Origin of the sequence: Streptomyces sp. NPDC057682, assembly GCF_042799575.1 — a bacterium.
Taxonomy (GTDB): Bacteria; Actinomycetota; Actinomycetes; order Streptomycetales; family Streptomycetaceae; genus Streptomyces.
This window is the reverse complement of record NZ_JBHVIN010000004.1, coordinates 253279-309617: the sequence shown is the minus strand read 5'-3', so window position 1 is coordinate 309617 and position 56339 is coordinate 253279. Positions and strand designations below refer to the sequence as shown.

Below are 56339 nucleotides of genomic sequence, written 5' to 3'. Positions count from 1 at the left end.
GGTGAGGACCGCCGGCGCCCCTGCGGCTATGACGGTGACTCCGACGACCGCGACGCCCGCGACGAGGCGGGTGCGGACGCGCACGGTGCGCCCGCTTCCGGCCTGCGCCGAAGCCGTCGCCCCGGAACCGTTCTGCTTGCCGCCCTTGCTCCGAGGCCGCTTCTTCTGCACCGGTGCTCGCAATCTCGACTCGTCCGCCCTTGAAGCAGAGGTGACGCTCGGTCACGTGAACGAGCGCCCCGTCTCCTGGTACGGCTTCTGACCATTCCAGTGCTTTTGAGAGGGGGGCGCGCATCAACCGCTCCGCCACTCGAACGAGTGAACCGCACTCCTGAGTTGGCGAACAAGTCACGCCCCGGGCACCGCCCGTCACGCCCCGGTGGTCGGCTGGATCTTCGGGGCAGGCTTTGGCAAGATGCCCCGCCGCACTCCGGCCGGAGGGATTCCTTCCGCTCCTTCCGTCCCTCTGACCTGCTGGTACGGGCCAATCCACAGGCCGTGCAGGGCCCGTGAAGGCATCGTGCAGACTGGCCGCATGCGTATCGAACTCTCGACGGCGGCCGGTACTCCGGGGCGTCCGAACGAGGACTGGGCCGCCACCGTCCTTCCGGCGTCCGGCCAGGGCGGGGGACTCGTCCTGCTCGACGGAGTGACCCCGCCCCAAGGGGACGACGGTTGTGTGCACTCGGTGCCCTGGTTCACCGCGCGGCTGGGTGGATCACTGGTCGAACTGTCCGGATCGCGGCGAGATCTGACCCTCCGGGACATCCTCGCCGAGTCCATCCGGCGCACCGCTGACACCCACCGCTCCCTGTGTGACCTTTCTCACGTCCGCACGCCACAGGCGACGGTGGTCCTGGCGCGTTGGGACGAGGAGGAGGTGGAGCATCTGGTGCTCTCCGACTCGGTGCTGCTGCTGGAGTCCCCGGCGGGGGACGTCTCGGCCGTGCTGGACGACCGGCTGGACCGGGTGCCCGCGGAGTTCCTGGCCTCGGAGGAGATCGCGGACGCCCGGGTGCGGAACAAGGAGGGCGGCTTCTTCACGGCCGCCGCCGACCCGGCCGTCGCGGAACGCGCGGTGACCGGGCGGACCCCGCGCGCCGGCGTGCGCGCGCTCGCGGCGCTGACGGACGGGGCGAGCCGCTGGACGGAGATGTTCCGCGAGGGCGACTGGGCGGCCTGCCTGGGCGTGCTCCGCAAGGAGGGCCCGGAAGGGCTGATCGGCCGCGTGCGCACCCTGGAGAACGCGGACACCGACCGTACGCACCTGGGCCGCGGCAAGGCGCACGACGACGCGACGGCGGTCTACGCCCGACTGTGAGCGGGGCCGCGGCGCGCCGGAGCCGCCGCCGGCTCTCGGCGCGGGCGTTCGGGCGTCAGTCCTCGGCGCGGGCGTTCAGATGGTGCAGCAGCCGGGCCAGCTCGGCGACTTCGGCGCGGTCCCAGTCGGCGAGCTTGCGCACATAGCGGTCGCGGCGGGCGTCGCGGACGCTGCGGAAGCGGGCCAGGCCTTCGTCGGTGAGGTGGACGAGGAAGGCCCGCCCGTCGGCCGGATCGGGCTCCCTGGCCACCAGCCCGAGGTTCTCCAGGGCGCGGAGCTGGCGGCTCATGGTCGCCTTGCCGACGCCGAAGTAGGCGGCGAGGTCGGTGGCGCGCTGGCGCCCGGCCGATTCGAGGCGGACGAGCAGACCGTAGGCGGCCGACTCCAGTTCGGGATGGACCTCGCGCGCCATCTCACCGGAGTTGGCACGGGCGCGGCGGAGGAAGACGGCCAACTCCACCTCCAGGGCGAGGAACTCGTGGTCCACACCATTCCCCCCGGATGCGCCGGGTTCACTCCCGCTTTCGCTCCCGTGCACGTCAACACCCCTCATGAGCTTTCCCGTCGCTGAAAATTTCTTTCACCACAGGTCATCGCCGCAGCTTGGCCAGTATTTCGCAGGAGTAGACCAACGGCGGCGCCCAGGCCCTCTTCCGCCACCGGGTCTACGTGCGTAGCGTCATGCATGGCATGTTCACACCATTGCATGCCGCACCAGGGGCGCGCCCCACGCGCCTCCGGGTCCGCACGTCCCCCCGCAGCTCCCCCCACCCATGCCCTTCGGAGGCACGTCATGCTCGTGCACAGATCCGGCACCAGGACCCACCGCCGCTCGCGCTTCGCCGCGGCCGGAACCCTCCTCGCCGCCCTCTCCCTGCTCATAGCCCTGCCCACCACCGCCGGCGCGGCCGCCACCGCCGGCGACCCCACGGCACCCGCCCGGGGCACGGCCACCATGGGCATGGGCGTCGTCGCCCACGACGGCCAGGGCGGCCTGCCCACCACCCGCGCCGTCCAGACCGAGGGCGTGGACGTCAGCAGCCACCAGGGCAACGTCGCCTGGTCGACGCTCTGGAACAGCGGCGTCAAGTGGGCCTACACCAAGGCCACCGAGGGCACGTACTACACCAACCCGTACTTCGCCCAGCAGTACAACGGCTCGTACAACGTCGGGATGATCCGGGGTTCGTACCACTTCGCCACCCCGGACACGACGAGCGGCGCCACGCAGGCCAACTACTTCGTGGACCACGGCGGCGGCTGGTCGAAGGACGGCAAGACGCTCCCCGGCGTGCTCGACATCGAGTGGAACCCGTACGGCGCGCAGTGCTACGGCAAGACCGCGGCCGGAATGGTCTCCTGGATCCGCGACTTCGTGAACACCTACAAGGCGCGCACCGGACGCGACGCGGTCATCTACACCGCGACGAGCTGGTGGCAGACCTGCACCGGGAACAACGCGAGCTTCGGCACCACCAACCCGCTGTGGGTGGCCCGCTACAACACCACGGTCGGCACGCTCCCGGCCGGCTGGGGCTACTACACGATCTGGCAGTACACCTCGTCCGGCCCGACGGTGGGCGACCACAACCACTTCAACGGTGCCCTCGACCGCGTACAGGCCCTGGCCAACGGCTAGTGCCGTACGCACAGGAGAGCGGTCGGCCCCGGCCGTTACGGAGCCCGGTGATGCACCCCGTCACCGGGCTCCGCCCGTATCCGCAGCCCTGACCAGGTACGATGACGCGCTCAGATCAAAAGGCACCCCCTATACATCGCATGTATACGCGCTATGTATAGTCCTGGCAGTCCGCACATGCGTGCGGGCTGAACCACGAGGGAGTGACCTGTAGTGCCCAGTAGGACGAAATCGATCACCGCGGGGTTGGCCGCCGGCCTTGTGACCGTGCTCACGCTGACACTGAGCGGCTGCTCGATGGAGACCACCGCTCCCGCGACCGCCCGCGCCGATGCCGGTACGGACGCCAAGGGGGAGCTCGGCCCGGTCGACTGCCGCAAGGCGAAGTGCATCGCGCTCACCTTCGACGCGGGGCCCGCCGAGGACACCCCCCACCTCCTGGACATCCTCAAGGAGAAGAAGGTCCACGCCACCTTCTTCCTGCTGGGCAAGAACCACGTGAAGAAGCACCCCGAGACCGTCCGCCGGATCGAGGCGGAGGGGCACGAGGTCGCCAACCACACCTGGTCGCACGAGATCCTGACGGACAAGAAGCCCGCCGAGATACGCGCCGAGCTGGCGAAGACGCAGGACGCGATAGAGGCGATCACCGGCAAGAAGCCCCGGCTGATGCGCCCGCCGCAGGGCCGGACCGACGACACCGTCTCCGGGATCAGCAAGGACCTCGGGCTCTCCCAGATCCTGTGGAGCGCCACCGCCAAGGACTACTCCACGACCGACTCCGCACTGATCGAGAAGCGGATACTCGACCAGGCGAGCCGGGACGGCATCATCCTGCTGCACGACATCTACAAGGGCAGCGTGCCCGCCGTCCCCGGCATCATCGACACGCTGAAGAAGCGGGGCTACACCTTCGTCACCGTCCCCCAGCTGATGGCCCCCGCCGAGCCGGTCCCGGGCACGATCTACCGCCCCTGACCCCTCCCCGTACGCACGGAGACGGCCCGCCTCCCCTCCTGCGAGGGGAAGCGGGCCGTCCGTACCGGCCGCGCGCGTGCCGCCGCGTCCGTCACGCCGCGGGGGCTACGCCGCGGCCGGGATCCTGCGCTCCGCCGGGGCCTGGGCCGGGGCGAGGGCGATCTCCAGGACCTGGCGGACATCGGTGACCGGGTGGACCTCCAGGGTGTCCAGCACCTCGGCGGGGACGTCGTCCAGGTCCGCCTCGTTGCGCTTGGGGATCACCACGGTGGTGATGCCGGCCCGGTGGGCGGCGAGCAGCTTCTGCTTCAGCCCGCCGATCGGGAGCACCCGTCCGGTCAGCGAGACCTCACCGGTCATGGCCACATCCGTGCGGACCAGCCGTCCGGAGAGCAGCGAGGCCAGCGCCGTGGTCATCGTGATGCCCGCGCTCGGACCGTCCTTGGGGACCGCGCCCGCCGGGAAGTGGATGTGCGCGCCGCGGTCCTTCAGATCCGCGACCGGCAGCTCCAGCTCCGCGCCGTGCGACCGCAGGAAGCTCAGCGCGATCTGCGCCGACTCCTTCATGACGTCGCCGAGCTGACCGGTCAGGGTCAGCCCGGACGCCCCGGTCTCCGGATCGGCCAGCGAGGCCTCCACGAAGAGCACGTCACCGCCGGCTCCGGTCACCGCGAGCCCGGTGGCCACGCCCGGCACCGCGGTACGGCGCTCGGCCGGGTCCTGTGCGGACTCGGGGACGTGGTGCGGACGGCCGATGAGGCCGCGCAGATCGTCCTCCGTCACCGTGAACGGCAGCTCCCGGTCGCCCAGCTCGTGCTGGGCCGCGACCTTGCGCAGCAGCCGGGCCACGGCCCGCTCCAGGTTCCGGACCCCGGCCTCCCGGGTGTACTCGCCGGCCAGCTTGCGCAGCGCCGACTCGTCCAGAGCGACCTCGTCCTTCTCCAGACCGGCCCGCTCCAGCTGGCGCGGGAGCAGGTGGTCGCGGGCGATGACGACCTTCTCGTCCTCCGTGTACCCGTCGAGCCTGACCAGCTCCATGCGGTCCAGCAGCGCCTCCGGGATGGCCTCCAGCACATTGGCGGTGGCCAGGAAGACGACGTCGCTGAGGTCGAGTTCGACCTCCAGGTAATGGTCGCGGAAGGTGTGGTTCTGCGCCGGGTCGAGGACTTCGAGGAGGGCGGCGGCCGGGTCGCCCCGGAAGTCGGAGCCGACCTTGTCGATCTCGTCGAGCAGGACGACCGGGTTCATCGAACCGGCCTCCTTGATGGCGCGGACGATACGGCCGGGCAGCGCCCCGACGTACGTACGCCGGTGGCCGCGGATCTCCGCCTCGTCCCGGACGCCGCCGAGCGCGACGCGGACGAACTTCCGGCCCATGGCGTGCGCCACGGATTCGCCGAGCGAGGTCTTGCCGACGCCGGGCGGGCCGACGAGGGCCAGGACCGCGCCGCCGCGCCGCCCGCCGACGACGCCCAGACCGCGGTCGGCCCGGCGCTTGCGCACGGCGAGGTACTCGGTGATGCGTTCCTTCACGTCCTGGAGACCGGCGTGCTCGGCGTCCAGGACCTCCTGGGCGCCCCTGATGTCGTACGCGTCCTCGGTCCGCTCGGTCCAGGGCAGTTCGAGAACGGTGTCCAGCCAGGTCCTGATCCAGGAGCCCTCGGGGCTCTGGTCGGAGGAGCGCTCCAGCTTGTCGACCTCCTTGAGCGCGGCCTCGCGGACGTGCTCGGGCAGATCGGCGGCCTCGACGCGGGCCCGGTAGTCGTCGGACTCGTCCTCCGGATCGCCGTTGAGTTCGGACAGCTCCTTGCGGACGGCGTCGAGCTGGCGCCGCAGCAGGAATTCGCGCTGCTGCTTGTCGACGCCCTCCTGGACGTCCTTGGCGATGGACTCGGCGACGTCCTGTTCGGCGAGGTGCTCACCGAGCCACTGGATGGCGAGCTTCAGCCGGGCGACCGGGTCGGCGGTCTCCAGCAGGCGCACCTTCTGGGCGGTGGTGAGGAAGGGGGAGTACCCGGAGTTGTCGGCGAGCGCGGAAACGCCCTCGATCTGCTGGACCCGGTCCACGACCTGCCAGGCCCCGCGCTTCTTCAGCCAGCTGGTGGCGAGCGCCTTGTACTCCTTGACCAGGTCGGCGACGGCTCCGGGGAGGGGGTCGGGGACGGAGACGTCGACCCGGGTCCCTTCCACCCAGAGGGCGGCGCCGGGGCCGCTGGTCCCGGCCCCGATCCGCACCCGTCCGCGACCGCGGATGAGCGCGCCGGGGTCGCCGTCGGAGAGCCGGCCGACCTGTTCGACGGTGCCGATGACACCGATCCCGGTGTAGGTCCCGTCGATGCGCGGGACGAGCAGCACCTCGGGCTTGCCGCCGCCGTCCCGGGCGGCGGCCTGCGCGGCCTCGACCGCGGAGCGCACATCGGTGTCGGACAGGTCCAGAGGCACCACCATGCCGGGCAGCACGACCTCGTCGTCGAGCGGCAGCACAGGCAGAACCAGCGGCGTGACGGCAGTGGACTCAGTAGCCATGATCTCCCCTTCGGCATTCAAGTTGAGCTATGTGGACTCAATGCATATGAGCCTCCCAATGTTCCCGAGGGTGTGTTCGCTGTGAGCGATCGCGGTACGCCGTCCGGGGGACGCCGCTTCCGGACACCCCTGCCAACGCGGCACGAGCCCCGGGTAGTCCCCGGCCCCGCCCCGTGGCGCGCGGCCGGGCGGGAATCGTGTGGAACGGCGCGCCGCGGCCCGACAGGATGACCCCATGACCGGCTTCCCGCTTCCCGTCCAGGCCCTGATCGTCGTCGATGTGCAGAAGGCGGGGGTGACCGGCGACCGGGCCGTTCCCGGCGCGGACGCGCTGCTGGAGCGGACGGCGGGGCTGCTGGCGCGGGCGCGGGCCGCGGGCGCCCTGGTGGTGCACCTCCAGAACGACGGCGGCCCGGGGTCGGGCGACGCCCCGTACACCCCGGGCTGGGAGCTGCACCTGCCCGTGCGGCCGGGCCCGTCGGAGTTCGTGGTCCGCAAGACCCGGGACGACGGGTTCGCGGGGACGCCGCTGGGCGCGCTGCTGGACGGGGCCGGGGTGGAGGCGGTCGCGCTGTGCGGGGTGATGTCGGAGATGTGTGTCCAGGCGACGGCCCGCACCGCGCTGGCGCGGGACTACCGGGTGGTCCTCCCCCATGACGCCCACGCCACGCAGGACGTCCCGGCCGTACCCGGCGTCAGCGAGGCGGTCCCGGCCGCCGTGGTGTCCCGGGTCGCCGCCTGGGCGGTCAGCGCCGATTCCGACGTGACGACACCGGCCGCCCGGGTGTCCTTCGCCGCGCCCCCGTTCCCGGCCGGAACGGCGCGGTCCGCCGACACGTACGCGGAACGGGGCCTGGACCGGGACGGTCTGATCCGGCGCGAGGGCGCGCTCGACCGGGTCACCGCGGAGTTCGCCCCCGTGGTCGCGGCGGCGCGCGAGGCGATCGCCGCGGCCTTCGGCCCCGACCGGCTCGACAGCGCGTACGTCTACGGGAGCATCCCGCGCGGCACCGCCGTCCCCGGCGTCTCGGACCTCGATCTGCAGATCGCCCTGCGCTCGGCGCCCACGGACGGCGACCGGAAAACCGCCGATGCTTTCGGGGCGGAACTCGACGCCGCCTTCGACGTGATCGACGGCGCCGGGGTGCTGCTGGCCTCCGCCGACACCCTGCTCAGCCGGCTGGAACGGCACGACCTCGGCTTCTTCACCGCCTGTCTCTGCACCCCGCTGCTCGGCGACGACCTCGCGGGCCGGCTCCCCCGCTACCGCCCCACCTCGCTCCTCGCCCGCGAGACCAACGGCGATCTGTGCCTCCTGCTCCCGAACTGGCGCGCCCGCGCCGCCGAGGCCGCCACGGACGACGCCCGCCGCGCCCTGAGCCGGGGCGTGGCCCGCCGTGTCGTGCGCACCGCCTTCACCCTCGTCATGCCCGAATGGGGCGGCTGGACCAGCGACCTCACCCGCTCCGCCGAGCTCTTCGCCCGCTACCGCCCCGACGCTCCGGACCGGGCGGAGCAGATCCGCACCGCCGCCCGCGTCGCCCGGACCCCGAGCCCCGACCCCGCCGTCCTCTCCCTCCTCGTCGACGACCTGGCCCCGTGGCTGGCCGCCGAGCACCTCGCGGCGCACGGGGAGAAGACACCGCGTCCCTGACGGGGCGCGGCCCCGCGCCCACGCCCCCATTGGCCCCGGCCGTCCCCGTCGCGACAGGATGGCGGGAGACCGACCGACGGACACCCACCGGAGATACCCGCGCCATGCCTGCTGCTTTCGGCCCCGACGCCCTCGCCCCCGTGACCCTGGACCGCAGGGAGGGGCCGTACGGAGAGGTCGTGCTGCGCAGGCGGGGCGACGACTTCGAGATCATCGCGAACGGGTGCTTCCTCATGGACACCTCGGACGGGCGGTCCGAGCGGCTGCTGATCGATGCCGCGCTGGAGGCGCTGCCGGCGGAGCGGACCGATCCGGCCGTGCTGATCGGCGGGCTGGGGGTGGGATTCTCGCTGGCGCGCGCGGCCGACGAGCCCCGATGGGGGCGGATCGCGGTCGCCGAGCGGGAGGAGGCCATCGTCGACTGGCACCGGAACGGACCGCTGGCCGGGATCTCGGGGCCGGCGCTCGCCGATCCGCGTACGGAGATCCTGACGACGGACCTCGTCACATATCTGCATATGACTACGGACTGTTACGACGCGCTGTGCCTGGACATCGACAACGGGCCGGACTGGACGGTGACGGAGGACAACGGGAATCTCTACGCGCCGGCCGGTCTCGCGGACTGCCGGGCGCGGCTCACACCGGGCGGGGTGCTCGCGGTGTGGTCGGCACAACCGTCCGAGACCTTCGAACAAGCCCTACGGAATGCCGGATTCACAGGGGTCCGTACCGAAGAAGTGGGCGTTGCCCGAGGTGTGCCCGACGTGGTTCATCTCGCAATCCGGCCGGCCTGAGATCCCCCCACCGGGTATGCGGACCCCCGGGACGCCCGGGGGCCAAGCGCCACAAGCGCGACACTCCGCCTCTTCCCCGCGCCCGTTCCGTGCCCCGCGCGCCCGTGCCGGCTTGCACCCTGCGTAGCCGGATGACGTCCGCTGCCTCTACGCTGCTGACCGATAGCGGGATCACCCACGAAATCCACGAGCGAAGACCGTACGTCCGGGGGAATGACCTCCGTGAGAACGGGCAGGGGCGGGGCGATGGAACAGACACACACCACCCACACAGGTGTCGCGGCCACCCCGGGCGCGCAGCGCCGTGTGCTGGTGGTCGAGGACGACGCCACGATCGTCGACGCCATCTCCGCCCGTCTGCGGGCCGAGGGCTTCCTGGTGCAGACCGCGCTCGACGGCCCGGCGGCCGTGGACGCGGCCGAGGCCTGGCAGCCGGACCTGATGGTCCTCGACATCATGCTTCCCGGTTTCGACGGCCTGGAGGTCTGCCGCCGGGTCCAGGCCCAGCGGCCCGTCCCGGTCCTCATGCTGACCGCCCGGGACGACGAGACGGACATGCTGGTCGGGCTCGGCGTCGGCGCCGACGACTACATGACCAAACCGTTCTCCATGCGCGAGCTGGCGGCCCGGGTGCACGTCCTGCTGCGCCGGGTGGAGCGGGCCGCGCTGGCCGCCGTGACGCCCCGCAGCGGCATACTGCGCCTCGGCGAGCTGGAGATCGACCACGCCCAGCGGCGGGTCCGGGTCCGCGCCGAGGACGTGCACCTCACCCCGACCGAGTTCGACCTGCTGGTCTGCCTGGCCAACACCCCGCGCGCGGTGCTCTCCCGGGAGCAGCTGCTGGCGGAGGTCTGGGACTGGGCGGACGCCTCGGGCACCCGGACCGTCGACAGTCACATCAAGGCGCTGCGCCGGAAGATCGGCGCGGAGCGGATCCGTACCGTGCACGGCGTCGGCTACGCGCTGGAGACCCCCGCGCCATGACACCGCCCGGACCGGGGCTTCGGCCGTTCTCCATCAAGGCCAAGCTGGGCACACTGGTCGTGGTCTCGGTGTTCATCACCACCGGACTGCTCATGGTCGCGCTGCGCACCCGTACGGAGCTGCGCTTCATCACCGTGTTCTCGGTGATCGCGACGCTGCTGATCACCCAGTTCGTGGCGCACGGCCTGACCGCGCCGCTGGACGAGATGCGGGCGGTGGCCCGGTCGATCTCGCACGGCGACTACACCCGGCGGGTGAGCGGCGCCGACCGGCGCGACGAGCTGGGCGACCTGGCCCAGACGATCAATCTGATGGCGGACGACCTGGCCGCCGTGGACCGGCACCGCAAGGAGCTGGTGGCGAACGTCTCCCACGAGCTCCGCACGCCCATCGCGGCGCTGCGGGCCGTCCTGGAGAACGTGGTGGACGGGGTGTCCTCCGCCGATCCCGAGACGATGCGCACCGCGCTGAAACAGACCGAGCGGCTGGGCCGGCTGGTGGAGACGCTGCTGGACCTGTCCCGGCTGGACAACGGCGTGGTCACGCTGAAGGCGAACCGCTTCGAGGTGTGGCCCTATCTCTCCGGGGTCCTCAAGGAGGCGAACCTGGCCGCCACGCACCGCCGGCTCTCCTCGGGCTCGGGCAACCACTCCCGCAAGGACGTTCATCTGCATCTGGACGTCTCGCCGCCGGAGCTGACCGCGCACGCCGACGCGGAGCGGCTGCACCAAGTGGTGGCCAATCTCATCGACAACGCGGTGAAGCACAGTCCGCCGCACGGCCGGGTCACCGTCCTGGCCCGGCGCGGCCCGCAGCCCGAGTCGCTGCTCCTGGAGGTCACGGACGAGGGTCCCGGCATCCCGGAGTCCGAGCGGCACCGGGTCTTCGAGCGCTTCAACCGGGGCGAGGTGCCCTCTCCGCACGGCCCCGGCAGCGACGGCGGCACGGGCCTCGGCCTGGCGATCGCCCGCTGGGCGGTGGATCTGCACGGGGGCCGGATCGGCGTGGCCGAATCCGCGCGCGGCTGCCGCATACGCGTCACTCTTCCGGGGATCCCTCAGCCCCGAGGTTGACATAGGGTTCGAGCCGGAAGGGCACGTTCTGCGTGTTCTGTTCAAGGGGTACGGTCCAGGGGGCCGTACCTTCGGCCTCGCGTACCCGGACTGAAGCGGAACCAGGCTTGTTTCCCGCCATTTCCTGCGCCGAAACCCGTCTTCCGATGTGACTTGCACGACGAAGCCCGGCCCGGCCTGCAAGGAATGGTCAGGGAGGCGTAGCCTTGATTTCCGCTGTCCATCACCTTGTGAAGCGGAAGAGGGCGGTTGCCGCCGTGTCGTCTCAGTCCCCCAGTAACTCGAGCATCTCGACCGACCAAGCAGGCCCGGGTACGAACCCGGCCGCTGCCTTCGGCCCCAATGAGTGGCTCGTCGACGAGATCTACCAGCAGTACCTCCAGGATCCCAGTTCGGTCGATCGCGCCTGGTGGGACTTCTTCGCCGACTACAAGCCGGGTACGTCCGGCACGGCGGACAAGCCCGTTCCCGGTGCCGCGCCCGTGACCCCGGCGGCCCCGGCCGCCGCACCGGCCGCACCGCCCGCCGCTGCCGCCCCGAAGCCCGCGGCCCAGCCCGCGCCCGCCGCTCCGGCGGCCCCGGCCCCGGCGAAGGCCGCACCCGCGAAGGCCGCCCCGGCGCCCGCCGCGAAGGCCCCCGCCGCGAAGGCGAAGGCCGCCGCGGACACCGAGGCCTCGGCCGGTCCGGAATACGTGACGCTGCGCGGTCCGTCCGCCGCGGTCGCGAAGAACATGAACGCCTCGCTGGAGCTGCCCACGGCCACGTCCGTGCGCGCCGTCCCGGTGAAGCTGCTCTTCGACAACCGCATCGTCATCAACAACCACCTCAAGCGGGCCCGCGGCGGGAAGATCTCCTTCACGCACCTCATCGGGTACGCGATGGTGCAGGCCCTCAAGGCCATGCCGGCGATGAACTACTCCTTCGCGGAGAAGGACGGCAAGCCGACCCTCGTCAAGCCGGAGCACGTCAACCTCGGCCTCGCCATCGACCTGGTGAAGCCGAACGGTGACCGCCAGCTGGTCGTCGCGGCCATCAAGAAGGCCGAGACGCTCAACTTCTTCGAGTTCTGGCAGGCCTACGAGGACATCGTCCGCCGCGCCCGCAACGGCAAGCTCGGCATGGACGACTTCACCGGCGTCACCGCCTCGCTGACCAACCCCGGCGGCATCGGCACCGTCCACTCGGTGCCCCGCCTGATGCCCGGACAGGGCCTCATCATGGGCGTCGGCGCGATGGACTACCCGGCGGAGTTCCAGGGCACCTCCCAGGACACCCTGAACAAGCTGGGCATCTCGAAGGTCATGACCCTGACCTCGACGTACGACCACCGGGTGATCCAGGGCGCCGCCTCCGGCGAGTTCCTGCGGGTCCTCTCCCAGCTGCTGCTCGGCGAGAACGAGTTCTACGACGAGATCTTCAAGGCGCTGCGCATCCCCTACGAGCCGGTCCGCTGGCTCAAGGACATCGACGCCTCGCACGACGACGACGTCACCAAGGCCGCGCGGGTCTTCGAGCTGATCCACTCCTACCGGGTCCGCGGCCACGTCATGGCCGACACCGACCCGCTGGAGTACCACCAGCGCAAGCACCCCGACCTGGACATCACCGAGCACGGCCTCACCCTGTGGGACCTGGAGCGGGACTTCGCGGTCGGCGGTTTCGCCGGCAAGACGATGATGAAGCTCCGCGACATCCTCGGTGTGCTGCGCGAGTCGTACTGCCGCACCACCGGCATCGAGTTCATGCACATCCAGGACCCGAAGCAGCGCAAGTGGCTCCAGGACCGGGTGGAGCGTCCGCGCCCCAAGCCCGAGCGCGAGGAGCAGCTGCGCATCCTGCGCCGGCTGAACGCCGCGGAGGCCTTCGAGACCTTCCTGCAGACCAAGTACGTCGGCCAGAAGCGGTTCTCGCTGGAGGGCGGCGAGTCCGTCATCCCGCTGCTCGACGCGGTCATCGACTCCGCCGCCGAGGCCCGCCTCGACGAGGTCGTCATCGGCATGGCCCACCGCGGCCGGCTCAACGTCCTCGCCAACATCGTGGGCAAGTCGTACGCCCAGATCTTCCGCGAGTTCGAGGGCAACCTCGACCCCCGGTCGATGCACGGCTCCGGCGACGTCAAGTACCACCTGGGCGCCGAGGGCACCTTCACCGGACTGGACGGCGAGCAGATCAAGGTCTCGCTGGCCGCCAACCCCTCGCACCTGGAGGCGGTCGACCCGGTCCTGGAGGGCATCGCCCGCGCCAAGCAGGACATCATCAACAAGGGCGGCACGGACTTCACCGTCCTGCCCGTCGCGCTCCACGGCGACGCGGCCTTCGCGGGCCAGGGCGTCGTCGCCGAGACGCTCAACATGTCGCAGCTGCGCGGCTACCGCACCGGCGGCACCGTGCACGTGGTGATCAACAACCAGGTCGGCTTCACCGCCGCCCCGGAGTCCTCGCGCTCCTCGATGTACGCCACGGACGTGGCGCGCATGATCGAGGCGCCGATCATCCACGTCAACGGCGACGACCCCGAGGCCGTCGTCCGCGTCGCGCGGCTCGCCTTCGAGTTCCGGCAGGCGTTCAACAAGGACGTCGTGATCGACCTCATCTGCTACCGCCGCCGCGGTCACAACGAGGGCGACAACCCGGAGTTCACCAACCCGCAGATGTACACCCTGATCGACAAGAAGCGCTCGGTGCGCAAGCTCTACACCGAGTCCCTGATCGGTCGCGGCGACATCACCCTGGAAGAGGCGGAGCAGGCGCTCCAGGACTTCCAGGGCCAGCTGGAGAAGGTCTTCGCCGAGGTCCGCGAGGCCACCTCGCAGCCGGCGCAGCCGCACGTCTCCGACCCGCAGGCCGAGTTCCCGGTGGCCGTGACCACCGCGGTCTCCGCCGAGGTCGTCAAGCGGATCGCCGAGTCCCAGGTCAACATCCCGGACTCGATCACCGTCCACCCGCGCCTGATGCCGCAGATGCAGCGCCGCGCCACCTCGGTGGAGAACGGCACGATCGACTGGGGCATGGGCGAGACCCTGGCCATCGGTTCGCTGCTGATGGAGGGCACCCCGGTCCGGCTCGCCGGCCAGGACAGCCGCCGCGGCACCTTCGGTCAGCGCCACGCGGTGCTCGTCGACCAGAAGACCGGCGAGGACTACACCCCGCTGCTCTACCTGGCCGACGACCAGGCCCGGTACAACGTCTACGACTCGCTGCTCAGCGAGTACGCGGCGATGGGCTTCGAGTACGGCTACTCGCTGGCCCGCCCGGAGTCGCTGGTCATCTGGGAGGCGCAGTTCGGTGACTTCGTCAACGGCGCGCAGACCGTCGTCGACGAGTTCATCTCCTCGGCCGAACAGAAGTGGGGCCAGACCTCCGGCGTCACGCTGCTGCTGCCGCACGGTTACGAGGGCCAGGGCCCGGACCACTCGTCCGCCCGCCCGGAGCGCTTCCTCCAGATCTGTGCGCAGAACAACATGACGGTCGCGATGCCGACCCTGCCGTCGAACTACTTCCACCTGCTGCGGTGGCAGGTGCACAACCCGCACCACAAGCCGCTCATCGTCTTCACCCCGAAGTCGATGCTCCGCCTCAAGGCGGCGGCCTCGAAGGCGGAGGAGTTCACCACCGGCGGCTTCCGCCCGGTGATCGGCGACGACACCGTCGACCCGAGCGCCGTCCGCAAGGTCGTCTTCTGCGCCGGCAAGGTCTACTACGACCTGGAGGCCGAGCGTCAGAGCCGCGGCGTCACGGACACCGCGATCATCCGTCTGGAGCGCCTGTACCCGCTGCCGGGTGCCGAGCTCCAGGCCGAGATCGCCAAGTACCCGAACGCCGAGAAGTACCTCTGGGCCCAGGAGGAGCCGGCCAACCAGGGCGCCTGGCCGTTCATCGCCCTGAACCTGATCGACCACCTGGACCTGGCCGTCGGCGCGGACGTCCCGCACGGCGAGCGCCTGCGCCGCATCTCGCGGCCGCACAGCTCGTCCCCGGCGGTCGGCTCGGCCAAGCGCCACCAGGCCGAGCAGGCGCAGCTGGTCGCGGAGGTCTTCGAGGCCTGAGCGGCACCACGGTCACAGGGAAAGGCCCGGTCCGCGCATTGCGCGGACCGGGCCTTTCCGGTGGTTCCGAGCGGCGACCAGTCGCCGGTCTCAGATGACCAGTGGCTCGAAGTCCCAGTACGGGCGGTTCCGGGAACGGGCCGACACCGTGTGCACATGCTGAGCGCCGAGCGTGGACACCAGATCCTCCAGCGCCTCGCCCTCGATCTTCTCGGCCCGCTGCCGGTCCTGCAGGCCCCGCAGATCGGCGGCGTGGGCGATCCGGGCCGAGAGGGTCAGTGGGTGGGTGCGGCCCAGGGTCTCGACCGCGCGCACGATGACGGAGTCCGTCAGCTCGGCGGCACCCTCGGGGTCACCCATCAGGTTCCGCAGCGCCGAGGCGTTGATGCCGCAGCCCAGCGTCCACGGATGGTTCTCGCCGACGGCCCGGGTCATCGCGGCGAGCGATTCCTCCAGGAGGGCGTGAGCGTGCTCGCGCTCCCCGACGTTGCGCAGGATCAGCGCGTGGTTGGACCGGGTGCCCGACGTGTACGGGTGGTTCTCGCCGAGGATGTCCGCATAGCCGCCGACGACCTTCTCGCTTATGGCCCTGGCCTGGTCGATGTTGCCGTGCTCCCTGGCGAAGCAGCTCTGGCCCGCCGCGAACATCATCGTCAGCGGGTCGTTCTCCCCCAGAACACGCTCGCCTCGCTCCAGGACCCGGCTGAACAAGGTGGCGGCACCGGCCCGGTCACCGCTCCGGTAGTGGCACAGAGCGAGGTTGTGCTCGGCACACAGGGTCTGCGGATGGTCCGGGCCCAGAACGCGACGGTGCATCTGGACGCTCTGGTTCTGCAGCGACAGCGCCTCGTTGTAGCGTCCGAGGAACCGGAGGTCGGTGGAGTAGTGGATCTCCGAGAGGAGGGTCCAGGTGTGCCGCTGACGCAGGAGCTGACGGCGGGCGTCGAGGGTGCGTCCGTTGAGTTCGAGGGATTCGGTGTACCTGCCGAGCAGCCGGAGCGTCACGGCCAGGTTGTTCTGTGCGTTGACCGTGCGGTAGTCCTGATCGCCGAGCAGTTCGTGGTAGCCGGCCAGTACCCAGTTGGAGATGTCCAGCGCCTCGTCGTATCGCCCCAGTCCGCGCAGATCGGCCGCCAGCCCGTTGGCAGCGCGCAGATGCTCCAGATCGTGGGTGCCCCGCTGCTCCCGCAGATGGTTCACCGCCGCGCGTTCGATGACCTCGGTGGCCGCGTAGTCTCCGACCGCTCGCAGCAGGTTGGCGTAGTGGTAGCTGAGGTCCCAGATCCTGAGGTGGTTCTCGCCGAACATCTCCTTCCAGGCGGTCATGGCGCGTTCGCCCAGCTTGATGCCCGCCCGGTACTCCCCCGACATGTACATGTAGCGCAGGCAGTTGAGGACCAGCGTCTGCACAGCCGGGTCCGTGCTCCTGAGTACGTCGGCCCACTTCAGATGCGGGGTGATCTCGGCGTACGCGGGCCACGTACGAGTGTCGGCCGGACGGCCGGGGTCCGCCGCCGCGAGGGCGCGCCGGACGACGTCGACGAACTCCTCCCGGTTCTCTTCGGTCATGTCATGACCGACGATCTGGTGGACCATGCGGTGCATGTAGAGGGATTCCCCGGAGGACGTCGCGTCGACGACCGACTCGTGGGACTCCAGCCGGACCACGGAGTACTGGCGGAGCTGGCCGATCGCCCGGTTCCACAGCAGGGGATCGTTCATCAGCCCGGCGACTTGTTCGGGCAGGTCCCCGGGAGGCATCTCCTTCAGGAGTCGTACCGGGATCGAGCCGGGTGCGAAGAAGCTGCACAGCCGCAGCAGATCCACGGATTCCGGAACGGTGTCCCTGATCTTGTTGAGCAGTATCGACCAGGCCGTCTGGAAGGCGAGTGGGAAGTCGGCGGAGACCTTGACGACGTTCTGGTCGATGCCGCCTTCGAGGAGTTCGATGTATTCCTCGACCGACAGGTCCGAGTCATTGAGCCAGCCCGCGGTCTGGTCGAGGAGCAGCGGCAGGTCTTCGAGGGCCACGGCGAGCTGATCGGCCTCGGCCAGTGTCAGGCGCGGGGCCCGGCGGCGGATGAACGCCACGGACTCCTCACGCCGGTAGACAGGGATCTCCACCAGGTTGCTGTTGTGCTCGCTCCACTCCGGGTTGCGGGAGGTGATCAGCACATGTCCGGGTCCGGTGGGTACCAGGTCCCCGATCTGGTCGGGTTCGTCGGCGCCGTCCAGGATCAGCAGCCAGTGGCCGTACGGGGTGCCGCGACGCAGCGAGTCGCGTACGGCGCGCAGCCGCTCGCCGTACTCGGCACCGGTGGACAGACCGAGTTCCGGGGCGAGTTCGGCGAGCTTCTGCCGGTAGAGCGCGCGCCGGTCCGCGGGCACCCACCACACCACGTCGTACTCGGAGCCGAAGCGGTAGACGTACTCGGCGGCCAGCTGGGTCTTGCCGACACCGGACATGCCGTGCAGGGTGACGACGCCCGCGCCCGGTCCGGAGTCCTGGAGCGCCCGATAGGCGTCGTTGAGCAGTTGCTCCCGCCCGGTGAATCGGATGTTGCGGCGCGGGACTCCGCCCCAGACCTGCGGGGTGTCGGACGGGAATCGCGGTCCGGGCGGGCCCACGTCGGCCAGGGGGCCGGTGGGCAGTCCCAGCCGGACGAGGAGCCGGCGCTCCGCCTCCTCCGCGCCGATGTTGGTGAGGTCGGCGGCAGCGAGGGCGGCGGTGGCTCCGGGGAGCGCGGACGTGGTGACGGAGACGGCGGCAAACCGGTCGGGGTGGGGGGCCACTTCGGAGCGCAGGGCCCGGTTCCACTCCTCGTGGCTGCGGGGACCGAGCTGGAAGTACCAGTCGCTGAGGATCACCAGGACACGTCCGGGGGCAAGAGTGAGATCGCGCAGCGACTCCTCCAGCGGGACCGAGACCGGGGGGTCGTACCGCTGTTGGACGACCGTCACCCCGCGCCGCTCCAGTCGGTCCGTGATCCAGGCCGCCCACGCGCGGTTGAAGCCGGCGAAACTGATCGTGACGGTGTCCGTCCCGGCTACTCCAACGTGCTTACGCGTTCCGGGCATTCAGCCGTCTCCCTGCCTCGATACGAGCCTTGTCAACATACACCGGGGCACCATCGCCCCAGCGGGAATCACCGGCTTCTCACCGCCCACGCGAGCCGTGCCTCTGCTGCCATATCACCCGGGCCGTGCTCACGTATGCCTGAGCGCGCGCGAGGTGTCCCGGCGGCGGCGGAGAATCGTCCAAACGGTGGTAGACGGAGATCATTTCGTTGACCAGGGTGCGGCCCTCACGGGTGAGAGCCGCCGATCCGGCCAGTGCGGGTAGCACGGCCCCGACCTGTTCGCGGCAGCGGGCGTGCTCGGCCCATGCCGGGTCCCGATGGACGACCCTGCGGGCGCGCAGGGCGAAGCACTGCCAGTAGTCCGCGAGCGCGAGGTGTGAGTAGGCGCCCTGGAGGAGGCCGTCGAAGGGCCGGGGGTCGGAACGCCAGGGGGCGAAGTGGCGCGCGGCGGGGCCTTCCCGGTGCAGCGGCGTCAAGGCGGCGAGGGCGGCCATCTTGGTGTGCTGGAGCTCGTGGACGAGCGTGGCGGCGAAGTGGGCGGAGGTGACGGGCTTGCTGCTGAGGACGGCCCCGAACGCCTCGCGGCGGGTCCCGCTGCGGTGCGTGGAACCGTCGGTCGGGTGGCCCAGCGGGACGACACAGCGCAGCAGCACGGCCGCCTCGGTGACCCGGTGCTCCCCGCCGGTCCGCAGCATGCGTTCCACGCCGGACCAGGCGTCGGCCCACTCCTTGCGCTCGTCGTCGGGGACGCGCGTGGCAGCCCCCGCTCCGCCGCCGTCGCTGCCGTACGGGTCCACGTCGTCCATGGGCACAACGGTGGTGCCGGAAGGTAGCGCCCGGAGCGTGAGAACGGGCAGCCAGCGGGGATCGGGCGAGGTCATCGTCCGGTCGGGCTGGCAGCGGACGGTCAGCTCCGGGCCGTACGCGGGCCGTACGCGCAGGACGTCGTCCCGGAACCGGAACCCGGCGGCTCCCGGGCCGGTCCAGACGGCGCCCAGGGTAGGCAGGCTGACCAGTCCGTCGCGCGGGAGCAGCGTGCGGTTGAAGCCGACCCCTGCCCGCACGGCCGCCGCGGCCGCCAGCGCCGTCAGGTGGGCCAGGTCGGCGGGCAGGTCGGGGCCGGGGGGCTGCTCGGCGGTGAGACCGCCCAGCAGCCGTTCGGCCCAAGGGCCGGCCAGGGGGTGGAACAGGACGGTGCGCACGGCAGCCCGGTCGGCCCCTTCGGCGGTTTCGAGGAGGTCCCAGTCCTCGCGCAGCCTGTCCAGCCGGAATGGGGGGCACAGGGATTCGGGCGCGGCCTCGGCCGCGTCCAGTACGGCCCGCAGGAGGACGAGGCGGCGGGTGTCCTGGTCGTGGACGAGCAGGCCGAGCGAGTCGGCGCTGCCCTCGGTCCGGCCGAGTTCACGCAGCACGTGTGGGGGGATGGCGACGCTCATGGGGGGTCTCCAGCAGTTGCTTCGGCAAGCCGGTCCGCCACGTGGCGGACGAGCCTTTCGAGGTCGGCGCAGTAGACGGAGGGGTTGCGGAACCCGTGGCCCGCGCGGTAGCGGTGCGCGTAGTGGCCGCCGCCACAGACGGTGAGCAGCGGACAGGTCCGGCAGGCGTCGGCGAGCGCCCGGGCTCCCGCCTGGCGGGCGGCGACGCCGGGGTGGCCCAGCGCTTCGTCGAAGGTGTGGCGGAAGACGTCGAGACCGGTGGCGGCGGCGCCGTCGTACGCGGACTTGAGGGAGTCGACCTGCTCGATGGCCCCGTCCGTCTCGATCACCACGGCGTTCAGTGGATCGAGGCCGAGCGACTCCGTGGCGGCGGGCAGTCCGAGAAGCAGCGCGACGCACTCCTCGAAGAGCCGGACGCGGGTCGCCCGCCGGGGTGCGGCCCACCACCGGTCGAACACGGCGCAGAGCCAGTCGCCGTACGGCGTGGCGCGGCCCGATCCGGGGCCCATGGGCAGGTGCGTCAGGTCGGGCATGCCGGGCGGCGGGGCGGACCAGTTGCCGTGCGGAAGCAGGAGATCCAGGGCCGGGGGGCGCAGAGCGAGCAACGATACGTACATCTCGACCGGGTCGGTGCGCGGGTCGACGACGGTGAGGATGCCGGCGAAGGCGTCGGGGTGGCGGTCGGCCAGGAGCCGTGCGCCTCGTACAGCGGCGGGCCAGGACGGCCGGCCCGCGTGGTCGGTGCGCAGGGCGTTGTGGGCGGCGAGACCGCCGTCGAGGCTGATGCCGACACGGATGCCGTGGGCGGCGAGGGTGGCGACGGCCGCGTCGGTGAGCAGTGTGGCGTTGGTCTGCACCGTGGCGTGGACGGTGCAGCCCGTCGGCACCCGTGCGCGCACCGTGTCGGCGAAGGCGGCGAGCCTGTCGGGGCCGGCGAGCAGCGGTTCGCCACCGTGCAGGACAAGGGCGACGCCGCCGAGCCGGTGGGCGGCCGCGTGCTCGGCGATGCGGTCGGCGGTACGGCCGAGAACGGCGGGTGAGGCGGCCGCCGGGCGGTCGCGCCAGGTGTGGTCGGGCCCCTCGTACAGATAGCAGTACCGGCAGGCCAGGTTGCAGCGGCCATGCACCTTGACGATGAACTGGCCGAAGGGGACGGCACCGGAGGGGGCCGGGGCGGGTCCGGTGGAGGCGGACGTGCCGGGGTCCGGCCGCGACGTCTGCGCCGCGGACCGCTCGGTCGGCCGCCCCCAGGGCGTTGTCCGTCCAGCCACTTACGCACCCCCGTGCTGTACGTCGGCCGGGGCGGGCCCGGGAGCCCGCCCGCGGCAAGTGTTCCCGGCACCGCCCGGGACGAGACAGGTCCGGGGCCACGATGTCCTGATCGGGAGCGCCCCGGGCCGGAACCGTGCGGTGCCGGAACCGCGGCGGTGGACCGTCGCACCCTCAGAAGGCGCTGCTGAAACCCCAGTACGTCTCCGAGGGCCGTTTCGCGCGCCCGCTCAGATCCGCCACCACCTCCGCCAGCACCGGATGGTCCAGCGTCCGCAGGGTCGCCAGGTCCAGCCCCAGCAGGTCCGGCAGTTCGGCCGGGTCTCCCGGGCCTGCCGGGTCCGTTCCGTCGTTCCGTGTCGATTCGCTCATCACGTCTCCCCGTTTCGCAGCACCGGGCCCGTCCGCGACGCGCCCGCCTGTGCGCGCGTCGTGCCGGTCCCCCGTTTCCGACCGCTCCCGCTTCCGATTCGGCTCGCGTTCCCGCTCGCCGGTGGCGCGGCGCGGGCCCGCACGTCGTCGGGCGGGTCGCGCTCAGTTCTCCAGTTCGGCCAGCCGCTCGGCGGTGGACTCACCGGCCGAACCGCCGCCGTCGGGCAGTTTGCGCCATTCCTGGCGGGCCGCCCGGTACGCGTCCCGCGCGGCCCGGGGGCGACCCGCTCTCTCGTAGGTCATACCCCGCCAGTGGTTGGCTGTAGCAGCCAACTCGACTGCTTCCCGGGCGTGTTGTGGACCGCTGAGTTCCGTTTGCGCGTCGGCGGCGGATTCGGCGGCGGCCCGGAAGGCCTCGGCGGCCTCGTCGCGGCGGGCGGGCCGGTCGAGGACGTCGGCCGCCCGGAGGAGGGTGCGGCCCAGGTCGAGCCAGCAGCGGGCGGCGGTGTGCGGGTCGGTGGCCTCCTCGGCGGCCAGCCGGAAGAGGTACTCGGCCTCGCGCAGGTCCACCCGGTCCGCGGTGGCGTGGTGGCGGAGCATCAGGGCGCGGCCCAGCATCAGCAGGCGCTCGGACTGGTGGGCGCCGCCGGCCGGCATCTCGGAGCGGCAGTCGCGCAGCACGCGGACTGCGTCCCCGATGTAGGGGCGGCCGTCCGGGAGTTCGGCGCGGCGGAGCAGGGTCGCGCCCCATTCGGCGAGGAGGTCGGTGTAGGCGCGGGAGTCGCGGGGGATGCCCCGGGCGGCCCGCGCGAACCATTCGGTGGCGGCGACGAGTTCGCCGGGGTCGCCGGTGTGGTCGTACCGGGCGGTGTGGGCGCGCCCGGCCCTGGCCTGGAGCTGGGCGCGCTGCCGGTGGTCGCGTACGGTCTCCAGGGCCTGTCCGGTCAGGACCGCGGCCTCCTCCGGCTCGTCGCCGGAGGCGAGCAGCGCGTCCACCAGGTCCAGCACGATGCGGCCGTTGGTGTTCGCGGTGCGGACGCCGCCCTGGGCGAGGGCCGCGCGCAGGGAGCGCGCCGCCTGGCGGGCGTACTGGCGTGACTGTTCCGGGTCGTCGGTGACGCCGGAGAGTTTGAGCAGGGTGCGGCCGTGCTGGAGCGGCAGGGCGGCCGGGCGGTTCTCCCGGTCGGGCCAGGCGTCGGCGAAGGCCTCCAGCATGCCGCAGGCGCTCTGCAGCAGGGCGCTGTCGCCGTCGAGCCGCCACTGCGCCTCCAGTGCCCGTACGCGTTCGAGGGTGAGGCGCAGGGCCTCGGCGGGTGCCATGCCGGGTGCGGCGCAGGCGGCGGTGTATTCGCGTTCGGCGCGGCGCAGGAGTTCCAGGGCGCCCCGGCGGTCCCCGTGGCGGCGGCGGTCGTCGGCCGCGGCGTGGAGCACCTGGGCGAGCACGGCGCGCTCGCGGACCGTGCCGGGGTGGGCGACGGCCAGTTCGGCCGCGCGTCCCGCCTCGTTCAGGAGGTCGGCGCCGCCGCGGACCTCCCAGAGCCGCAGGGTGCAGCGGGCGTACTCGGCCCAGACCTCGGGTCCGGCGGGTCGCGGCCCGTTCTCGGCGGCCCCGCGCAGCAGTTGTACGGCGTCCATGAGGCGCTGCACCGACCGGTCGGCGTCGAACTGCCGCACCAGGGAACGGGCCTGCTCCACGGCGGGGCTGGTGCCGGCGGCCGCGTCCGGGACCGGGGGGTCGCGGGGTACGAAGCTCGGGGGCATCGGCATGAAGCGTTCCAGTACCCGGGTCGCGACCTCGGCGAAGGCGTGGGGGACGTCGCGGCCCGCGCCCGGACCGCCCCAGCCGCCCGCGGTCCCGGGCCGGCCGCCCCGGGCGGGCGTCCCGGTCCGTTCCTCGCCCTCGTCGCCGTACTCCGTGTCGTCGTGGTCGTCCGGCTCCTCCTGCTCCGCCGCGTACGCGTCCGGGGCGGGGTCCCCGTCCGTCGCCGTGCTCCCGGCGGGCCGGGAGGCGCCGGGACCGGTGGTCCGTGCCGTGCCCTGCCGGGGGCCCTCGCCGAGCTGGGCCAGGGCCAGGGCCGGGAAGTTGGGGCCTCCCTTGCCGAACCGCTGCTCGATGTACTGCGAGCAGTGCTTGAGGACGAGCAGGGCCTCGTCGCGGCCGAGCGGGCCGAGCAGCGCGTCCTGGACGCCGGGCTCGAACGCGTACCACTGGCCGCGTCCGCCTCCCCCGTCCGCGCGGGTCAGCAGTCCGCTGAGCAGCACCTCGGCCAGTTCGGAGGGGCCGGAGTGGGGCAGCATCGTGCGCTGGACGAGCTGCATCACCGGGAGGTAGAGGGGCGCGGCGGCCAGATAGACGGCCAGCTGTCCGGCCGCGGGCGAGGCCACAGAGCGGAAACGGCTGACGAGCTGGAGCGAGGAGAGCGTGCCGCCGGAGCGCTGGGCGGCGGCCGCCGGCTGGTCGGCCCGGACCCAGCCGACCGCTCCGTCGATCCCGGCGCCCGTCCCCGACAGCAGCCGGGCCCAGGCGGCCAGCGCCTCCGGTACGGGCGGCAGCACCGGGACGGCCAGGGCGCCCGGGTGCACGGCCGGGCCGGTCCCGGTGTCCTCGGTGACCTTGAGGAGGGCCGCCCCGGAGGGGCCGTCGCCGCGGGCGAGGGAGCCGAAGGTGACGGGCAGCCTGGTGCGGTTCCACATGCGCTGCGGCAGCGGCTGGAGGACGGCGACCGGGGCCTGCCGGGCCAGCTGGTGCAGCAGCCGGTGGGCCCGGCCGCTGTGCCAGAGCGGCCCCGCGCAGTCGCTGATCAGGACGGTGACGCGACGCCCGGTCGGATCGCTCAGCCGGTCGGCGGAGTGCAGCGGGGCGGCGGCCGGGTCGGAGCTGCGGCTGACGGCGCAGCCGCCGTCCGGGCCCTGGTGGAGGTAGCGCGCCTGCACATCCCTGAAGGCGCCCAACTGGGCGAAGATGCGCTGTAGTTCGCCGAACAGCCGGTCCCAGACCAGCATCGAGGTGGAGGCGTCCATGACGCACTGGAGGATGGCGTCGGCCCGGCGCACGCCCCGGAACACCGGTATCACGGTCCCCCCGGCCCGCGCGCTGCGCTCGGCCGTCGCCGTCTCGTCCAGGACGCGGCGCAGCGGGGCGGACGCGGGACGGTAGCGCTGCAACGGGCGTAAGGCGCGGGTCAGCTCGATGGGCGCGGGCAGTACGGGGGCGGCGGGCACGCCGAAGGTGAGCACGGTCGCGGTGCCGGGCGCCGGGGTGCTCCGGCCGGCGGGCGGGGTGCCGTCGTCGCGGTCCGGGCCGGAGCGGCCGGGCAATGGATACAGCGCGATCTTGCCGTCGGCCCGGGGGCGGGGCGCGTCCTCGGCGTCCTCGTCGTCGGCTCCGGGGTCCGGGGCGGTCTCCCCGGGGCCGGGGCCCTCGTTCGCGGGGCCCGTTCCGGCGGTCCGCTCCGCCGTCGCCTCCCCCGTCCCGGCGCCGCCGCCTTCGCCCTGCGCGTCCCCGGCGGATTGCGCGGGTCCGGCTTCGGTGCCCCGGGTCCAGCGTGCCAGCCAGAGCGCGTCGCAGAGCTGCTCGACATCGGGATCGAGCCCGGCGCCGCGCAGCCGGACAACGAGCGCCGTCAGCGCGTCCTCCCCGGCCGCGCCCGGCACGTCCGGCGTCCCGCGCCCCGCGTCGGCCCGGGGCTCCGCGACCGGCACCGGCCCCGTGTCCGCCCCCGCGGGGGCGTCCGCCTCCCGGGCCGACGCCGCGCCTCTCACCTCATCCGCCCCGTCCATCGCGTCGTCACCTCGGCCGGTCGAGTCGCTGGATCAGCAGGTCCGCGAGGCGGTCGCGGCCGGTGGGGGCGGCGGTCTGGGTGAGGTAGATCGCGTTGAGCAGCTGGTCCGTGGCGAGGAGTTCGCTGCGCGAACGCTCCAGGAAGTGCGTGATCAGGTCCTCGCTGGAGCGGGCCGCCTCCTCGCCCAGATGTGCCTTGACGAAGGCCGCCAGCCGCTTGTGGTCGGGGCGTCCCAGCTCCAGGTGGACGCAGCGGCGCATCAGCGGCGCGGGGAAGTCGCGCTCCCCGTTGCTGGTGAGCACCACGAACGGGAAGGCCCGGCACTGCACCCGGCCGCCCTTGATCCGCACCTTGTTGCCGTCGTGGTCCAGCACGACGGCCTCGCCGTCGGGCAGCCGGTCCGCGATCCGTTCCAGTTCGGGGACGGCGAACTCGCCCTCCTCCAGGACGTTCAGGAGATCGTTGGGAAGGTCGATGTCGCTCTTGTCGAGTTCGTCGATGAGCAGCACCCGGGGCCGGTCCGAGGGCAGCAGCGCCGTACCGAGCGGGCCGAGGCGGATGTAACTGCCCACGCTCTGCGCCGAGTCGGCGGGCTCGCCGCCGCCCGCCGCGGCGTGCGAGGCGATCTGGACGTCCTGGAGCCGGGCGATGGCGTCGTAGTGGTAGAGCCCGTCCTGGAGGGTGGTACGGCTGACGACGGGCCAGCGCAGCACCTTGCCGAACTCCAGCTCCCGGGCGACGGAGTGGGCCAGGGTGCTCTTCCCCGCGCCGGGGTCCCCGGTGACCAGCAGCGGGCGCCGCAGATAGAGCGCGGCATTGATCATTTCCAGTTCCTCGGCGCCCGGCCGGTGCTCCTCGGCGACGCGTCCGGGAATGCCCAGACGGCGGTCGGCCGACTCGCCCGCGCCGCCCTCGTCCTCCCGCCCGCCGGCGAAATCACGCCAGGGCGGTGGCGGGGGCAACCGGGGTACGTCGTCGTGGGGTTCGCCGATGCCCCGGTAGATGAGCCACTCGCTGGATTCACTCATAACGTGTTCCTCGATGTCACTCGTCCGCCACGGACGGCGGCCGTCGCACCCGCCGCCGCCTCACCGTAGCGATCCGGCACACTCCCGTTAAGGGGCCGGCCGGCACGGCCCCGGGGATCGGGTCGGAGCCGTTCCCCGGCGGCGCCGTTCACGGCGCCACCAGGAACGGGTCGTCGGCTCCGGGCAGTTCGTGGGGCGTGTCGCGGACGTAGAGGGCGATGCCGTCGGACCAGTACAGCTCCGAACGCCCGGCGCTCACCCCGCGGCGCAGCTCGTGGACCGCCCACGGCAGTCGCTCACGGGTCCCGGCCTCCGGCACCGTCCGGCCCACGCCCCGGTGGAAGTCCCGGCACACCAGATCCGCCTCAGCGGGCCGCCGCTGGATCAGCGCCGCCGCGAACCCCGCGTCGATCAGCCGCACCACCCCGGCCGTGGCCTCGGCGTCCGGCCGCGATCCGTACCGGCACAGGACGGGCACGGTGGCGGGCGGCAGGGCCCGTAGCCCGGCCACCTCCGGTACGCGTACCCGCACATCGTCCTCGCAGTCGACCACCTCGGCCCGGATGCCGGGACCGGGGGTGTCGGGCGGAGGGCCGGGCTCCCCCTCGTCCGGACCGGCGCCGTCCGGGCCCCGGTAGGAGCTGCTCAGCACCACGGGGCGTACGGATCCGAGCGACGGCCCGTCCGGGGACAGCGTCCAGCCGTCGACCGGCAGTCCGAACTGCCCGGGTGCGACGACGGCGTAGAGCACGGCCGGGCTGCCCGGTTCGTCGCAGCGGCGGAACGCCTCGGTCAGCGCGGCGGCGAGCCGGTCGGGCACGGTGTCGAGGGGCACGCCCCGGCTGTCCTCGTCGATGGGCTGAGCCTCGCCGGTGTGCCGGCCGACGGAGACCCGCCAGTCGTAGCGGCCGCGCGCCCAGCCCTGCTGGTCGATGCGGAGGACGACCCCGTCGCGTTCCCCGTCGCGGACGGGTTCGGCGGCCGGGGGCGGGACGGCCGGCTGGCGGTTCTGTTCCAGGCCCAGCCGGATGTCCGCCCACTCCTGGTCGAGCCGGCGGCGCAGGTCACGGGGCAGTTCGACGTCGGCGATCGTCTTCGCCCAGCCCCACAGTGCCTTGGCGTTGCGCACCGAGAGCCGGCCGTGGGGCCGGTCGGCGGCGAGGACGCCCAGGCAGTAGCGGACGATCAGCTCGAACCGGGCCGTACGGTCGCGGGCCTCGGTGTCGTAGAGGACGCCCAGGCCGTCGCGCCAGCCGCGCGGGGCGGGGCGGTGGTCGCGGGAGTGGACGCCGGGCAGGCCGTCGAGCAGGTTGAGCAGGGAGCGGGTGCTGGCGGGCGGGGCGAGTTCGGCGAGCCGGCCCAGCAGGTCCGCGCGGCGCTTGGGGCCCAGGACCCCGCCGGGCGGGACGGGCAGTTCGCTCTGCACGTCGGCCCAGGTGCGCTCGGTTCCGGCCGCGCTGTTGTGGCGGTCGGCGTGGTAGCGGTCGTGCGCGTGGAAGACGGCCTGGTAGACGTCGTCGGTCTCCGCCTCCATGGGGGTGGCCGGAACCTTGAGGGTGCGCAGCCGCTCGATGCCGACGGCGATGCCGCCCTGCTGCCGGTCCAGCTGCGATTTGACGACCCCGACCACCTCGCCGCGGGCGAAGTCGACCACGGGCCCGCCGGACATGCCCGGCACCAGCCAGTCCTCGTCCAGCCGGACGAGCTGGTCGACGTCGTCGGCGGCCCCGTACGCCCCGCGCACCCGGTAGGCGCCGCTGAGCAGGTTCAGTTCGCCGCCGGGCGCGTCGGCCCAGCCGACGCAGCGGATGTCGCTGCCCCAGAGCAGTCCGCCGGAGCGTTCGGTGACATGGACGCAGGAGTGCTCGACCGGGCGGGTGAGCTGGACGAGCGCCAGGTCGGGGGCGGGCCAGCCGGTGGCCCCGGGCGGCCGGGCGCCGGGCAGGGCGACGACGACGCGGCCGGGGACCTCGGCACGGTCGCCGCCGTACCGGTCGCTCCGGAACACCACGTTCACCGCGCCCCCCTCCCCGCGCATCGCCACGTGCGCGCACGTGAGAATCCAGCTCGGAGCGATGAAGAAGCCGCTCCCCAGGAAGTCCCCCGGCCCTTCAGGGGCATACCCGGACGGGGGCCGGTGAATTCGTACGGTGGCGTCCTGGACGAGGGTCATGAGCGCACGCTCGTAGCGGCGCCGGTCCTCCTCTGCGCCCCAGCCGCCGTCCGAGGTCATGCCCCGTCGCCGTCGGTGCCGTCCGCGCCGTCCGGATGGGCCGGTGCGCCGGGGTCTGCCCCGGCGTGCGGCGCCACCGCGGGTGCGCCGGCGGCCGGTTCGGGTACCGGGGGCGCGGACGGGGCGTGCGCGGGAAGGGGCGGCGGCACGGGCGGTCCTGCGGGCGCCGGGACCGGGGGGCCTGCGGGGGCCGGTGCGGACGGTCCTGCGGGGGCGGGCACCGGGGGTGCTGCGGTGGCCGGTGCGGGCGGGGCGGCGGGAGCCGGCGGGTCGACCGGGGGTCCGCCGCCGTTCCAGGTGAGCGTCACCTTGATCGCGCCCTTGGCCTCGCCGTCCGCGAGGAGCCCGACGACCCTGCCGGACTTGGCGGTCAGCTCGATGCCGAACTCGACGCTGACGGCGTCCGGCCGGACGGCCCGCAGCGGCACGGCGAGCGACCGCGCGACGCTCGTCACCACGGAGTGCAGGCTCTCGACCCGGGCCTGCACCCCGGCCTGCACCCGGTCGGCGACGTCACCGGCGAAGCCGGTGTCGGTGAACGTGAGACCGCCCGGCTCGGGCCCGTCCAGTTCCCCGGCCCCGGAGATGCGCGCCCAGACCGGTGTGCCGTCCGGCATCTCGATGCGCGTGATGCGGGACCCGTTGTCCTCCATGAACCCCCCGTTCCCCAACTACCCGCAGATTAACGGCCGCAGGGGGCCGACGCGAGAGACATGGACCATGACGCGAGGGGGCGGCGGGTCGGTTCTCGACCGTCCGCGCGAGGCTCCCCGACCGCGTCCGAACGGCGTCCGGCAGGCCCTTAAACTGTGGGTATGTACTTCACCGACCGCGGTATCGAGGAGCTGGAGAAGCGGCGTGGCGAGGAAGAGGTCACGTTCGAGTGGCTCGCCGAGCAGCTGCGTACGTTCGTCGACCTGAACCCCGACTTCGAGGTTCCGGTCGAGCGTCTGGCCACCTGGCTGGCCCGGCTGGACGACGAGGACGACGAGGAGTAGGCCCCGCCCGGCGGACCGGAGCCGGACCGGGCCCACGGGCCGGGCGCCGGTGCCCCGTGTTCAGGCCCCGTTCCCCGGCGACGCGCCGTCCGGACCGTCGTCCCTGATCCGGTCGTACGCCAGTCCCAGTGCCCCGTGCGCCATCAGCAGGACCCCGGCGACGACCCAGCCGCCGCTGCGCCGGGACGCGCCCCAGAGGGCGAGGGGCAGACCCGCCGCGAGCTGGGCGCCCGCCAGGGCACGCGCCCGGGGTCCGCGCATCCAGGGGCCGACGCGGCTGGACTCCACGACGTCGAGTTCGGCCAGGACCGCGTCGCGCCAGCCGGTCCAGGTGATCCGCTCGGCGTGCGGCCAGACGTCCGCGCCCGCCGCGAGCCGGTGCGAGGGCTCGCCCGGGTCGAGTCCCGGCGGAAGCTCCAGCCCGGTTCGGGTGAGGACGGCGAGCAGCCCGCGCAGCCTGGCCCGTCCGTCGGCCTCCGGATCGGGCCGGGTCAGCGCCTCCAGGTCCTGGACGTCCAGGACCGGATCGAGGCCCAGCCGCTCGGCGAACGTCCGCATCGCCTCGTCCTCGCCGGCCGGGGTCCCGTCCGCGAGCCAGACGTAGCCGACCGGGCGGCGGAACCCGGCCGCCAGGGTGTACCCGGCCCGGTCGGCGTCCCACCACAGGGCGAGGACCGGCCAGGTGGAGCCGACCGCGAGCGCCGTGGCCCAGCCGCCGAGCACCCGGTCGACGGGTTCCACGGTCTCGTCCGGTGCCGGTGTCCCGCCGTCGTCGCCGCCCCGCCAGGGACGCCCCTCGGGCACCAGCACGCTCCAGCCGTCCCCGGCGGGCGCCAGCAGCATCCGGTCGCGCAGCAGTTGGGCGACCGGCCGCACGGTCTCCGGTTCGGCCCGGCACAGCAGCAGTGCACCCACGGGTGAGGTCGCGTCCATGCCCACACGGTAGGGCAGATCAACCCGTGATGACCTCTTTTGATCCGGTATGGGCACTCGTCTACCCCTCCCACTCGTGTCTTGACTTCACGAATCCGCGATATATCGTGTTCTTCAAGAGACGCGATATGTTGCGTCGCCGCACTCCCTGGGAGGTCAGATCCATGCCTGTGTCGACGTGGGCCGTCGCCGAGCCGCGCAAGCTCGCCTTCGAGGAACCCGTGACCGCGCTGAACGTCCGCATCGTCAACGGCACGGTCAATGTCGTCGGCACCGACGAACCGACCGCCCGGCTGGAGGTCTCCGGCATCGAGGGACCGCCGCTGGTGGTCACCCAGGAGGACGGCGTCCTGACGGTCGCGTACGAGGACCTGGCCTGGCACAGCCTCCTCAAGTGGCTGGACCGCAAGGGCTGGACCCGCCGCGCCGAGGTCTCGCTCGCCGTCCCGGCCGGTTCCCGGGTGGAGGTCGGTGTCGTGGGGGCCGGGGCCTTCGTCTCCGGGGTGCGCGGACGCACCGATGTCCGCGGCGTGACCGGCGACACCACGCTCGTCGGGCTCGCCGGCCCGGTCGGCGCGGAGACCGTCTCGGGCAATGTGGAGGCCCAGCGCGTCACCGGGGAGCTGCGCTTCCAGTCCGTCTCCGGTGATCTGACCGTCGTCGAGGGCGCGGGCACCGCGGTGAAGGCCGAATCGGTCAGCGGGGACATGGTGCTCGACCTGGACCCCACGGGCCGCCCGGCCGACATCCGGCTGACCACGGTCTCCGGCGAGATCGCCATCCGGCTGCCGCACCCGGCCGACGCGAAGGTGGAGGCGAACACCGCCAGCGGCTCCGTCTCCAACGGCTTCGAGGACCTGCGGGTCAGCGGCCAGTGGGGTGCGAAGAAGATCACGGGCACCCTGGGCTCCGGCACGGGCACACTGAGGGCGACGACGGTCTCGGGATCGATCGCCCTGCTGCGCCGCCCGCCCGCCGAGGACGGTCCGCACGACGCCGAGCCGACCGGAAAGGTGCTCTGACATGCCGCCCGTATTCGCCCACGGCCGCCTCCGCCTCTATCTGCTGAAGCTGCTCGACGAGGCCCCGCGCCACGGCTACGAGGTGATCCGCCTCCTGGAGGAGCGGTTCCAGGGCCTGTACGCGCCCTCGGCGGGCACGGTCTACCCCCGGCTGGCCAAACTGGAGGCCGAGGGCCTGGTCACCCATGCCACCGAGGGCGGCCGCAAGGTGTACTCGATCACCGACGCGGGCCGCGCCGAACTGGCCGGGCGCACCGGCGAGCTGGCCGATCTGGAGCTGGAGATCAGGGAGTCGGTCTCCGAGCTGGCCGCCGAGATCCGCGACGACGTGCGGGGCGCGGCCGGTCAGCTGCGCAACGAGATGCGCGCGGCGGCCGACGAGTCCCGGCACCCCGGCCCCTCCCGTGCGGGCCGCAAGGCGGGTGGGTCCTCCCCGTTCGGCGATCTCGGCGACTTCGCCGATCTGGGTGACAAGGAGGCCTGGCGCAGCGCGAAGGAGGAGCTGCGCAAGGCGAAGCAGGAGTGGAAGGAGCAGGCCCGCCGGGCGAAGGACGAGTCCCGGCGCGCCCGCGAGGAGGCCCAGCGGGCCCGCCGCCAGGCCAAGGAGGCCCAGGACCGGGCGCGCGAGCAGATGCAGAACGCCGCCCGTCAGGTCCAGGAGCACTTCGCCCGGGGCGACTGGCCCGCGGGCGTGCGCGAGGGGCTCGCCGAGATCACCGGTCAGCTGGGCGGCTTCGCCCGTACCGGCACCTGGGCCCCGTACATCAAGCCGGACGCCGCGGGCACGGATCCCGAATGGGGCAAGGACACCGGCGGCACGGGTGATCCGGCGCGCGATCTGGACCGGCTGCTCGACCGCTTCCGTGACGACATCCGGGACGCGGCCAGGGACCGGGGGGTGACGGAGGACCAGCTCGCGGAGGCCCGCCGCCATCTGTCCACGGCGGCGGCGCACATCGGCGCGCTGCTGCGCGGCGACGCGGAGGACGGCGGAGGCACCGGGGCGTAGACCGGGTTTCCGGCGGCGGGACGCCCGCCGCCGGAAACCCGCCCCGCGCTCAGCCCACCCTGCGCCCAATCGCCCCGCGCTCAGCCTGCCTTGCGCTGACGTCCCGCGCCGCCCTCGCCGTACAGGGCGCGTTCGACCGTCGCGTACGTCGCGCCGTGTTCGGCGAGGACGTCGGCGACCACGCCGGGCGTGGCGGTGAGGGCGAGCAGCAGGTGTTCCTCGCCGATGAAGCGGTCGCCGCGGCCGAGCGCGATCCGCAGCGACCTCTCCAGGATCTTCTTGGCCGGCCGGCCGAAGCGCGGGGCGCCGGTGCGGCCGCGCCGGGGGCGGCGCCCGTCCCACAGGGCCCCCTCGCCGTGCGCCTCCTCGATCCGGGAGACGACCGCGGTGAGATCGATGCCGATGTCCGCGAGGGCGTCGGCGTCGGCCCTGCTCATGCCGCCGCGCCTGCGCGCCTCGAACAGCGCGGCCTCGACCGCGGGCCGGTGGTCCGCGAGGCCCAGGGACCCGAGGGCGAACGAGGCCCGCCCCTCGGCCGTGTCGAACAGGCCGAGGAGCAGGTGCTCCTCGGTGACGCGGTCCGCGCCCGCCCGTTCGGCCAGGGTCACGGCGCCCGTCACGGTGGCGCGGGCGCCCTTGGTGAATCGCTCGAACATCAATGCCTCCCGTACTTCTTGTGCACGGCCTGTCGGCTGACGCCCAGTTCGGCCGCGATCTCCTGCCACGACCAGCCCTGCACACGGGCGCTTCTGACCTGTACGGCTTCGAGCTGCTCCAGCAGCCGCCGCAGCGCGGCGACCGACCGCAGCCCCACCCGGGGGTCGCGGTCGCCCGCGCGCTCGGCGAGATCCGTTGCTTCCGTCATGATGTCAACTTACGTTGACATCCGGGAGGTGTCAACCCTGGTTGACAGTGAGCACGATCTTCCCGAACTGCTCGCCCGAGGCCATCCGTTCGAAGCCCTCCCGGGCCCGGTCGAGGGGCAGCACCTCGTCGATCACGGGCCGCACCCCGGTGGCGGCGCAGAAGGAGAGCAGGTCCTCCAGTTCGTCCCGGGACCCCATGGTCGAGCCGACGACCTTCAGCTCCAGGAAGAAGATGCGGGTCAGCTCGGCGTGCGCGGGGCGGTCGCCGCTGGTGGCGCCGGAGATGACCAGGGTGCCGCCGGGGCGCAGCGATTTGACGGAGTGCGACCAGGTGGCGGCGCCGACCGTCTCGATGACGGCGTCCACCCGGTGGGGCAGCCGCGCGCCCGGCTCGTACGCCTCCACGGCGCCGAGTTCGACGGCCCGCCGGCGCTTGGCCTCGTCGCGGCTGGTGGCGTACACCCGCAGACCGGCGGCCCGGCCGAGCACGATCGCGGCCGTCGCGACCCCGCCACCGGCGCCCTGCACCAGCACGGAGTCACCGGGCCGCACCCCGGCGTTGGTGAAGAGCATGCGGTACGCGGTGAGCCAGGCGGTGGGCAGGCAGGCGGCCTCCTCGAAGCTCAGCTCCTTCGGCTTGGGCAGCACGTTCCAGCTGGGGACGGTGACCTGTTCGGCGAAGGTGCCCTGGTAGCGCTCGGTGAGGATGGACCGGGGCTCGTCGGGACCGACTCCGTGGCCGGTCTGGCCGATGACGGAGTGCAGGACGACCTCGTTGCCGTCCTGGTCGATGCCCGCGGCGTCGCAGCCGAGGATCATCGGCAGTTTGTCCTCGGCGAGGCCGACGCCGCGCAGGGACCAGAGGTCGTGGTGGTTGAGGGAGGCGGCCCGGACGTTGACGGTGGTCCACCCGGGACGCGCCTGAGGGGCCGGGCGTTCGCCCAGCTCAAGGCCGTTGAGGGGGTGGTCGCGGTCGAGGCGGGATGCGTAGGCGGCGAACATGGGGCCGACGATAGGGGCCGCGCTACTCCCGCGTAACCGGCTGCGGCTGTGACACGCGCCGCCCCACGCCACCGGCCGGGGCCGGTGTCCCCGCCAACGGCAAGGGCCTGTGCCCCCGCCCGTACCCACGGCAGCGGCCGGTGTCCCCGGCGTCCGTGCCGACGGCAGGGCCGGTGCCCGGCGGCGCGACCGGCCCCGCTCCGGTAGCCGTCACCCGCCCCGCACACGCGGACGGGGCCGGCGCCTCCGAAGAGACACCGGCCCCGCACGTCTCACGCACCCGGGCTCAGCGCCGGGCGACGCCCTCCGCGCGGGCGGCGGCGGCCACGGCGGCCGTCACGGCGGGGGCGACCCGCTCGTCGAACGGCGACGGGATCACGTAGTCGGCGGCCAGCTCGTCGCCCACCACGTCGGCCAGCGCGTTCGCCGCGGCGATCTTCATGCCCTCGGTGATCCGCGAGGCCCGCACCTGGAGCGCGCCGGCGAAGATGCCGGGGAACGCCAGGACGTTGTTGATCTGGTTGGGGTAGTCGGACCGGCCGGTCGCCACGACGGCCGCGTACTTGTGCGCGATGTCGGGGTGGACCTCGGGGTTCGGGTTCGCCATGGCGAAGACGAAGGCCCCGGGGGCCATGGAGGCGACGGCCGCCTCGGGGACCGTACCGCCGGAGACGCCGATGAAGACGTCGGCGCCCGCCAGCGCCACCTCCAGCGGGCCCGAGAGCCCGGCCCGGTTGGTGAGTGCGGCCAGCTCGCGCTTGACGTCGGTCAGGTCCTCGCGGTCCCGGCTGACGATGCCCTTGCGGTCGGCGACGGCGACGTCGCCGATCCCGGCCTCCAGGAGGAACTTGGCGATGGCCGCGCCCGCGGCACCCGCGCCCGAGATGACGCCGCGCAGATCGCCGAGGCTGCGCCCGGAGAGCTTCGCCGCGTTGCGCAGGGCCGCGAGGGTGACCACGGCGGTGCCGTGCTGGTCGTCGTGGAAGACCGGGATGTCGAGCCGCTCCTGGAGCCGGCGCTCGATCTCGAAGCAGCGCGGCGCCGAGATGTCCTCCAGGTTGACGCCCCCGAAGGACGGGGCGAGCCGGACGACGGTCTCCACGATCTCGTCCGTGTCGGTGGTCGCGAGCGCGATCGGCACCGCGTCCACCCCGCCGAACTGCTTGAACAGGATGGCCTTGCCCTCCATCACGGGGAGGGAGGCCTCGGGCCCGATGTCGCCGAGCCCCAGCACCGCGGTGCCGTCCGTGACGACCGCGACGACCTGGGACTTCCAGGTGTAGTCGTGCACGAGCTCGGGATTCTCGGCGATGGCGCTGCACACCTTCGCCACGCCCGGTGTGTAGGCGAGGGACAGGTCGTCCCTGTCCCGGATCGGGACGGTGGCCCGCACGGCCATCTTCCCGCCCCGGTGGAGCGCGAAGGCCGGATCGAACGGCTCGTCCGTGGCGCTCTCCGTACTGCTGTCGCTGCGAGGGTTGACGATCTCCGCTGCCATGGTGTTGACCCCTTAAGTCTTCATCGTTTGAGGGTGGCCACTCCTGGTTGAGGAGGGGTGGGCGGGCACCGCGTACATGCCCTGCGCCGGGCGATTTGGCCCGCCCCGGCAGGGGGAACTACGTACGCGCGGGCGCGCCGCACACGCGCCCTGAGCCCCGGATGAGGGGTGTAAGCGTCCTTCTTACCGGACAGGGGGTACCGCGGACGAGTCGGTATGCCCACGGTGACGCGTCTCATAGGGGGACATACGCGCACGTCGGCCCACCGAGACGAAATCCGCCCGGAACGGGTCCGAGGCGGAGGATCTTCCGGCAGGAAGAAGCGTTTCCAGGGAAAGGTCCGGCCTGTGTGTGCCGGCCCACTGGCTACGGGGGTGTCCCGTTACCCGATTTTGACATGCTGCGCCCCCTGTTTGGGCTAGTCCGAATGGCAAGATGCCGTAATCACACAAGGCGGCGACTCCCGACGCTGTGTGTCAATCGCCTGGCAATGCCCCCCTCACCTGCCGGAGGAGCCCCACCATGACCGCACGCACCATCCGTCGAACCGCTAAGTCCCGGCTTGCCGCGGTCGGCGCCATCGCGGTCGCCGGCACCATGCTGCTGACCGCCTGCGGCGACCAGACGAAGAACGACACGACCGACGCCGCTTCGGCCTCGGCCCAGTCGGGTGACGGCGGGTCCTCCCCCGCCGACCTGCTCCCGGCGGACATCAAGTCCAAGGGCGTCATCAAGGTCGGTTCGGACATCGCGTACCCGCCGGTCGAATTCAAGGACAAGTCCGGCAAGACCGTCGGCATCGACCCGGACCTCGCCGCCGCGCTCGGCAAGGAACTGGGCGTGGAGTTCCAGTTCGAGAACGGCACCTTCGACACCCTGATCACGGGTCTGCGCGCCAAGCGCTACGACCTGGCGATGTCGGCGATGACCGACACGAAGGACCGTCAGAACGGTGTCGACCCCGAGACGAAGAAGAAGGTCGGCGAGGGCGTCGACTTCATCGACTACTTCACCGCGGGCGTCTCCATCTACACCAAGAAGGGGGACGACCAGGGCATCAAGACCTGGGCGGACCTCTGCGGCAAGAAGATCGCCGTCCAGCGCAACACGGTCTCCAACGACCTGGCCAAGGCCGAGTCCAAGAAGTGCACCGGCGGCAAGAAGATCGCCATCGAGTCCTACGACACGGACCTGGAGGCCCAGACCCGGCTGCGCTCGGGCGGTGCCGACGCCGGCTCGTCCGACTTCCCGGTCGCCGCGTACGCGGTGAAGACCTCGGGCGGCGGCAAGGACTTCCAGCTCGTCGGCGAGCAGGTCGAGGCCGCCCCGTACGGCATCGCCGTCGCCAAGGGCAACGACCAGCTGACCAAGGCCGTCAAGGCGGCCATGGACGCGATCATCAAGAACGGCGAGTACGAGAAGATCATCGCCAAGTGGGGCGTCGAGGCCGGTGCGGTCACCGAGGCCAAGGTGAACGGCGGCTCCTGACCGGATCCGGCGATGAAAGGCATCAGCCGTGACTGACATCAAGAAGACGGGCCCGGACGACGTCCCGGCCGCGTCCCCCACCGCCGCGACGGCCGCCCCGGAGACCATCCGGGCGATCCCGGTCCGGCACTACGGCCGGTACGTCGCGGCGCTCGTCGCCCTCGCCGCACTCGCCTCGATCGTCTACGCCTTCAGCCAGGGCAAGATCAACTGGGGTGCGGTCCCGGACTACTTCTTCGACGACCGCATCATCGACGGCGTCGGCCAGACCCTGCTGCTGACCGCGCTGTCGATGGTGATCGGCGTGGTCGGCGGCGTCCTGCTGGCCGTGATGCGCCTGTCGAAGAACCCGGTGACCTCGTCGATCGCGTGGTTCTACATCTGGTTCTTCCGGGGCACCCCGGTCCTCGTCCAGCTGTTCGTCTGGTTCAACCTGGGTCTGGTCTTCGAGTACATCAACCTCGGGCCGATCTACAAGGACTACTGGTCGAGCTTCATGACGCCGCTGCTGACGGCGCTGCTCGGGCTCGGTCTCAACGAGGCCGCGTACATGGCGGAGATCTGCCGCGCCGGACTGCTCTCGGTCGACGAGGGCCAGACGGAGGCCTCGCACGCGCTGGGCATGAGCCACAGCAAGACGCTGCGCCGGGTGATCATCCCGCAGGCGATGCGCGTGATCGTGCCGCCGACGGGCAACGAGGTCATCAACATGCTCAAGACGACCTCGCTGGTGGCGGCCGTCCAGTTCTACGAACTGTTCAAGAACGCCCAGGACATCGGGCGGAGTTCCGGGTCGCCGGTGGAGATGTACTTCCTCGCCGCCGCCTGGTACCTGATCATGACCTCGGTGCTCAGCGTCGGGCAGTACTACCTGGAGCGGTACTACGCACGCGGCTCCAGCCGCAGTCTGCCGCCCACACCGCTGCAGAAACTCCGGGCCAATGTGCTGTCGCTGGGCCGCCCGAAGGGAGGCATGGCATGACCGCCATGGTGAAGGCCGAGGGCGTCCACAAGTCCTTCGGCACCGCGCACATCCTCAAGGGCATCGACCTGGAGGTCGCCCCGCGCGAGGTGTTCTGTCTGATCGGCCCGTCCGGTTCCGGCAAGTCGACGTTCCTGCGGTGCATCAACCACCTGGAGCAGATCAGCGCCGGCCGGCTGTACGTGGACGGCGAACTGGTGGGCTACCGCCAGAAGGGCGACAAGCTCTACGAGCTGAAGGACAGCGAGGTCGCGCTGAAGCGCCGGGACATCGGCATGGTCTTCCAGCGCTTCAACCTGTTCCCCCATATGACGGCGCTGGAGAACGTCATGGAGGCGCCGGTCCAGGTCAAGCGGGAGTCCAAGGCGGTCGCCCGCGCCCGCGCGGAACGGCTGCTGGACCGCGTCGGCCTGTCCGACAAGGCGAGGAACTACCCCTCGCAGCTCTCCGGGGGCCAGCAGCAGCGCGTGGCGATCGCCCGTGCGCTGGCCATGGAGCCGAAGCTGATGCTCTTCGACGAGCCGACCTCGGCGCTCGACCCGGAGCTGGTCGGCGATGTCCTTGACGTGATGCGCGGACTGGCCGAGGACGGGATGACGATGATCGTCGTCACCCATGAGATGGGCTTCGCCCGCGAGGTGGGCGACGCGCTGGTCTTCATGGACGACGGTGTGGTGGTCGAGTCCGGCCATCCGCGCGATGTCCTGACCCACCCGCAGCACGACCGGACGAAGTCGTTCCTGTCGAAGGTGCTGTAGGGAACGCTGAGCGGGGAGGACGGTACGGGAGCGTACCGTCCTCCCCGCTTTCGTTTTCAGTTTCGCTTTTGCTTTCGTTTTCGCTTTCGCCCGTGCGGTGGGCGGCTACTTCTTCGCGACCAGCTCCGGCCGGAGCACGAGGGCGCGCAGCTGTTCACGGGTGAGCGGCGGCGTCTTCAGGAGCGGTCCCTGCGAACGGTCGGACTCGAAACCGGTGCTGTCGCGCACGGCCAGCTCGGATCCGTCCTTCAGCGTGAGGCGGGCCACCAGTTCGGGCCCCCACTGCAGGGTGCCGGCGCCGTACTCCATGGCGTCGCTCCAGAGGGTGAGCACCCGGCCGTCCGGCAGCGCCTCGCGGACGCAGTCGGTGGGCGCGGGTTCGCCGTTGCCCGGGTGGCACAGGTCGGCCTCGGGCGGGAAGCCGCCGCGCTTCTTCTCCAGGAACTTCGCCGACTGGAGGGTGATGGTCAGATAGCCGACGCCGCCGTCGCGGCGCACGGCGTACTGCCCGTCCAGCGGTCCGTAGTACTTCTCCTTGGCCTGGGCGGGGGTCGCGTTCTTGATGATCTGCGCCAGGGACACCTGCTGGAGCGCGCCGACGCCGTCGGGCAGCAGTGCGGCCACCCGCTCGGCCCGGTCGCCGTCGGCCGCGACCGGGGCCGCCACCGACGCGGTCCGCGGGCTGTCCTCCGGTCCGGCGGTGAGGCCGGGCAGCGCGAACGCCCCCGCCGCGACCGCGCACACCGCGACGGCCGACACCGCGGCCCGGCGGCGCCTGCGGACCCGTGCGGCCCGGGCGTACACCACCTCGGTGCTGATCACCGGGTGTCCCGCGTCCTCCGCGGCCCGCCCCAGCAGTTCCCGTACGTCGCTCATACCAGTTCCTCCGCCATCTCGGCGCGCAGCGCCGCCAACCCCCGAGCCGTGTGGCTCTTGACCGTGTTCTCCCGCATCCCGAGCACCGCGGCGGTGGCCTCGACGCTCAGGTCCTCCCAGTAGCGCAGCACCAGTACGGCGCGCTGCCTGGGCGTGAGACGGGCGAGTGCCGCCCGCACCGCGAGGCCGGTGTCCGTGTCGGGTACGTGGGCCGCCCGGTCGGGCAGTTCGCCGTACGAGTGCTCGCGCCGCCAGAACCGGCGGCGGGCCGCGATGAAGGTGTTGACCAACGTCTTGCGCGCGTACGCCTCGATGTTGTCGAGCCGTCCGTGCCGCCGTCCGCCGAGCACCACCTTGACCAGCGTGGCCTGGACCAGGTCCTCGGCCTCGTGCCGGTCTCCGCAGAGCAGGTAGGCACTGCGGAAGAGTGCGGTGCGCCGGCTCTCGACGAAGGCGTGCAGCGCGGCGTCGTCATCGCTCCGCATCGTCAGCGCCCCTCTCCGGGTCCGCGGGCGCGGACCGTCTCACCCTTCCAGTGCGGCGGGTGGGCGCCGGGGTTGCAGGGGTTTCCGGAAATGTTGGCGGGGCGGCGCGGACCGTCGTCCGCACCGCCCCGGACCATGGTTCTCCCCCGTCCGGCTCCAGGGCAAGAACCGGGAGGCGGGAAGGTGCGCGGCAGGGCCGCCGGAGGGCGGGGCCGGCTACTTCACCGCGAGGACCAGGCTGTCGGAGGGCGAGGACCAGACGGCACGGGCCTCGGCGAAACCGGAGGCGCGCAGGGTGTCGGCGTGCCAGGCCGCGGACGGCATGTCGCCGTCGGCGTGCTCGCCGTAGATGGCGAAGCGTTCGGCGGTCGGTCCGGCGAGGACCGGGTCCTTGGCGGCCAGGGCCCACCATTCGGCCCAGTCGAGGGCCCCGGCGGCCTTGGCCCGGTCCATGCCGGCGTGCCGGTGGGCGCGCTCTGCGGCGTTGATCCGGGGCGTGCCGGTGTCGATCATGTGGTCGGCGTTCATGAAGACGCCGCCGTCGCGGACGAGCCCGCCGATCTGCCCGTAGAGCGCGGCGAGCGGTTCGCTGTGCAGCCAGTGCAGGGCGGTGGCGGTGAGGACCGCGTCGTACGAGTCGTACGGCAGCTTCGCCGTCCAGTCGGGGTCCTTGAGGTCGGCGGTGACGAAGGTGACCCGCTCGTCCCCGGCGAAGGATCCTCGGGCGATGGCGAGCAGGGCCGGGTCCAGATCGACGCCGGTGCTGGTGGCCTCGGGGAACCGGCGGAGCAGCCGGTCCGTAATACTTCCCGTACCGCAGGCGAGGTCGAGCACCCGCGGGGCGGGTCCGGTGAAGGCCTCGACCATGTCGAGCATCACCCGGAAGCGCTCCTCCCGGTCGGGCATGTACCACTCCTGCTGGCGGTCCCAGCTCGTCTGCCAGGCCTGCCAGTCGGCGCCCGTCGTTGTCTCGGTCATCCGTACCTCCCGATGTAATACCCTGGACTGGCAACAGCCCATTACTTCACCACCGGACCGACTTTAGACCGACGCCGTAAGGACTACAAGTGGAACTGGCCTATTACTCGGACTACGCCGTGCGCCTGGTCAACACCGAGGAGCCGGCCCGCGGCAAGGACACGCTCACCTCGGTCGAGGCGGTCCGTGAACTGTTCGGCGCCAACCAGCAGGCCGCGCGGCGCGCGACGGACGCGGACGTGACGCGTTTCCGGTCGGTACGGGCCCGGCTGCGGGCGGTCTTCGAGGCGGCCGACGCGGGCGACGAGACCCTGGCGGTCGACCTGTTGAACTCGCTGCTGCTGGAGTTCCCGGTGAGCCCGCAGATCTCCGGGCACGACCACCGGGACTCGGACGGGAAGCCCGACTGGCACATGCACCTGGCCGACCACCCGTCCAACGCCACCTCGGGCTACGCGGCGATCGCGGCGATGGGGCTCGCCTTCCATCTGACCTCGTACGGCGCGGACCGGCTCGGCCTGTGCGAGGCGGCGCCGTGCCGCAACGCCTACCTCGACACCTCGACCAACCGCTCGCGCCGCTACTGCTCGGACCGCTGCGCGACCCGCGCCAACGTGGCGGCCTACCGGGCCCGCAAACGCCTGGAGACCGAACGCGCCGCCGCACCCGGCCGCGCCGACGAGACCGGCCGCAGCGCGGACACGGCCCAGCCGACGGCGCCCAGCACCGAGCGCTGATCCTTCGTCAGCGGCCGGTACCGCACCAGTACCCTGGCCAGCACCAGTTCCTCCGGCACCACGCCGTAGTCCGTGCTGTCCCCGCCCGCGAACGAGTTGTCCCCCAGCACCCACCAGCCGCCGGCCCGCCGCTCCGCGGCCCGCTTCACCACCAGCAGGTCCTGCTGGAACGGATGACGCAGGATCACCACGTCCCCGGTCCGCACCCGCGCCCCGTACCGCACGAGCAGCCAGTCCCCGTGATGGAGCGTGGGCACCATCGAGGGCCCCGTCACCTCCACCACCTGGAACCGCGCCCGCGCCCCCGCCCCCCGTCCGGGCTGCTCCCCGGCCGGCTCCGGCACCTCAGGCACCTCCCGCATCTCTCCCGCACCTCCCCGGTCCGTCCCGTACACCGTGTCCCCCACAGGGTTACGTACATTCGGCCACTGGTCTCATCCTCACCCCGGACTTTTGGCCTAAGCCCATGGGGGCACCCACGAATTCACGTCTCTCACGGAGTAATGTCCCACCTGAGAAGACGATCACGAGGAAGGACAGCTCCATGCTTTCCCGCCTGTTTGCCCCCAAGGTGAAGGTCAGCGCCCACTGCGACCTCCCCTGCGGCGTGTACGACCCGGCCCAGGCCCGCATCGAGGCGGAGTCCGTCAAGGCCGTCCAGGAGAAGTACCAGGCCAACGAGGACCCGCACTTCCGGGCCCGCGCGGTGGTCATCAAGGAGCAGCGCGCCGAGCTGGCGAAGCACCACGTCTCCGTGCTGTGGAGCGACTACTTCAAGCCCCCGCACTTCGAGAAGTACCCCCAGCTCCACCAGCTGGTCAACGACGCCCTCAAGGCCCTCTCGGCCGCCAAGGGCTCGACCGACCCGGCGACGGGCCAGAAGGCCCTCGACCTGATCGCCGAGATCGACAAGATCTTCTGGGAGACGAAGAAGGCTTGATCTCCCTCTGGACGGCCTGACCCGCACTTTCGCGGGTCGCGCCGCTCGGCTGCCCGCACCCGGGCCGCAGTCCGCCTGCCATGGCGTCGCTGACGGCCCGGGTGCGGTCCGCTTTTCCGGGCCGCTGACAGGGACCGGCGAACCCCGTCGGCCGCCAAGGTCAGCCCCTGTCGTCCGCATCGCCTCGCAGCCCCCAGGCGTCGAGTCCGGAGTAGACCACCGCGACGCGCCCCCGCGGGAAATTGAGCGCCGTGGCCTCCCCGCCGTAGACCGCCACCAGAGAGTCCGGCCCTCTCCACCAGGTGTCGGAGAGGCCCCTCACCTCGCGCACCGGCTCAAAGCCGTTCAGGTCGACGCCATCGGCGTCGTCGCCGATGAACGTGGTGACCTGTTTTGCCCACAGGGATGCGTGGTGAGCCAGGGCGACCGACTCCACCCAGCCCTCGACGGTCGCGTGGAGGGGAGCCCATTCATCTCCCTGGATACCGAACTCACCCGACGGACCGATCATGAATGCGTAGGGGACTGCCGTCCGCTGCCTTCCCGCTTCGAACCACCACCCTGCGGAGTCCACTTCGGGCGAGTCCGGATCAAGGTACGTGGGACCTCCGTCGTACTGAGGTGCCGGAGGCAGGAGCAGACCGCCCCATCGCTGCTGGTAGGCCGCCATGCGATCGATCACCGCTGCTGGAACGTCCCGCTCAAGCCACCATCGCCGGTGCCCCTCGACGGGGCGCACGCCAACCTTTACGCCATGCGCGGAGACAAAGGACCGGGCACGTCGGGTCAGGCCGTCGGGCACATCGTTGATGGGGTGAGGATTCACCCGGGGGACGCTACCCAGGAGCCGCGGGGAGGGCATCCTGATTCACCGGCGCACGCACCGTCTACGGCCTCGGCCAGGTGGTCGAGTTCCCCTGTCAGCTGCACCAACACCCCCTCCGACGGTAGGCCAGTCGCCGGCGGGGAACGAGCCGGCCGACGCCATCGTCGCAACCGTGGCCCGCGCACTTCACGAACGGACGGGACCGGCCGGTGTGTGCCTGCGAAGGGCTGCTGTCAGTGCCTGAATGCACAATTCCGTTATGACAGACTCCGGGTCGGCCACAACCGCGGCATCTCGCACCCCCCTCGACTGGGTGGAGTCGATGGGTGGTCCCCTGATCGTGATTCCCGTCTCCGCGCTGGACGCATGGCGCGGGTGTGCAGAGGGCGGGACAGTCGTGGGGGACGGAGTCGATCCGGACGACTACGACAGGGCCTGCGCGGTGGACGACCTGGCCGGCGCGATTACCGTCGGCGAGAACGGGGTGCACGCGCTGGTCCTGGGGGACGAGCCCGCCACCACCTGTTACATGCCCGAGTATCAGGCCTTCCTGCGTTGGCTGGGCGCCGACTCCGAATCCGGGCTCAAGGCGGCGGCCGAGGCCGTCCTCGCCGATCCTGGCACCCCATGGGAGGAGTGCGGGACGTGGATCACGGAGGGCCCCGCTGTTCTCATGGACTCCGCCGAAGCAGGTGCCGAACTGAACGTGGAGTATCCGGGTGGCGGGCTCCCGTCACAGGCAGGGGTCCCGTTGCCCCCTGGCCGCTGGAGAGTTCGCGCTGTCCACACCGAGGTCGACGAGGACAACCGGGTGGGCCTGGTGCAGCTCCGGGCCGTCACGGACTGAGGCGCCGCCTGACCCGCTGTCGCCGTGGTGGACGCTCATCGATGCAGACGGGTAGAGGATCCGCTGAGCGGGCTCTCGTACTTCGAGGGCGTCGTGCGACTCCTCGAACGGCGCGGCATCACGGTCGTGCTCCGGTGAGCCGTATGGGCCCGTGCGGGCGCGACTGCGGGTCGTACGGCCTTGGCCGTCCCCGTGGCCCGCCCGCTATCGTCCGCGTATGGATCGAGTCGGCATACTGAGCAGCCTCGCCACCCGCGGAACCGCCGACTTTCCGCAGCAGCTCATCGAACGTGCCGCCGAACTCGGCATCCCAGCCGCCGACCTTCTCGTCATTGCGGGACACCCGGTGCCGGAGTCACTCCGTCCCCCGGAACGCGACGCCAGGGTCATGAAGGGGTTCGCCTACCGGGTCAGTCACTGCGATCACTCACAACTGGCCGCATTGGAGGCATACGTGCGGGCGTTGCCCCGCGTGGATGCTCCGGAAGACCGGGGTCAGCCCGTCCGACCGTTCCGGCGCCCGTCGGAGACCTGGTTCGCCGCTGTGCTCGGCGGGTTGATCCGTAATCGCGGCTTCGGTGTGGACGAACTGCCGTTCATGGGGCTCTCCCGCAGTACGTTGCACGGGATGGTGTGGCGGTGGGAGCCGGATCGGCACCGGCGCCAGCAGTTGTGCGCCATAGCCGGTCCGCTGGGCTGGACCCTGCCCGACCTCTTCGCGGTCGCCGGTGAGCCGTATGCGCGGGAGTTCCGTCCGATGCTGCACTGCCGCCACCTCGGACTACTCTTTGCCGCCGCCGTCCCCTTGACCACCGCTCAGCTGATCGACACCGCGAGGGAGGCGGACCGTCTGAGCGCGCGTGAGGATCACGGCGCTTGGCAGCCCGTCTCGCAGGGCTTCGCCGAGGAGTGTCCGGACTTCGCCTGACGGCGGGAGCCGCCTTCGGCGCCGTCCGGGCGGTCGGGCGCCTTCGCGTGAGGGACGCGCCGGACAGCGCCGGCCTCAGGCGCGGCGGGTGCGCCGGAGCCAGGTCGTGGTGGCGACCAGGACGGCGAGGGTGATGAGGTTGGCGACGAGGGCAGGGAGGTCGCCGGCGGGGGCGACGCTGGTCTCTTCCCAGATGAGGATGGCGGCGGCCGGCAGGGCGAAGGTGAGCACGGTGCCGATGGCCTTCTGGGCGGGGGTCCAGTGCACGGAGGTGCAGAGGAGGATCGCGCCGACGATGCGGAACAGGCCGCTCAGGAGCTGGAGGGCGGCGACGTCGGGGAGAGCGGAGGCCTCGCGTTCCACGGCGGAAAGGTAGTCGCGAACGGGGTTCGGTGGTCTTCATGCGAGATCTCCGGCGGAGGGGTGGCTGGTGGTCAGGAAGGTGCCGACGGCTGAGCGGACCGGGCCAGACACGGCTGAACTCGTCGAGTGCGGTCCGGCCGGTCTCCGTGGGCGCGTAAAGGCAGCGGGGCGGGCCGGAGGTGGACTCCTGCCAGGTGGTGGTGCCCAGGTCCTCGCGCCGGAGCCGGGCTGGCAGCGGGTAGACCGTCCCCTGGCTGGTGGCCGGGACTCCGGAGCCTCCAGGGGGTGAAGCAGCTCGACGCCGTAACGCGGACGGTCCCGCATCACGGCGAGTACGCAGTACTCCTGTACGCCCTTGCGCAGCTGGGCGGCTGCGCATGCCTGCTTGGTCGAATCACCAGGTTCCATGCAAAGACAGCTACCAGGTGCGACAGGGCGCTTCGGCGGGCTGGGCGGGTGTGGGGGCGGGCATGGCCGAGGCCCGGCCGCTCAGGGAGCGCGACGTGTTCCGTCGGCCCCGGGGGCGCGGGATACCGGCCTGCGTCGTACGCCGCACTCGGTTCGGCCGCCCGGATGGGCGGTCGGACCGGAGGAGTCGGCCCCTGTGGGAACGGCTCGGCGCAAGCCGCCCCCTCACTACGCTGCCGGTATGGACACTCCCCTGACCCCCGACACCGCCCGCGCCCTCCAGCGGCTGCTCCGGACCGAGATCGGGCCGGGGCTGAGCGAGTGGGAACTGGACGCCGTGGAAAGGCGGTTCGGGTTCAGGTTCGCGGCCGATCACCGGGTGTTCCTCTCCGCCGGGCTGCCCCGGGGGTCCTCGCGCTGGCCCGACTGGCGGGACGGCGATCCCGAGGTGCTGGCGGAGCGGCTGGCGCGGCCGGTGGAGGGGGTGCTGTTCGACGTGGAGTACAACGGGTTCTGGTATCCGCGATGGGCGGCGCGGCCGGCCGGCACGGACGCGGCGGTGCGGGTCGCGCGGAGTGAACTGGAGGGTGTGCCGCAGTTGGTGCCCGTGTACGGGCACCGGTATCTGCCGGGGGTGGGGGGTGCGGAGGGGCACCCGGTGCTGTCCGTGGTGCAGACGGACATCATCCTGTACGGGAACGATCTCGCCGACTATGTGCGGCATGAGTTCGGCGGGCGGGCGAGTGATCTCGAAGGGCGCGTGACCGTGGACTTCTGGTCGTACTTCGTCGAGGAATGACCCGGCGTACGCCCCCCGCGAGGAGGGCGTACGCCGGGGTGGGTCAGCCTGTGAACCCTGCCGTGATGGAGGTGAACTGCCACGCCGGGCGGTCCCGGTTGACGGCCCAGAAGGCGAGCCGGCCGAGGTCGTGGGCGTTGGCCCAGTCGCGGATCTGGGTCCAGATCTGGGCGGTGGTGACCTCACCGGCGTCACTGGAGTCGTTCATGCCGGAGATGCCGATGTGGTTGTAGGCCTGCTGGTCGGTCCAGCCGAAGGTGGAGACGAGCTTGGCCTTGAGGCCTTCGGTGGCCTTGACGGTGTTGCCGTACATGTCGGCCTGGCCGCCGAAGTTGAACGGCATGATCGTGAAGTTGTCGATGTCGGCGCCGAGGGCCTGGGCGCGTTCGATGAGGCGGTTGCCCCAGGAGTTGGGGCCGGTGTTGAGGGTGGGGATGGTGACGATGGTGCGAAGGCCGGGGTTGTTCTGCTTGACGGTCTTCAGCGCGCCGAGGATGCGGTCCTGGACGGCCGCGTTCTCGAACTCGTCGGTGTTCTCGATGTCGATGTCGATGGCCTTGAGGTCATAGGCGTCGATGACCTTCTGATAGGCGCCGGCCAGTGCCTCGGTGGTGGAGCAGTTGGGGCCGAGCTTGTTGCCGCTCCAGCCGCCGATGGAGGGGACGATGTCGCCGCCGGCCGCGCGGATGGCCTTGATGGCGGCCTCGTCGGAACCGCCCTTCAGGGGCCGCTGGCTGTCCCAGGCGGGGTTGCAGCCGTTCTGGGCGAGGACGAAGGCCATGGTGTACCACTTGATGCCGGTGGCCTGCATGACCTCGGTCGGGCTCGGCGGATTGCCCCAGCCGAGGTAGAGGTACGGGGCGGCCTGGACGAAGCGGTCGCCGTTGCCGCTGCCCTCGCCGGTCGTCACGGTGAGGGGCGCGGAGTCGGGCGACACATTGCCCGCGCGGTCCTTCGCCCGGACGGTGAAGCGGTACGCGGTGCTGGGCGCGAGCCCGCCGACGGTGGCGGTGGTGCCCGTCACCGAGGTGACGAGGGTGCCGTCGCGGTAGACGTCGTATCCGGTGACGCCGACGTTGTCGGTGGCGGCGCTCCACGCGAGCGACACGCTGGTGGCGGTGGTGCCGGTGGCGTGCGGGGCACCCGGGGCCGAGGGTGCCTGCGTGTCGTCGGTGCCGCCGGGACCGTCGAGGCTGACGTCGTCCGCGTAGTACGTGCCCTGCCCGTACCAGCCGTGGAGGTAGATCTGTGCGCTCTGCTGGGACGCCCCGGTCGTGAAGGAGACCGTCAGCTGCTTCCAGTCGGCGGCGGAGCCGGTCCAGGTGGACGTGCCCCCCTCGACGCCGAGGTACGTGTACGAGCCGCGCACCCAGGCCGAGAGGGAGTACTGCGTGTTCGGCTGTACGGACACGGTCTGGGCGCACCGCGCGGTGTCCGAGGCGCTCGCGGCGCCGGCCAGGGCGCGGGTGCCGCCGTGCACGGGCGTGCTCACGACGGAGCCGGTGCTTCCCGAGCAGTTCCAGCCGCCGAGGGTGCCGGTCTCGAAGCCCGGGTTGGTCAGCAGGTTGGCCGCCTGGGCGGTGGTGGGGGTCATCAGTGCGCCGGCGCCGCCGAGCAGGGCGGCGGTGGCGCAGGCGAGCAGACGATGGCGGTATCGCGTTCTCACGCTGTCTCCCGGTGGGGTGGAGGAGATCCGATGCGGGGGGGGGTGGTGCGAGGGTGCGAGAGGTGATGCGGGGGCGTGCGGGGGGTGCGAGGGGTGTGCGCGGAGGCCGGGCGTTTCAGGGTGTGCGCGGAGGCCGGCGCGGGTCTCGTCGGAAGGCCGCGCCGGCCGGTGGTGCTCGATTCGGGTGGTCGTGCCCGGTGGTACGGGGATCAGCAGGCGCCGAGGTCCTCCCAGACGCCCCAGTCGCCGGTGGTGCCGGGCTCCTCGCCTGTCACCCACCACTTGGCCCGCCACGTGTGGCCGTTGTGGGAGACGGTCTCGCCGCCGTTGTAGACGGTGCCCGCGCCCCAGGCCGCGGCCGTGCAGTCGCCCGGCTGCTCGCCGCCGCCACCGGTGCCGCCGTCGCCGCCGCCCGTTCCGCCGTCGCCGCCACCGGTCCCGCCGTCACCGCCACCGGTGCCGCCGTCACCGCCGCCCGTTCCGCCGTCGCCGCCACCGCCGATGTTCACGTCGATGCAGGCGTAGAACGCGTTGGCGGTGTCCGCGATGTTCCAGACGGCGAGGATCTTCTGCCGGCCGGTGAACCCGCCGAAGTTCAGCTGGTGGCTGACCGAGGCGGCGGGGATGCGGCCCCCGTCGTTGAACTGGGCGATCTTCGTGTCGCCGATGAAGTACTGCCAGTTGCTGGTGGCGTGCCGCGCCTCGATGGTCCACGTCAGGGTCTCGGTGGTACCGACCGGGGTGACGCGCCAGCCCTTGCTGTCGTCGTTCAGGTCGGCCCAGCGGGCGTCGCCGCCGCTGCACGTGCGCAGGCCCTTCGGGCCCTCGACGCTGGCCGGCTCCCATTTGATCTGGCCGCACTTGACAACGCCGTTGGCGCACTGGTCCTGCCGGCTGGCCGGGGAGACCACCCAGCCGTGGGCGCTCGCTGAAGGCGCGGGGAGGCTCAGGGCCACTGCGGGAGCGACCAGGGCACCCAGGGCCGCGGCCCAGATCTTCTTCATGCGCATGACATCAATTTCCCTTCGGTACACGTCGGGTCCGCCCGGGGGAACGTACGACGTTGCCGATGAGGCAACCCCACATGCGAAGGTCTAGACCGACGCTTGCAGGTCTAGACCTTAGCGAAGGAGCGGGGGCCGTCAAGAGGCCTCGCACGACCCTCCGCGCCCCTCGGAACGGGCGCACGGGCCCCCACCTGCGGCGCGAACACCCCTTGCAACGGGCGGAGTTGAACCATCCGGAAGCGCGGCGCGGCGACGCGCCGGTACCTCTTGTGCCGTACGGCCCCCATGTAGTGGGGTGTGCGCCATGAAAACGAGAAGCATGGCGGCCCTGACCGCGATCCTGGTCGTGGCCCCGTTGGTCGCGGCGGCGCCCGGCTCCCCGGCGGCCGCCCAGTCCCGCCCCGGCGGCTCGGCGCGATCCGCCGAATCGACGCTGGTCGGCGGCATCGACCTCGACACGGTCACCATTCCCGAACTGCAGGCCCGGATGGACCGCGGTTCCCTCTCCTCGGTCCGGCTGACCCTCGCGTACCTGCGGCGCATCAAGGCCGTGGACCCGAGGATCAACGCGGTCCTGCGCACCAGTCCGACGGCCCTGACACAGGCGGTGGCCAGCGATCTCAGGCACCGGCTCGGCAGGACCCGCGGCCCGCTGGACGGCATCCCCGTCCTGCTGAAGGACAATGTGAACACCCGCGACCTGCCGACGACCGCGGGCTCCCTGGCGCTCGCCGGCAAACCTCCGGCGGCCGACGCGGAGCTGGTCGCCAAACTGCGGGCGGGCGGCGCGGTCATCCTCGGCAAGGCCAACCTCTCCGAGTGGGCCAACTTCCGCGGGGCGAGGCCGACCTCGGGCTGGTCGGCGGTGGGCGGCCAGACCCACAACCCGTACGTCCTGGACCGCAACCCCTGCGGATCGTCCGCCGGTTCGGCCGCCGCGCTCGCCGCGTCACTGGCCCAGGTGGCGATCGGCACCGAGACGGACGGCTCCATCGTCTGCCCCGCCGGGATGAACGCCGTCGTCGGGCTCAAGCCGAGCCTCGGCGTCGTCAGCCAGTCGGGCGTCGTACCGATCTCCGCCGAACAGGACACGGCCGGGCCCATGGCACGGAACGTGATCGACACCGCGCTCACCCTGTCGGTCATCGGCGGCGACACCGTACGCGCCGCGAACGCCCCGGACCTCGCCGAGGCGGCGGCCCGGCCCGGCGCCCTGCGCGGCAAGCGGATCGGCCTGTGGCGGCTGCCGGTACTCGGGGCCGAGGTGGACGCCCTCATGACGCGCACCGCCGAGCGGCTGCGGGCCTCGGGCGCGACGGTCGTCGAGGTGGACCTGCCCTACCAGGACCGCCTGGCCGAACTCGAATTCCCGGCGCTGCTCAGCGAGTTCCACCGGGACATCGACGCCTACCTCGCCACCCGCGAGGGGCCGCGCGATCTCGCCGGGCTGATCGAGTTCAACCGCACCCACCCGCAGGAGCAGAGCTGCTTCGCCGGGCAGGAGCTCTTCGAGCAGGCGCTCGTCGCGCCGCCCACCACCGATCCGGCGTACGTGGCGATGCGCGCCGAGCTGGCGGACCTCTCCCGGCGCTCCATCGACGAGGTCATGGCCGAGCACCGGCTGGACGCGATCGCCTCCCCGGCGAACCCGCCCGCCTGGACCACCGACTGCGCCCGGGGCGACAACGACGTGATCCCGTCGTCCACCCCCGCCGCCGTCTCCGGCTACCCCTCGCTGTCGGTGCCCGCCGGCTTCGTCGGTGAACTGCCGGTCGGGCTGCTCCTGATGGCCGGCCACCACCAGGACACCGAGCTGCTCTCCCTGGGCGCGGCGGTGGAGCACCGGCTGGACGGCCGCCGGGCCCCCCGCTACCTGCCCACCCTGCCGGCCACCGGCACCACGGGCGGCGCCACCCGCTGAATCCCTCCGGCGACGGCACCGGCGGCCCCGCCGTCCGGTGCCGTCGCCGGCGTGTGCGTCCCGTGCGGTGCCGTCGCCTGCGTCTTTACCGTCCGGTGTCCCCGCGAGCGCCTGCCGCCCGGGGTCACCCTCCCCCGCCCGGCAGCCGGACCGTCACCACCAGCCCGCCGGCCGGGCGCGGGGTGAGGGAGAGCGTGCCGGAGTGGGCGCGGACGACGCTGTCGACGAGGGCGAGCCCGAGGCCCACGCCCGCGTGCTCGTCGGTGCGGGTGCGTTGTGTGCCGCGCTGGAAGGGCTCGGTGAGCGTGTGGACCAGTCCGGGCGGGAGCACGGGGCCGGTGTTCTCGACGCGGAGCACGCTCGTCCCGCCGTCGGTGCCGGTGCGGACGGTCACCGTGCCGTGGTCGGGGAGGTTGTGGACCAGGGCGTTCTGGACCAGGTTGGTCACCATCCGCAGCAGCAGCTCCGGCGAGCCGGTCACCGGGGCCGCTCCCCCGGTGACGTCCAGCGCGTGACCGCGCCCTTCGGCCAGCGGCAGCAGGGTCTCGGCGGCCTCCTCGGCCAGGAGCGAGAGGTCGGCCGGTTCGGGGGCGACGACCCGGTCGCTGCGGCTGAGCAGCAGCAGCGCCTCCGTGAGGTCGATCGCCCGGGTGTTGACGGCGTCCAGCCGGTCGAGGAGCGCGTCCCGGTCGCGGCCCGGGTCCTTGCGGGCGACGTCCAGCAGGGTCCGCGAGACGGCCAGCGGGGTGCGCAGTTCGTGCGAGGCGTTCGCGGCGAATCGCCGCTGCTCGTCGACGTGGGACTCCAGTTGTCCGAGCATCGAGTCGAAGGTGTCCGCCAGTTCCCGGAACTCGTCCCGGCGGCCCGTCATCCCGATCCGGTGCGAGAGGGTCCCGGTGCCCGCGGTCCGGGCCGCGTCCGTGATCGCGGCGAGCGGTGCCAGCATCCGCCCGGCCAGGATCCAGCCGCCTCCCAGCCCCAGGACCAGCAGGAACGCCAGGACGGCGGCGGCCCTGGGGGCGAAGACCCGCAGGAGGTTGGAGCGTACGGGGAAGACCCCGTGCACCGGCGCGCCGTCGGTGACGAGCAGGGCCCGCTCGGGGACGTATCGCAGGAGGAACAGCCACACCGCCGCGAGCAGCAGGGTCCCCGCCAGCATGAGGAATCCGGCGTAGCTGAGGGTGAGTTTCAGGCGGACGCTCGGGCCGGACGCCCGGTCGGCGGGGCGGCGGCCGCCCGGTGCCCTACGCATGGTCCGACGGGTCCGGTCCGGGCTCCGGACGGGCCTCGATCCGGTAGCCGACCCCCGGCACCGTCGCGATGACCCACGGTTCGCCGAGCCGTTTGCGCAGGGCGGAGACGGTGATGCGGACGGCGTTGGTGAACGGGTCGGCGTTCTCGTCCCAGGCGCGGGCCAGCAGGTCCTCGGCGCTGACCACCCCGCCCTCGGCCGCGAGCAGCACCTCCAGGACGGCGAACTGCTTGCGGGTGAGGGCGACGTGGTTCCCGTCGCGGAGGACCTCGCGGCGGAAGGGGTCCAGGCGCAGTCCGGCCAGTTCGCGGACCGGGGGGCGGGGCTGCGCGCGCCTGCGGTCCAGTGCGCGCAGCCGCAGGACGAGTTCGCGCAGGTCGAACGGTTTCGTCAGATAGTCGTCGGCGCCCAGTCCGAAGCCGGTGGCCTTGTCGTCGATCCGGTCGGCGGCGGTCAGCATGAGGATCGGGGTGCCGCTCCCGGAGGCGACGATGTGCCGGGCCACCTCGTCGCCGGAGGGTCCCGGGATGTCGCGGTCGAGGATCGCGGCGTCGTAGGTGTGGACGGACAGCAGTTCCAGGGCGGTGTCCCCGTCTCCCGCGACGTCCGAGGCGATCGCCTCCAGCCGCAGCCCGTCCCGTACCGCCTCGGCCAGGTACGGCTCGTCCTCCACGATCAGTACGCGCATGCCGGAAGCCTAGGCCGCGTCCGGGATGTACGGGGATGTCCGCACGGGGGCTGTCGGCCGGGCGGCCCACCAGGGGCGCGAGACCAGTCCGGCCAGCGCGGCCCCGGTGGCGTTGACGAGGATGTCGTCCACGGAGGAGACCCGGTCCAGCCGGAACACGTACTGCGCGGTCTCGATCAGCGCCGAGCAGCCCGCCCCGAGGGCGAGGACGCGCGGCAGCGTGGCGACGGCGGCGTACCGGACCGGGGCGAAGGCCCCCACCGCCGCGAGAACGAGCAGATTGCCGATGACGCCGAACGGGCCCATCGTGACGAGGTCCCGCAGCGGGACCAGGCTGACGCGCGCGGGCGCGACCCCGGGGGCGGACCCCGGCATCATCGTCATCCAGACGAACGGGACCGTGCCGTGGACCATCGCCACCTCGGCCACCGAGGTCCGCCAGGGTGCCGCCCGCCCCGCGCGCCGCCGCCGGTGCGCCAGCGCCCACACGAGGAGCACGGAGAGCGGCAGGGCGAGCAGGGTCAGGAGCACCACCCCGTTGAAGGTGCCGTAGCAGGCGTACCCGTTCCCGGACAAGCAGCGCGGGGCGACCATCATCAGAGGTCCACGCAGGACGAGGGCCGCGGCGGCCGTGCCGAGGACGGCCAGGACGAGGAGCACCGTCCGGTGGGTCCGGCCGGGCGGCGCGGACGGGGAGAGCGTGTCGTTCATACGTCCATCGCAGGGCATGGGGTGTTGCGGGGGCGTATGCGGAACACGGTGCGTACGCGGCGGGGCCGGCCCGTTCGCGGTGAACGGGCCGGTCCCGGCCGGCTGCGGTGCGGGTGGTGGCGGGGGTCACTTCCCGGCCGCGCGGGGGCGGAGGAACGCTCCGGCGAGCAGGGTGCCCGCCAGGACGAGGCCCGCGTTGACCAGGACGGCGACGGTGACGCCGGAGAGGACGGCATGCGGGCCGGTGGCGTCGAGTCCGGCCGTCCGGGCGGTGACGACGGCGCTCATGACGGGGATGCCCAGGGTGATGCCGACCTGCTGGGTCATGGTGGCGAGTCCGGTGGCCAGGCCCTGTTCCTCGTCGGGGAGGCCGGAGGTGGCGGTGACCATGAAGCCGACGATCATCAGCATGTTGCCGACGCCGCCGACGAAGGTGGCCGCGAGCAGCAGCCAGATCCAGGCGCCGGAGGTGCCGAGGGCGACGAGTGCCAGGGTGGCCGCGGCCTGGACCGCTCCGCCGGTGACGATGGTCGCGCGGGTGCCGAGGCGGCCGACGACCCGGCCGGCGAGGGTGCCGCCGGTGACCGTGCCGAGGCCGAGGACGCCGAAGGCGAGTCCGGTGGCGAGCGGGGTGTAGCCGAGGACCTTCTGGAGGTAGAGGGTCAGCAGGAAGACCAGCGAGGTCTCGGTGACGAACGCGATCAGGCCGGTGGTGTTGCCCCAGACGACGCTGCGGCGGCGGAGGATGCGGACGGGGACGAGCGGGGCGGCCGCCCGGCGCTCGACGAACAGGAAGGCGACGAGGAGCACGGCCCCGGCGAGGAGTGCGGCGAGTGTGACGGGGGTGGTCCAGCCGCTCTCGCCCGCCCGGGTCAGCCCGTAGACGAGGAGCAGCAGACCGCCGGTGACGGTCGTGGCGCCGGGGACGTCGAGCCGGGGCCGGGTGGCGGGGCGTGAGTCGGTGAGGACGGACGGGGCCAGGGCGACGACGAGCGCGGCGACGGGGACGTTGACGAAGAAGGCCCAGCGCCAGGAGAGCAGATCGGTGAGGAGCCCGCCGAGGACGGCGCCCGCGGTGAATCCGGCGGACATGAGCGCGCCGTTGAGGCCGAGGGCGCGTTCGCGCAGCGGGCCCTCCTTGAACGCCGTGGTCAGCAGGGCGAGTCCGGCCGGGGTGACGGCGGCGGTGGCCAGTCCCTGAAGGACCCGGGCGGTGAGCAGCACCTCGGGTGTGGTCGCCAGTCCGCCGAGCGCGGAGGCGAGTCCGAGGACGACCATGCCGCCGACGAAGAGGCGTTTGCGGCCCACGAGGTCGGCGATCCGCCCGAACAGCAGGGTGAATCCGGCGGCGGCCAGGGCGAAGGCGGTGGCGATCCACTGGAGGTTCGCCAGGGAGAAGCCGAGTCCTTCGCCGACGACCGGCAGTGCCACGTTCAGGATGGAGAAGTCCACGGCGATCATGAACTGCGCGCCGAGGAGCAGGGTGAGGACGAGCCGCTGCCGGCCCGTCATACGGGGCGGGGCCGGTGCGGCGGCACGGGCGGCGGCGGGGGCGGTGCCCGTGTCGCGTTGCGGGGCGTGGCTGGGTGCGGACATGGTCGTCCTCCTCGGACGTTCCTCGGGCGGAAAGCCTTAACGGTTCCGTGGTTCCGTTAAGATGGGGCGACCGTAGCAGAGAACGCGGCACTAATGGAACTGGAGACCCGTTATGACGTCGAAGGGTGCGGAGACCGTACGGAGCGCGGAGGGCGAGCCCGGTACGGTCCGGCCCGGCGGACGGACCGCCCGGGTGCGCGAGTCCGTCCTGCGTGCCGCCGGTGACGCCCTGGCCGAGCAGGGCTTCGACCAACTCGACCTCGCCGATGTCGCGCGCCGCGCCGAGGTCGGCAAGACGACGGTCTACCGGCGCTGGTCCACCCCCACCGGTCTGATCGCGGACCTGCTGGACGCCATGGCCGAGGAGTCCGTCCCGCGCGCCCGGACCGGCTCCCTCGCGGGGGACCTGCGGGCCAACGCCCGCCTGGTGCTCGACACGCTCACCGATCCGCGCCAGGGCGCCCTGTTCCGCTCGGTGATCGCCGCCGCGACGTGCGACGACCGCACGGCGCAGGCCCTCCACCGCTTCTACGCGA

Annotated in this window: 48 protein-coding genes and 2 pseudogenes (2 of these 50 only partly in view); 21 read left to right on the top strand and 29 right to left on the bottom strand. The window is 72.3% G+C overall.

Annotation, left to right across the window (positions count from 1 at the left end; translation table 11 throughout):
* Nucleotides 1-171, bottom strand: partial view of a nitrate- and nitrite sensing domain-containing protein gene (locus ACFVDM_RS08950; RefSeq protein WP_383634963.1) — the beginning only. 2841 nt of this gene lie to the left of the window's left edge; 171 of the gene's 3012 nt are visible here — the first part of the coding sequence; it begins with the start codon at nt 169-171; its stop codon lies off the left edge, out of view.
* A 364-nt stretch (nt 172-535) separates the two neighbouring features.
* Between ACFVDM_RS08950 and ACFVDM_RS08945 the strand changes: the two genes are divergently transcribed.
* Complete coding sequence (locus ACFVDM_RS08945; protein ID WP_383634961.1) at nt 536-1321, top strand: hypothetical protein; 786 nt, start codon at nt 536-538, stop codon at nt 1319-1321.
* A 55-nt stretch (nt 1322-1376) separates the two neighbouring features.
* Here ACFVDM_RS08945 and ACFVDM_RS08940 read toward each other — a convergent pair whose 3' ends face one another.
* A complete protein-coding gene (locus ACFVDM_RS08940) occupies nt 1377-1874 on the bottom strand; it encodes a MarR family winged helix-turn-helix transcriptional regulator (RefSeq protein WP_383634959.1) in 498 nt (165 codons plus the stop codon).
* Nucleotides 1875-2114: 240 nt separating this feature from the next.
* On the opposite strand from ACFVDM_RS08940, the gene ACFVDM_RS08935 reads away from it, so the two are divergent.
* Nucleotides 2115-2960, top strand: a complete 846-nt coding sequence (locus ACFVDM_RS08935) for a lysozyme (protein ID WP_383634957.1) — start codon at nt 2115-2117, stop codon at nt 2958-2960.
* Between the two features lie 297 nt (nt 2961-3257).
* Complete coding sequence (locus ACFVDM_RS08930) at nt 3258-3938, top strand: polysaccharide deacetylase family protein (protein WP_383635447.1); 681 nt, start codon at nt 3258-3260, stop codon at nt 3936-3938.
* 105 nt (nt 3939-4043) lie between these two features.
* On the opposite strand, the gene lon is transcribed toward ACFVDM_RS08930, so the two are convergent.
* Nucleotides 4044-6464 (bottom strand): endopeptidase La, encoded by a 2421-nt coding sequence (gene lon / locus ACFVDM_RS08925; RefSeq protein ID WP_383634955.1) that lies wholly within the window; start codon nt 6462-6464, stop codon nt 4044-4046.
* 235 nt (nt 6465-6699) lie between these two features.
* Between lon and ACFVDM_RS08920 the strand changes: the two are divergent.
* The 5 genes and pseudogenes from ACFVDM_RS08920 to ACFVDM_RS08900 form a co-directional block, all read left to right on the top strand.
* A pseudogene (locus ACFVDM_RS08920) lies at nt 6700-7269 on the top strand (isochorismatase family protein); the annotation flags it as partial.
* 953 nt (nt 7270-8222) lie between these two features.
* Nucleotides 8223-8915, top strand: coding sequence for a spermidine synthase (locus ACFVDM_RS08915; RefSeq protein ID WP_383634953.1), 693 nt, complete (start codon nt 8223-8225; stop codon nt 8913-8915).
* Between the two features lie 246 nt (nt 8916-9161).
* Nucleotides 9162-9899 carry a response regulator transcription factor gene (locus ACFVDM_RS08910; protein WP_383634951.1) on the top strand — a complete coding sequence of 246 codons (738 nt, stop codon included), beginning with the start codon at nt 9162-9164 and terminating at the stop codon, nt 9897-9899.
* Complete coding sequence (locus ACFVDM_RS08905) at nt 9896-10972, top strand: ATP-binding protein (RefSeq protein ID WP_383634949.1); 1077 nt, start codon at nt 9896-9898, stop codon at nt 10970-10972. The genes ACFVDM_RS08910 and ACFVDM_RS08905 overlap by 4 nt, the downstream gene beginning before the upstream one ends.
* Before the next feature lie 257 nt (nt 10973-11229).
* Nucleotides 11230-15018: a multifunctional oxoglutarate decarboxylase/oxoglutarate dehydrogenase thiamine pyrophosphate-binding subunit/dihydrolipoyllysine-residue succinyltransferase subunit gene (locus ACFVDM_RS08900; RefSeq protein ID WP_383634947.1), complete on the top strand. Its 3789-nt coding sequence runs from the start codon at nt 11230-11232 to the stop codon at nt 15016-15018.
* Between the two features lie 90 nt (nt 15019-15108).
* Here the strand turns inward: ACFVDM_RS08900 and fxsT are convergent, their stop codons facing one another.
* The 8 genes from fxsT to ACFVDM_RS08860 form a co-directional block, all read right to left on the bottom strand.
* Complete coding sequence (gene fxsT / locus ACFVDM_RS08895; protein ID WP_383634945.1) at nt 15109-18096, bottom strand: FxSxx-COOH system tetratricopeptide repeat protein; 2988 nt, start codon at nt 18094-18096, stop codon at nt 15109-15111.
* Between the two features lie 79 nt (nt 18097-18175).
* Nucleotides 18176-19534: an aKG-HExxH-type peptide beta-hydroxylase gene (locus tag ACFVDM_RS08890; protein WP_383634943.1), complete on the bottom strand. Its 1359-nt coding sequence runs from the start codon at nt 19532-19534 to the stop codon at nt 18176-18178.
* Nucleotides 19531-20670, bottom strand: a complete 1140-nt coding sequence (locus ACFVDM_RS08885; protein WP_383635444.1) for an FxsB family cyclophane-forming radical SAM/SPASM peptide maturase — start codon at nt 20668-20670, stop codon at nt 19531-19533. Before ACFVDM_RS08885 ends, ACFVDM_RS08890 begins: the two co-directional genes overlap by 4 nt.
* Before the next feature lie 307 nt (nt 20671-20977).
* Complete coding sequence (gene fxsA / locus ACFVDM_RS08880) at nt 20978-21175, bottom strand: FxSxx-COOH cyclophane-containing RiPP peptide (RefSeq protein ID WP_383634941.1); 198 nt, start codon at nt 21173-21175, stop codon at nt 20978-20980.
* Between the two features lie 162 nt (nt 21176-21337).
* Nucleotides 21338-24955: an SAV_2336 N-terminal domain-related protein gene (locus ACFVDM_RS08875; RefSeq protein WP_383634939.1), complete on the bottom strand. Its 3618-nt coding sequence runs from the start codon at nt 24953-24955 to the stop codon at nt 21338-21340.
* A 7-nt stretch (nt 24956-24962) separates the two neighbouring features.
* Nucleotides 24963-25985 carry an AAA family ATPase gene (locus tag ACFVDM_RS08870; protein ID WP_383634937.1) on the bottom strand — a complete coding sequence of 341 codons (1023 nt, stop codon included), beginning with the start codon at nt 25983-25985 and terminating at the stop codon, nt 24963-24965.
* Nucleotides 25986-26133: 148 nt separating this feature from the next.
* A complete protein-coding gene (locus ACFVDM_RS08865; RefSeq protein ID WP_383634935.1) occupies nt 26134-28218 on the bottom strand; it encodes a trypsin-like peptidase domain-containing protein in 2085 nt (694 codons plus the stop codon).
* Entirely contained in the window at nt 28215-28871 is a 657-nt protein-coding gene (locus ACFVDM_RS08860) for a CU044_2847 family protein (RefSeq protein WP_383634933.1), read from the bottom strand. The genes ACFVDM_RS08865 and ACFVDM_RS08860 overlap by 4 nt, the downstream gene beginning before the upstream one ends.
* A 162-nt stretch (nt 28872-29033) precedes the next feature.
* On the opposite strand from ACFVDM_RS08860, the gene ACFVDM_RS08855 reads away from it, so the two are divergent.
* Nucleotides 29034-29216, top strand: coding sequence for a DUF6104 family protein (locus tag ACFVDM_RS08855; protein WP_005312030.1), 183 nt, complete (start codon nt 29034-29036; stop codon nt 29214-29216).
* Between the two features lie 60 nt (nt 29217-29276).
* Here the strand turns inward: ACFVDM_RS08855 and ACFVDM_RS08850 are convergent, their stop codons facing one another.
* On the bottom strand, nt 29277-30149 hold the full coding sequence (locus tag ACFVDM_RS08850) for a hypothetical protein (protein ID WP_383634930.1): 873 nt from the start codon (nt 30147-30149) through the stop codon (nt 29277-29279).
* Nucleotides 30150-30313: 164 nt separating this feature from the next.
* Here ACFVDM_RS08850 and ACFVDM_RS08845 point away from each other — a divergent pair, with 164 nt between their 5' ends.
* A complete protein-coding gene (locus tag ACFVDM_RS08845) occupies nt 30314-31171 on the top strand; it encodes a DUF4097 domain-containing protein (RefSeq protein ID WP_383634928.1) in 858 nt (285 codons plus the stop codon).
* A 1-nt stretch (nt 31172) separates the two neighbouring features.
* Nucleotides 31173-32180 (top strand): helix-turn-helix transcriptional regulator, encoded by a 1008-nt coding sequence (locus ACFVDM_RS08840; protein WP_383634926.1) that lies wholly within the window; start codon nt 31173-31175, stop codon nt 32178-32180.
* 80 nt (nt 32181-32260) lie between these two features.
* Here the strand turns inward: ACFVDM_RS08840 and ACFVDM_RS08835 are convergent, their stop codons facing one another.
* The 4 genes from ACFVDM_RS08835 to ACFVDM_RS08820 form a co-directional block, all read right to left on the bottom strand.
* On the bottom strand, nt 32261-32836 hold the full coding sequence (locus ACFVDM_RS08835) for a Clp protease N-terminal domain-containing protein (protein ID WP_383634924.1): 576 nt from the start codon (nt 32834-32836) through the stop codon (nt 32261-32263).
* Nucleotides 32836-33045, bottom strand: coding sequence for a sigma factor-like helix-turn-helix DNA-binding protein (locus tag ACFVDM_RS08830; protein WP_266782775.1), 210 nt, complete (start codon nt 33043-33045; stop codon nt 32836-32838). Before ACFVDM_RS08830 ends, ACFVDM_RS08835 begins: the two co-directional genes overlap by 1 nt.
* Before the next feature lie 31 nt (nt 33046-33076).
* The gene (locus ACFVDM_RS08825; RefSeq protein ID WP_383634922.1) at nt 33077-34048 is read right to left on the bottom strand and encodes a zinc-binding dehydrogenase; all 972 of its coding nucleotides are present in this window, start codon (nt 34046-34048) and stop codon (nt 33077-33079) included.
* 286 nt (nt 34049-34334) lie between these two features.
* Entirely contained in the window at nt 34335-35546 is a 1212-nt protein-coding gene (locus tag ACFVDM_RS08820) for an NADP-dependent malic enzyme (protein ID WP_383634920.1), read from the bottom strand.
* 523 nt (nt 35547-36069) lie between these two features.
* On the opposite strand from ACFVDM_RS08820, the gene ACFVDM_RS08815 reads away from it, so the two are divergent.
* From ACFVDM_RS08815 to ACFVDM_RS08805, 3 genes are read left to right on the top strand one after another with little or no spacing between them, the layout of a single operon-like run.
* On the top strand, nt 36070-37035 hold the full coding sequence (locus ACFVDM_RS08815) for an ABC transporter substrate-binding protein (protein WP_383634918.1): 966 nt from the start codon (nt 36070-36072) through the stop codon (nt 37033-37035).
* Between the two features lie 28 nt (nt 37036-37063).
* Entirely contained in the window at nt 37064-38017 is a 954-nt protein-coding gene (locus ACFVDM_RS08810) for an amino acid ABC transporter permease (RefSeq protein ID WP_383634916.1), read from the top strand.
* A complete protein-coding gene (locus ACFVDM_RS08805; RefSeq protein ID WP_383634914.1) occupies nt 38014-38775 on the top strand; it encodes an amino acid ABC transporter ATP-binding protein in 762 nt (253 codons plus the stop codon). Before ACFVDM_RS08810 ends, ACFVDM_RS08805 begins: the two co-directional genes overlap by 4 nt.
* Nucleotides 38776-38880: 105 nt before the next feature.
* Here ACFVDM_RS08805 and ACFVDM_RS08800 read toward each other — a convergent pair whose 3' ends face one another.
* The 3 genes from ACFVDM_RS08800 to ACFVDM_RS08790 form a co-directional block, all read right to left on the bottom strand.
* A complete protein-coding gene (locus ACFVDM_RS08800) occupies nt 38881-39651 on the bottom strand; it encodes a hypothetical protein (protein ID WP_383634913.1) in 771 nt (256 codons plus the stop codon).
* Nucleotides 39648-40136: a SigE family RNA polymerase sigma factor gene (locus ACFVDM_RS08795; protein WP_383634911.1), complete on the bottom strand. Its 489-nt coding sequence runs from the start codon at nt 40134-40136 to the stop codon at nt 39648-39650. The genes ACFVDM_RS08800 and ACFVDM_RS08795 overlap by 4 nt, the downstream gene beginning before the upstream one ends.
* 216 nt (nt 40137-40352) lie before the next feature.
* Complete coding sequence (locus ACFVDM_RS08790) at nt 40353-41114, bottom strand: class I SAM-dependent methyltransferase (protein ID WP_383634909.1); 762 nt, start codon at nt 41112-41114, stop codon at nt 40353-40355.
* 89 nt (nt 41115-41203) lie between these two features.
* On the opposite strand from ACFVDM_RS08790, the gene ACFVDM_RS08785 reads away from it, so the two are divergent.
* Nucleotides 41204-41851: a CGNR zinc finger domain-containing protein gene (locus tag ACFVDM_RS08785; RefSeq protein WP_383634907.1), complete on the top strand. Its 648-nt coding sequence runs from the start codon at nt 41204-41206 to the stop codon at nt 41849-41851.
* Here ACFVDM_RS08785 and sodX read toward each other — a convergent pair.
* On the bottom strand, nt 41737-42213 hold the full coding sequence (sodX, locus tag ACFVDM_RS08780; protein ID WP_383634905.1) for a nickel-type superoxide dismutase maturation protease: 477 nt from the start codon (nt 42211-42213) through the stop codon (nt 41737-41739). The genes ACFVDM_RS08785 and sodX overlap by 115 nt on opposite strands.
* 182 nt (nt 42214-42395) lie before the next feature.
* Here sodX and sodN point away from each other — a divergent pair, with 182 nt between their 5' ends.
* Nucleotides 42396-42791 (top strand): superoxide dismutase, Ni, encoded by a 396-nt coding sequence (gene sodN, locus ACFVDM_RS08775; protein ID WP_148020672.1) that lies wholly within the window; start codon nt 42396-42398, stop codon nt 42789-42791.
* A 160-nt stretch (nt 42792-42951) separates the two neighbouring features.
* On the opposite strand, the gene ACFVDM_RS08770 is transcribed toward sodN, so the two are convergent.
* Nucleotides 42952-43617 (bottom strand): hypothetical protein, encoded by a 666-nt coding sequence (locus ACFVDM_RS08770; RefSeq protein ID WP_383634902.1) that lies wholly within the window; start codon nt 43615-43617, stop codon nt 42952-42954.
* Nucleotides 43618-43861: 244 nt separating this feature from the next.
* Here ACFVDM_RS08770 and ACFVDM_RS08765 point away from each other — a divergent pair, with 244 nt between their 5' ends.
* A complete protein-coding gene (locus tag ACFVDM_RS08765) occupies nt 43862-44464 on the top strand; it encodes an immunity 21 family protein (protein ID WP_383634901.1) in 603 nt (200 codons plus the stop codon).
* 217 nt (nt 44465-44681) lie between these two features.
* Nucleotides 44682-45392, top strand: coding sequence for a hypothetical protein (locus ACFVDM_RS08760; RefSeq protein ID WP_383634899.1), 711 nt, complete (start codon nt 44682-44684; stop codon nt 45390-45392).
* A gap of 75 nt (nt 45393-45467) precedes the next feature.
* Here ACFVDM_RS08760 and ACFVDM_RS08755 read toward each other — a convergent pair whose 3' ends face one another.
* Complete coding sequence (locus ACFVDM_RS08755; protein ID WP_383634897.1) at nt 45468-45755, bottom strand: hypothetical protein; 288 nt, start codon at nt 45753-45755, stop codon at nt 45468-45470.
* Between the two features lie 36 nt (nt 45756-45791).
* Nucleotides 45792-46163, bottom strand: a pseudogene (locus ACFVDM_RS08750) (PadR family transcriptional regulator).
* Nucleotides 46164-46404: 241 nt separating this feature from the next.
* On the opposite strand from ACFVDM_RS08750, the gene ACFVDM_RS08745 reads away from it, so the two are divergent.
* On the top strand, nt 46405-46962 hold the full coding sequence (locus tag ACFVDM_RS08745) for a hypothetical protein (RefSeq protein WP_383634895.1): 558 nt from the start codon (nt 46405-46407) through the stop codon (nt 46960-46962).
* Between the two features lie 43 nt (nt 46963-47005).
* Here ACFVDM_RS08745 and ACFVDM_RS08740 read toward each other — a convergent pair whose 3' ends face one another.
* Together ACFVDM_RS08740 and ACFVDM_RS08735 are read right to left on the bottom strand one after the other, a co-directional pair.
* Nucleotides 47006-48628 carry a carbohydrate binding domain-containing protein gene (locus ACFVDM_RS08740; protein WP_383634893.1) on the bottom strand — a complete coding sequence of 541 codons (1623 nt, stop codon included), beginning with the start codon at nt 48626-48628 and terminating at the stop codon, nt 47006-47008.
* A 209-nt stretch (nt 48629-48837) separates the two neighbouring features.
* Nucleotides 48838-49638 carry a lytic polysaccharide monooxygenase gene (locus tag ACFVDM_RS08735; RefSeq protein ID WP_383634891.1) on the bottom strand — a complete coding sequence of 267 codons (801 nt, stop codon included), beginning with the start codon at nt 49636-49638 and terminating at the stop codon, nt 48838-48840.
* Nucleotides 49639-49939: 301 nt separating this feature from the next.
* Between ACFVDM_RS08735 and ACFVDM_RS08730 the strand changes: the two genes are divergently transcribed.
* A complete protein-coding gene (locus ACFVDM_RS08730; RefSeq protein WP_383634889.1) occupies nt 49940-51556 on the top strand; it encodes an amidase family protein in 1617 nt (538 codons plus the stop codon).
* A gap of 124 nt (nt 51557-51680) precedes the next feature.
* Here ACFVDM_RS08730 and ACFVDM_RS08725 read toward each other — a convergent pair whose 3' ends face one another.
* The 4 genes from ACFVDM_RS08725 to ACFVDM_RS08710 form a co-directional block, all read right to left on the bottom strand.
* Nucleotides 51681-52808: a sensor histidine kinase gene (locus tag ACFVDM_RS08725; protein ID WP_383634887.1), complete on the bottom strand. Its 1128-nt coding sequence runs from the start codon at nt 52806-52808 to the stop codon at nt 51681-51683.
* Nucleotides 52801-53496 (bottom strand): response regulator transcription factor, encoded by a 696-nt coding sequence (locus ACFVDM_RS08720; RefSeq protein WP_383634885.1) that lies wholly within the window; start codon nt 53494-53496, stop codon nt 52801-52803. Before ACFVDM_RS08720 ends, ACFVDM_RS08725 begins: the two co-directional genes overlap by 8 nt.
* Before the next feature lie 9 nt (nt 53497-53505).
* Nucleotides 53506-54207 carry a VanZ family protein gene (locus tag ACFVDM_RS08715; protein ID WP_383634884.1) on the bottom strand — a complete coding sequence of 234 codons (702 nt, stop codon included), beginning with the start codon at nt 54205-54207 and terminating at the stop codon, nt 53506-53508.
* Nucleotides 54208-54333: 126 nt separating this feature from the next.
* Complete coding sequence (locus ACFVDM_RS08710; RefSeq protein ID WP_383634882.1) at nt 54334-55803, bottom strand: MFS transporter; 1470 nt, start codon at nt 55801-55803, stop codon at nt 54334-54336.
* Nucleotides 55804-55915: 112 nt separating this feature from the next.
* Here ACFVDM_RS08710 and ACFVDM_RS08705 point away from each other — a divergent pair, with 112 nt between their 5' ends.
* A protein-coding gene (locus ACFVDM_RS08705; RefSeq protein WP_383634880.1) for a TetR/AcrR family transcriptional regulator crosses the window boundary here: on the top strand, nt 55916-56339 show its 5' portion. It continues 212 nt past the right edge of the window; the window shows 424 of its 636 coding nt (coding positions 1-424); the start codon lies at nt 55916-55918; the stop codon falls past the right edge of the window.

Excerpts from the sequence above, each read along its gene's own strand:
- ACFVDM_RS08745 (WP_383634895.1), top strand. The coding sequence starts at position 46,405 with ATGGACACTCCCCTGACCCCCGACACCGCCCGCGCCCTCCAGCGGCTG.
- lon (WP_383634955.1), bottom strand. The coding sequence starts at position 6,464 with ATGGCTACTGAGTCCACTGCCGTCACGCCGCTGGTTCTGCCTGTGCTG.
- ACFVDM_RS08940 (WP_383634959.1), bottom strand. The coding sequence starts at position 1,874 with ATGAGGGGTGTTGACGTGCACGGGAGCGAAAGCGGGAGTGAACCCGGC.
- ACFVDM_RS08805 (WP_383634914.1), top strand. The coding sequence starts at position 38,014 with ATGACCGCCATGGTGAAGGCCGAGGGCGTCCACAAGTCCTTCGGCACC.
- ACFVDM_RS08820 (WP_383634920.1), bottom strand. The coding sequence starts at position 35,546 with ATGGCAGCGGAGATCGTCAACCCTCGCAGCGACAGCAGTACGGAGAGC.
- ACFVDM_RS08930 (WP_383635447.1), top strand. The coding sequence starts at position 3,258 with ATGGAGACCACCGCTCCCGCGACCGCCCGCGCCGATGCCGGTACGGAC.
- ACFVDM_RS08835 (WP_383634924.1), bottom strand. The coding sequence starts at position 32,836 with ATGTTCGAGCGATTCACCAAGGGCGCCCGCGCCACCGTGACGGGCGCC.
- sodX (WP_383634905.1), bottom strand. The coding sequence starts at position 42,213 with ATGCGGGAGGTGCCTGAGGTGCCGGAGCCGGCCGGGGAGCAGCCCGGA.
- ACFVDM_RS08840 (WP_383634926.1), top strand. The coding sequence starts at position 31,173 with ATGCCGCCCGTATTCGCCCACGGCCGCCTCCGCCTCTATCTGCTGAAG.
- ACFVDM_RS08815 (WP_383634918.1), top strand. The coding sequence starts at position 36,070 with ATGACCGCACGCACCATCCGTCGAACCGCTAAGTCCCGGCTTGCCGCG.
- ACFVDM_RS08865 (WP_383634935.1), bottom strand. The coding sequence starts at position 28,218 with ATGACCTCGGACGGCGGCTGGGGCGCAGAGGAGGACCGGCGCCGCTAC.
- ACFVDM_RS08725 (WP_383634887.1), bottom strand. The coding sequence starts at position 52,808 with ATGCGTAGGGCACCGGGCGGCCGCCGCCCCGCCGACCGGGCGTCCGGC.
- ACFVDM_RS08800 (WP_383634913.1), bottom strand. The coding sequence starts at position 39,651 with ATGAGCGACGTACGGGAACTGCTGGGGCGGGCCGCGGAGGACGCGGGA.
- ACFVDM_RS08860 (WP_383634933.1), bottom strand. The coding sequence starts at position 28,871 with ATGGAGGACAACGGGTCCCGCATCACGCGCATCGAGATGCCGGACGGC.
- ACFVDM_RS08825 (WP_383634922.1), bottom strand. The coding sequence starts at position 34,048 with ATGTTCGCCGCCTACGCATCCCGCCTCGACCGCGACCACCCCCTCAAC.
- ACFVDM_RS08730 (WP_383634889.1), top strand. The coding sequence starts at position 49,940 with ATGAAAACGAGAAGCATGGCGGCCCTGACCGCGATCCTGGTCGTGGCC.
- ACFVDM_RS08715 (WP_383634884.1), bottom strand. The coding sequence starts at position 54,207 with ATGAACGACACGCTCTCCCCGTCCGCGCCGCCCGGCCGGACCCACCGG.
- ACFVDM_RS08850 (WP_383634930.1), bottom strand. The coding sequence starts at position 30,149 with ATGGACGCGACCTCACCCGTGGGTGCACTGCTGCTGTGCCGGGCCGAA.
- ACFVDM_RS08875 (WP_383634939.1), bottom strand. The coding sequence starts at position 24,955 with ATGGACGGGGCGGATGAGGTGAGAGGCGCGGCGTCGGCCCGGGAGGCG.
- ACFVDM_RS08915 (WP_383634953.1), top strand. The coding sequence starts at position 8,223 with ATGCCTGCTGCTTTCGGCCCCGACGCCCTCGCCCCCGTGACCCTGGAC.
- ACFVDM_RS08765 (WP_383634901.1), top strand. The coding sequence starts at position 43,862 with ATGCACAATTCCGTTATGACAGACTCCGGGTCGGCCACAACCGCGGCA.
- ACFVDM_RS08890 (WP_383634943.1), bottom strand. The coding sequence starts at position 19,534 with ATGAGCGTCGCCATCCCCCCACACGTGCTGCGTGAACTCGGCCGGACC.
- ACFVDM_RS08795 (WP_383634911.1), bottom strand. The coding sequence starts at position 40,136 with ATGCGGAGCGATGACGACGCCGCGCTGCACGCCTTCGTCGAGAGCCGG.
- fxsA (WP_383634941.1), bottom strand. The coding sequence starts at position 21,175 with ATGAGCGAATCGACACGGAACGACGGAACGGACCCGGCAGGCCCGGGA.
- ACFVDM_RS08760 (WP_383634899.1), top strand. The coding sequence starts at position 44,682 with ATGGATCGAGTCGGCATACTGAGCAGCCTCGCCACCCGCGGAACCGCC.
- ACFVDM_RS08830 (WP_266782775.1), bottom strand. The coding sequence starts at position 33,045 with ATGACGGAAGCAACGGATCTCGCCGAGCGCGCGGGCGACCGCGACCCC.
- ACFVDM_RS08870 (WP_383634937.1), bottom strand. The coding sequence starts at position 25,985 with ATGAGTGAATCCAGCGAGTGGCTCATCTACCGGGGCATCGGCGAACCC.
- ACFVDM_RS08910 (WP_383634951.1), top strand. The coding sequence starts at position 9,162 with ATGGAACAGACACACACCACCCACACAGGTGTCGCGGCCACCCCGGGC.
- sodN (WP_148020672.1), top strand. The coding sequence starts at position 42,396 with ATGCTTTCCCGCCTGTTTGCCCCCAAGGTGAAGGTCAGCGCCCACTGC.
- ACFVDM_RS08720 (WP_383634885.1), bottom strand. The coding sequence starts at position 53,496 with ATGCGCGTACTGATCGTGGAGGACGAGCCGTACCTGGCCGAGGCGGTA.
- ACFVDM_RS08790 (WP_383634909.1), bottom strand. The coding sequence starts at position 41,114 with ATGACCGAGACAACGACGGGCGCCGACTGGCAGGCCTGGCAGACGAGC.
- ACFVDM_RS08935 (WP_383634957.1), top strand. The coding sequence starts at position 2,115 with ATGCTCGTGCACAGATCCGGCACCAGGACCCACCGCCGCTCGCGCTTC.
- ACFVDM_RS08945 (WP_383634961.1), top strand. The coding sequence starts at position 536 with ATGCGTATCGAACTCTCGACGGCGGCCGGTACTCCGGGGCGTCCGAAC.
- fxsT (WP_383634945.1), bottom strand. The coding sequence starts at position 18,096 with ATGCCCGGAACGCGTAAGCACGTTGGAGTAGCCGGGACGGACACCGTC.
- ACFVDM_RS08845 (WP_383634928.1), top strand. The coding sequence starts at position 30,314 with ATGCCTGTGTCGACGTGGGCCGTCGCCGAGCCGCGCAAGCTCGCCTTC.
- ACFVDM_RS08735 (WP_383634891.1), bottom strand. The coding sequence starts at position 49,638 with ATGCGCATGAAGAAGATCTGGGCCGCGGCCCTGGGTGCCCTGGTCGCT.
- ACFVDM_RS08905 (WP_383634949.1), top strand. The coding sequence starts at position 9,896 with ATGACACCGCCCGGACCGGGGCTTCGGCCGTTCTCCATCAAGGCCAAG.
- ACFVDM_RS08855 (WP_005312030.1), top strand. The coding sequence starts at position 29,034 with ATGTACTTCACCGACCGCGGTATCGAGGAGCTGGAGAAGCGGCGTGGC.
- ACFVDM_RS08710 (WP_383634882.1), bottom strand. The coding sequence starts at position 55,803 with ATGTCCGCACCCAGCCACGCCCCGCAACGCGACACGGGCACCGCCCCC.